Genomic DNA, 57,205 nt, shown 5'->3' with positions numbered 1-57,205 from the left:
ATTTTTAACTTCAGTAAGCGATCTCTTACCTCCCGCTTCTGTTTGTTGCGCCATACGTTGCTCTTTACTGCGCTCTGTGGGCTTTAAGACTACTTGACCAGGCGCGCAACGATTATAGGAGATTTTTTGCGGAGTATTGATGGGGACAGCCCCCTCTAGGCCATCATTTTCTTTCCATACTTTGCCACGAAAAATAGACCGTTTCATCGTGTAGTAAGGTATTTTCTTTACTTCAGCCATAAACCCGTTCCTTGGTAAAACAATAAAATCCCAAATCCGCTCAGCACCTCTCGCGCAGCGGCAGAACTGCCGGAGCAACGTAATGCAGATCTGCATTGTTTAGCCTGTGTACCCAAACCGTCAATTTCGCTGCGCACCGGAGTATCGATTCTCTCTCTCCATGTGACTCGATTAACATTGTGAGCCCGCACGTCCGCGACGTTTGACCACATGATGGATGGCCTAGCCTGTGCCGTTCATGCGTCGAAAAATCTGCTCATATGGCTATTGCTTCGGCCACAGCGCATTAGGCCAGTGATCAGCTCAATCGCGGCGGTCGGGAGTTGTCCACGGCCTGGGTTGGAGGGGCAAGACTGAATGCCTGATTCAACGGCAACCGTCGTAACTGCGAGGTCGCCGGAGCCATGTTGTAATTAAACATCTCCGTGTCCGTCCCCACATACGGACCCCGTAAATGCTCATGGAAACGCCTCGACTTGTCGGGGCGTTTGCTTGTCTGGAATACTCATTTCCATTTGTGACGATGGCAAGGAGGTGGTTTGTGACAGCGACCGGAATTCAGGTACGTCGTTTTGTGCCGAACGATGAGCAAGGTGTGTCGGCATTGATCCTGCCCATCCAGCGTGAAGAATTCGGTATCCCCATCACCGCCGAGGATCAGCCTGATCTGAAGGCGATTCCCACGTTTTACCAGATCGGCACAGGTGATTTCTGGGTCGCGGTGCAAGGTGATCACGTCGTCGGCAGCATCGCGCTCAAGGACATCGGCTCAGGGCAGGCAGCGCTGCGCAAGATGTTCGTTGCCGCGCCGTTTCGCGGCAAAGAGTTCTCGATTGCAGCCAGGCTGCTGGACCGTTTGATCGAAGAGTCGACTCGCAAAGGCGTGACCGAAGTGTTTCTGGGTACAACCGACAAATTTCTCGCCGCACATAGATTTTATGAGAAGCACGGTTTCCAGGAGATCGCAAAAGAGGATCTGCCTGCGAGCTTTCCGCTGATTGCGGTGGACAGCAAGTTCTACGTGCTGGGTCTGAACCCTGAGTAAAGCTGTGGCCGCAGCTCAGCCCAACGGATTAAACCCGCTCGCCGCACTGCAATAGCGTTGGCGAGTGGCGGATTCAGCGAGACGCTTGCACTGCTCCTTGAAATACACCTTGGCACCCTTGCGACACTCCCGGTATTCGATTGAGCCTCTACGCCAGTTACGGCACACGCTGGTGCCGTCGATTTGAGCATCTGTAACGATCCATTCAGCGTGATAGGTGCGCTTCCTGTCCCACAACGGCCGACTCAACGAATTGCGCCGCTGCGAGCCTTGGCTGCGGCCTTTGCTGTTGTGCCTTGTAGTGGCTCATGTAGCTCGCAGACACCATGCCCTGTGCGGTTGAATTTCGAACTGTCTCTTGGCCTTTGCCAAATCGACAGGTAGCGACTGTTTCGTCGATGAGATTATCCGGTCCCATGCACTCAGACAGCGTTTGGGGGCGGCCCGGCGTCTCGTGTAGTGGTAGCGGAGCAACGGCTGAAGCGTCGGCATCGACGAAAGCAGAAGATAGCGCAGGCGCGGCATCGATTGTTTTCGGCAAATGCCGGTAATGAAACAGGCCGTAAGCGCACAGCCCCATCAGTAAAAGCACCATCAATAGATAGTGCTGGAACGTCGGAGCACTCCTTGACTTGCGGCGCTGAGCACGCGCAATTGTGTCTTCCTCGTCGACACTCAAGTTTTCGGAAGCGTTACGGCGATTCTTCATGTCTTGCAATCAAGCCTCCTGAATATCTGACTGGCTTTTCCGCGCGTTGAAAATGTCCATGGCCGAGCTGTCGTCCGATGTGATGAGCGCGGCGTAATTGGCGGGGTATTGTGCTTTTTCTATGGGTGGCAGCTGGTCGTAGTGGGCGAGAAGCATGACCAGCGTTTGAGTGCTTTTGCCGGTTTCGTTGTATTCGTCGGTATACCTTTGGCATATGGCCCTTTTCCATACTTGCTCTTGAGAGTAGTTTTCGGAGTACGCGGCATTTCTTTCGTTTATTGTGAAGTCGCCACCCTCGTCATAAATAATCAACCTCAGTTGATCCTGAGATAAACCCGCGAATGGGTTTTTTCCTGCCCCGTTGCTGAACGAAGTCGCTTGCATGGCTCTTTCGAGCAATGCAGGGTCGTCCGTATCCGGAATCTCTGCGTCGTGCAGTTTTCTATTGGCGTAATAGCTGTTGCCTGCAACTTTATCACTAATGTTTTTTGCCAAGGCCCCCAGGTTTTTGAAGTCAAGACTGCTGTCGCGGGCTTGGGCTCGTGCTGCGCTGCTACTTAATTGAGTGGACAATGTCGAGAAGATGGCGCCGTCAGGGGTAGGCCCAGAAACAAGTTCTTTAAGGCTGGAATTTAAAGGCGTGGCGGAGGTGCTTTTCTCGACAGCTGTTAGTGCGGTTTTATGGGTGAGGTGTTTGAGGGATATTGTATCAATCATGCTGCGTCCTCGCGGCAGAGGCCAATCCGTGGCTTTATATTCACTCTTTGTATCGGCCCAGCCAGACACCGCTTTAGTTTTCCGCTGAAAAGCGTGCGTATCAAAATGCGACACGCACGCTCCGGGGCTTATTTCATGGTGAATTCAGCAGCCCACGCGTAGGTGGAGAGATTGGTAGCACGAGACGTCGCCGTGCAGACAGCACCGCCTTCAGAATTTGCAGTCCTGTTCCATTTCGGCACCTTGGCCCCACCTGCACCGGGAAGCTTTATGAAGGTGGTCGAGAATACGCAAACCTTGGAACCCATGACGTAGCGAACACTGGCGTAGCTGGTATCCGGTGATAGAGTGCTTTGCATCGAGTAAGTATCTGAACCTCCCGGGGGGACTGCAGAGTTAATCGGTGATTTAGCATTCAGCCGGGCAGAGATCTCATTACGCGTAACGGGTTTATACTCCGCCACCTCGGAGCCCAGGTTTTTAAATGTAACAGTAACTGCTGGTCCTGCTGGTCCCGCTTGCGCCGTAACGCTGGTGCACAGTGTTGCAAAAGCAAGGGAGGCCAATAAGGTCTTGTCGTTTTTCATAGGGAATAGTCCTTGAGTAAATGAGTAACTTCATAGCATTTTAAATAAGATAAAAGCGCGACGAAACGGGGCAACGGTCGTTCGTGCCCATATGGATCGTTCAGCTTATAGAGTGTCACGGAGGGATAGGCAGGGCGTGCGCATAGTGAATGCGTCGGTCAGATAAAGTACCTCCAGTCAATATAATAAATAAGAGTTAAAGCGATGCATGAAGCGTATCGCTATCTTGCCGTGTCCATCAGGAGCAAATTTTACTTGCTGACATTCGTTGTTGTTTTTTAACACAGGCGACACGAAAGGCAAGTAGGAAACTTCTGATTCTTGGCGCATTGGCAAAAGATATTTTTTATTCTTGTCTTTTAGCGCTGCATTGGATTAACTGCGCTGGCGAGAGCTAAGCGTGTAAGTATGTTGCGCCCTACAAGGCTGAAGGGCGCAATAACTTTCTTCACGTCACTGCATAAAACTTGCGCACATACCCCGTGCTGGTCCATTTGCAGGGCGCGCCCTGGGCGACGAATACGGTATCGCCGGTATTCACAGTCAGGCTCGGGCCGTTTTCCAGGCTCAACACTACGCTGCCTTCGATCAGGTTCATCAGCTCATGGATTTTGTGCGGGCGCGAGATACGCTCGTAGGGTGTGGAGTCCCAGACGCCGATGCGCAAAGTGCTTGCGGTGTCTTCGAACAGGTTGTTGCTGCGGCATTGTGGCAGCGAGCTGATCATGATCGCCGGGGCTGGCGGCGAGGACGGTGTGAGCATGGCGAGGCGGTCCAGGGCGGTAATACCGGGTTTGTCGGGCCATTGGCCTGAGTGGATCCGCAGAACGCCCAGAGGCTGTCCGGTTGCGCTTCGATACGTACTTGCGTGCCACGACCGATCACGGCACTTTCGCCGGTGCTGATGGTGATGCTGCCGGTGCCAGAGGTCAGCGTGACGCTGCCGCGATGCATCACCAGCATTTCGGTGTAGGGGTAGGCCTCTATCGAGAGTGCCGTACCCAATTCAACGATGCCAGCCGCAATACCCTGTTCATCGACAAATGCCGTGCGGCGGCCACTGTCGAACGGGTCATGCGCATCAATGGGCCGGTGGTGAATTCGGTATCTACCGGGCTGAGGTCAGCGCGGGCCAATAGCAGGACTGTGGGGTGGGGCATTGGGTTGGGCTCCTGGATGAGAATTTATGATTCATCGATGATCGTTCCAACGCGGTGCGCTTGGCGTTATACCCAACTCTTGTGGGAGCGGACCGGGCGACGCTTCGCTCGTTCGCGAAAGGGCCGGTACATTCTTCGAAAATATATCGCCTGAATTACCGTCTTCGCGAACAAGTTCGCTCCCACTGTAGGTTTCTGCCCAGCCTGCCACTGCGGTTTCAGCCCCGCTTTTAGAGCTCATCCGCACTTTTGTGTAACGCTGAGCGCAGAGCATTGGCACGATGATGTTCTTCCGGGCGATCAGCCGATCGCCTGGGTAATCAGCGCAAACTGGCGCACGCCCTGGCGGGCTTGCGGAACTGCGCCCATGCTCATGCAGGTCACGCTGTCGACACGCTTGAGGCCGGCTTCGTCCAGCCAGTCGGCCAGGCCGCAGTCGGTCGGGATGTCGATGCGTACAAATGCGTAGGGCACTTTGGCCAGCAGTTGCTTGATCATGTGGCGGGCCTGTTCCACCGTCTGGGCGACGACAGGGCCGATGCACAGGCCACGGCCGAAAGGACGCAACAGGGCAAAAGCCTGCAACTGGCCATCGCGTTCGATGCCGACTGCGTGCTCAAGGTTATTCAGCACATCGCCCAGCGTTGCCGAACGGTCCATGCCCGAACCGGCGTTGGCCAGTTCCAGCACACGAGCGTGGTCAGCCTCGCTCAGCGCACGACTGCTTTCCTGTGCTTCCAATGCGGTTGTGTCAGGCAGTTGTGCCTGCCCCTGACGCTGTTGAACCTCACCAAAACTGACGAAGCCCATTTTCTCGTACAGCGGTGCGCCAGCAAGTGTTGCATTGAGGATGGCGGTGCGTGGCGGCACGCAGCCGATAGCAAGCTCCATCAATCTGCGGCCAATGCCCTTGCCTTGATAGTCGTCGCTGACAATCACCAGACCAATCGTGGAAAACTCGCCCTGATGGCAGGCGAAGGCACTGCCGATCAAGCGACCGTTGTGTACTGCAACAAAGCCTTGGGCGACCCGTTGCAGCATGGCCCAGTCTTCCAGTCGATGCGGCCACTTCAGGGCAATGGATAACTCATGAGCGTTACCGACATCGGCTGCGGTCATGGGGCGAAATTCAAAGTCGAGGCGTTGCTGAGCGAGCATGACGTGTCTCCGTCCAGAAAGATGCACCGGCAAATAAAAGGCTGCGGCAGGCTTGCTGTATCCCATCTGCTGCGGGCGCTGACAAGAGGCCTGCAAGCATTCGGCAGATTCCACAAACCGCCGTTCTCCAGACCACAGTTACTGCTTAAATCGGGTGGGCACCCGGCAGCAAATGCTTGTGGTTTTTCTTCGGTTTCAGGCTCTTTATATAGCCGCCGGAATTTGCTGCTCGCAGATCACTGGCGCGGCGCAGTTTCTGCGGTGCAAACCCGCGTGTTTGAGCCCGAGCGCCCTGAAAAGGGTCAAAAAAGCGCCAAAAACCGGGGGCTGCCCAAGGCTGGAGCGCCCCGCAAAGTCTGCTGAGCGCGCACCTCAAAACGGTGGTTTCTATCAAGCAGCCATCACTTTTAACGCCATATGCTGATTTCACGGTGTTGTAATGAGGTTGTGCTGCAGCGTGCATCACCGCCCTTGGAAATGAGGCCGGATTGCTCGTCATGCCATGACCTCAACGAACTTTCAGGACCGCACACAATGAGCTTTCTTCGACCAAAATTCATTACGTTCGACTGCTACGGCACGTTGACCAATTTCCACATGGGCACCATGACGCGCGAGCTCTTCGCCGACCGCGTACCGGCCGAACAGATGGATCAATTCGTCAAGGATTTTTCGGCGTATCGTCTGGATCAGGTCATGGGTGACTGGATGCCGTACGACGAAATTCTCAAGGTTGCACTGGCTCGCACCTGCAAGCGCTGGAACGTTGAATACCGCGAAGAAGGCCAGCTGTATTACGACGCCGTGCCGACCTGGGGGCCACACGCCGATGTGCCCGCCGGTCTGTCGAAAATCGCCGACAAGATCCCGTTGGTGATTTTCTCCAACGCCAGCGACAGCCAGATCATGTCCAACGTCGAAAAGCTCGGCGCGCCGTTCCACAAGGTGTTCACCGCTGACCAGGCCAAGGTCTACAAGCCACGTCTGGCTGCGTTCGAGTTCATGCTCGACAACCTGGGTTGCGGCCCGGAAGACATCTTGCATGTGTCTTCAAGCTTCCGTTACGACCTGTTTTCCGCACACGACATGAAAATCAAGAACAAGGCATTCGTGGCTCGCGGTCATGAACAGCCAGCCAACAGTTTCTACGAATACCACCAGATCCCGGACATTGGCGGGCTGGCCGGGCTGGTCGGCCTCTAAACCGGACAACTCGCGCAACACCGGCATTTTTCAAGGTGCTCTTCTATGAGTGACAAGGGGAACAGAATGCGCAGTGAGTCTTACTGGCTCGATACGGCTCCAGACTTTACCGGCGCGCAGGACGGCGCAGTGGAGGGGCAGGCAGACGTTGTGGTGGTCGGTGGCGGTTTCACCGGTCTTGCGGCGGCGCGTGCATTGGCCTTGAAAGGTGCCAGCGTGGTGGTTCTGGAAGCTGGCCGGGTGATCGGCGAAGCGTCGGGCCGCAACGGCGGACAGTGCAATACCGGCGTGGCTCAGGACTACGCGTCATTGAGCGCGACCCTGGGGGCCGATCAGGCGCGCGAGTATTACCAGGCTTATGAAAGTGCGGTGCAGAGCGTCGTCACCGTGGTCGAGCAGGAAAACATCGCCTGCGACATCAAGCGTAACGGCAAGCTCAAGCTGGCGGCCAAGCCAGGACATTACGAAGGACTGGCGCGTACCTGCGAGCTGATTCGTCGTGAGGTGGATGCCGACGTAGAGTTGCTGTCCGCAGAGGACGTGCGCGGCGAAATCGATTCAAACGAATTCCACGGCGGCCTCTTGCAGCGCAACGGTGTGCAGATGCACGTTGGCCGTTTCGGCCTGGGCCTGGCCGATGCGGCTGTGCGCCACGGCGCAAAGGTGTATCAGGGTGCCACGGTGAAGGACTGGAAAGCCAACCGTGGCGGCTTCGTGGTCAACACCTCGAAAGGCTCTATTCAGGCCGGGCAGGTGTTACTGGCGACCGGTGCCTGCCAGCACGGCGGGTTGGGCTGGTATCGCCGACGCATCGTGCCGGTCGGCAGTTTCGTCATCGTTACCGAAGTGTTGCCGCAGGCGCTGATTGACCAGCTGTTTCCCAACCAGCGCGCTTACGTGACCAGCCGTTTGATCGGCAACTATTTCCGTCTTACCCCGGACAACCGCCTGCTGTTCGGCGGGCGGGCACGCTTCGCCATGTCCAATAGCAGTTCCGATGCCAAGAGCGGCAAGGTGCTGCAAGCGGCGATGGTGCAGATGTTTCCGCAACTGGCGCACGTCAAGGTCGACTACTGCTGGGGCGGACTGGTGGACATGACGTCCGACCGCCTGCCGCGTGCAGGCGAACACAATGGCGTCTTCTACTCGATGGGCTACAGCGGCCATGGTGTGCAGATGTCGGTGCACATGGGGCGGGTGATGGCTGAGGTCATGGAAGGCAAGGCGTTGGCCAATCCCTGGAAAGACCTGAACTGGCCAGCCATTCCCGGCCACTTCGGCAAGCCGTGGTTTCTGCCGCTGGTAGGCGCGTATTACCGCTATCAGGACAGTCGCCACTGAGTTTTTGTTTAACCGTCGTGTGTGCTTGAAGGACGCTCCGGCCAACCGTGAGCAACTCGGAATTTCCCCTTTTCGACAGGTAGAATTGATATGGCTGACAAAAAAACCGACTCCCAGCTGATCACAGGCCAAGACAGCCTGCGTGTTTTCGAAGGTCTCAATCGTGGTCTGTCGCGGCGCGATGCGCTGCGTATGCTGGGTGTTGCAGGTGTGGTTGCGGCGGGCTCGACCAGCCTGTTCGGTGCAGCGGGCAAGGTTTTTGCCGATGACGCCGATGCGCCTGTCAAAGGCAAGCCAGGCGGGCGCATTCGTGTGGCGGGCATGTCCAGCTCCACCGCTGACACACTTGATCCGGCCAAAGGCGCGCTGTCTACCGACTACGTTCGCCATTTCATGTTCTACAACGGTCTGACCCGTTTCGACAGCCATCTGGTTCCGCACATGGAGCTGGCCGAAAAGATCGAAAGCGACAACGCCACGGTCTGGACCGTCACCCTGCGCCAGGGCGTGACCTTCCACAACGGCAAGGCATTGACCGCTGGCGACGTGGTGTTCTCCCTGTCGCGCCACAAGGACCCGGCCACCGGTTCGAAAGTCCTGCCGCTGATGGCGCAGTTTTCCGAGATCAAGGCCACCGGCCCGCTGGAAGTACAGATCACCCTCAGCTCGCCAAACGCCGAATTGCCATCGATCCTCGCGGTTTCGCACCTGCTGATCGTGCCCGAAGGCACCACTGATTTCAGCAAGGGCATCGGTACCGGCCCGTTCACCGTCAAGGAATTCAACCCTGGCGTGCGCTCGGTCAGTGCGCGCAACCCTAACTACTGGAAGCCAGGCCTGCCGTACCTGGACGAGATCGAATTCATTGCCATTGCCGACGAGCCGTCGCGGGTCAACGCGCTGCTGTCCGGCGACGTGCACATGATCAACGAGGTCAACCCGCGTTCGACCACACGCATCGCGGCCAGCGCCAAGCACCGCGTTGTGGATGCGCCGTCCGGCAACTACACCGACCTGATCATTCGCCAGGACCAGATGCCCGGCAAGAGCCCGGAATTCACCGAGGCCATGAAGTACCTGTTGGACCGTGAACAGGTCAAATCGGCGGTGTTCCGTGGCTATGCCCGCGTCGGTAACGACCACCCGATTGCGCCCGGCTCGCGCTACTTCAACGCTGACCTGCCGCAACGCGCCTATGACCCGGAAAAGGCCAAATTCCTGCTCAAGAAAGCCGGCATGGAAAAAATCACCATGGCCGTAGCGGCATCGCCTGCTGCGACCGGTTCGGTGGACATCGCCGTGCTGCTGCAACAGTCGGCCAAACAGGCCGGGCTGACGCTCAACGTCAACCGCCTGCCGAGCGATGGTTACTGGTCCAACCACTGGATGAAACACCCGCTGAGCTTCGGCAACATCAACCCGCGACCGAACGCGGACGTGATCTTCTCGCAGTTCTTCCAGTCCTCGGCACCGTGGAACGAATCCGGCTGGAAAAACGATCAGTTCGACCAGTTGCTGCTGCTGGCCCGCGGGGAAACCGACGACGCCAAGCGCGCCAAAATGTACGGCGACATGCAGACCCTGGTAAGCCAGAACTGCGGCATCGGCATCCCCGTGTTCATCAGCAACATCGACGGCGTGGACAAGCGCGTTCAGGGCTATTCCAGCAACCCGCTGGGCGGCTTCATGGGCTACATGTTCAGCGAGCAGGTTTGGCTGGACGTGTAAATGCAACGCTGAACCGAGCAGGAGGATGCAGATGAATAGCAACACACTCTGGTTGATCGTGCAGCGCTTCGGCGCGGCGATCGTGACGTTGTTGATCGTTTCCATCGTGGTCTTCGCCATTACGGCGGTGTTGCCTGGAGACGCGGCACAACAGGCCCTTGGGCAATTCGCGACGCCTGAACAGGTCGCCGCATTGCGTACAAAGCTGGGCCTGGATCAGCCAGGTGTGGTGCGTTATCTGCATTGGTTGACCAACCTGCTCGGCGGCAACTTCGGTGAGTCGGTGTCCAACGCGATGCCGGTGTCCGAGCTGATTGCCGGGCGCTTTCCGAAAACCCTGATGCTGTCGGCAACCACCGCGCTGGTCTCGGTACCGCTAGCGCTGGCACTGGGCATTGGCGCAGCGATGTACCGCGGCAGCCGCCTTGATGGTGCGCTGAGTTTCATCACGCTGACACTGGTGGCGGTGCCCGAATTTCTGGTGGCAACCCTGGCGGTGCTGATTTTCGCCGTCAACCTGGGCTGGCTATCGGCGTTGTCGTATGGCGGTGACGTCAGCTCGCCGTGGCAATTCATGCGCACTTACGCGTTGCCGGTGATGACGCTGTGCTGCGTGATCGTGGCGCAAATGGCGCGCATGACCCGCGCTGCGGTCATCGACCAACTGGACAGCCCGTATGTGGAAATGGCGCGCCTCAAGGGCGTCAGCCCGGTGCGCATCGTCTTGCGCCATGCCTTGCCCAATGCCATCGGGCCGATCGTCAACGCCGTGGCACTGAGCCTGTCGTACCTGCTCGGCGGGGTGGTTATCGTCGAGACCATCTTCAACTACCCCGGCATCGCCAGCCTGATGGTCGATGCTGTAACCAACCGTGACATGGCGTTGGTTCAAGGCTGCACCATGCTGTTCTGCTCCGCTTACCTGGGTCTGGTGCTGATGGCCGACCTGTGTGCAATTCTTTCCAATCCGAGGCTGAGAACCCAATGACTCAATTCATTGCGAAATCGACGCCTGAAGCGCCGGCACCGGTGCTACGCAAAAAAGCGTCCCGCCCCACCTCATGGCTTGGCTTGCTGGGCGCAACGGTGTGCTTCATCTGGCTGATGGTTGCGCTGCTCGGCCCTTGGCTCGCGCCGCATGCTGTTGGCGAAGTGGTTTCCGACAACATGTTTGAAAACATGAGCGCGCTTTATCCGTTCGGCACCGATTACCTGGGACGCGACATGCTCAGCCGGGTGCTGGTCGGCGCGCGCTTCACGGTGGGCCTGGCGCTGATTTCGGCGGTGCTGGCCAGCGGCATCGGCACGCTTTGCGCGCTGTTGTCGGTGGTCGCGCCAAAATGGCTGGACGAAATCATCAGCCGCCTGATGGACGCGTTCATCTCGATCCCCAGCAAAATGCTGGCGCTGATCATGGTGTCGGCGTTCGGCTCCTCCGAGGTGCTGCTGATCTGTACGGCGGTATTGAGCTACACGCCGGGAGCGTTTCGTATCGCGCGCAGCCTGGCGGTGAATATCGAGGCGCTGGAATACGTGCAAGTGGCGCGCACGCGGGGTGAGGGTCGTATCTACATTGCCTGCCGGGAAATTCTGCCGAACATGCTCAACCCGGTCATGACCGACCTGGGGCTGCGTTTTGGCTTCATCGTCTTACTGCTCAGCGGCATGAGCTTTCTGGGGCTTGGTGTGCAGCCGCCCGATGCCGACCTTGGCTCGCTGGTACGCGAGAACATCGGCGGACTGAGTCAAGGCGCGCCGGCCATCGTGATCCCTGCGCTGGCCATCGGCACGCTGACCATCGGTGTCAACCTGTTCATCGACCGACTCGCCTCACGGCGCGGTCGCCGCTCGGGAGGGCATTGAAAATGAGCCAGTTGATTCGTGTGCAAGACCTGCGCGTGGTTGCCGATGGCGATCAGGGCGAGCTGGAAATCGTCAAAGGCGTCAGCTTCGCGCTGGAAAAAGGCGAAGTGCTGGCGTTGATCGGCGAGTCCGGCTCGGGCAAGACGACTATTGCGCTGGCCCTGTTGGGGTATGCCCGACGCGGCTGCAAACTGGCCGGCGGTGTGGTTCAGGTGGGCGAGCACGACATGCTCAGCCTGCACGAAAGCCAGTTGCAGGGCCTGCGCGGCAACCGTGTTTCCTACATCGCGCAAAGTGCCGCGGCGGCGTTCAACCCGGCCAAAAAACTTATTGATCAGGTTATCGAAGGCGCGCTGATTCATGGTCTGGGCAGTCGTGCAGAGCTGCAAGCCAAGGCCGTAGAACTGTTCCGCGACCTGGCCTTGCCCAACCCGGAAAGCATCGGCCAGCGTTACCCGCATCAGGTTTCGGGCGGTCAGTTGCAGCGCGTGATGGCGGCCATGGCGCTGATCAGCGACCCGTTGCTGGTGATCCTCGACGAGCCGACCACGGCGCTGGACGTCACCACGCAGATCGACGTGCTGCGCGCCTTCAAGCGGGTGGTGCGCGAGCGCGGTGCGACGGCGGTCTATGTCTCCCACGACCTTGCCGTCGTGGCGCAGATGGCTGATCAGATCGTGGTGCTCAATGGCGGGCGGATTATCGAGCAGAGCAGCACTGCGGCGCTGCTCAAAGGCCCGGAAGACGCCTACACCCGCAGCCTGCTGGCAGCGGCGCGGCCCGACAAAGTACTGAAACCGGCCAGCGAGGTGGTCAAGGACAGCACGTTGCTGACCATCAGGGGCCTGACTGCTGGCTACGGCAAAAAGAACCTGCAAGGCATGCCGATGATTCGCGTGCTGGAAGACATCGACCTGACCATTCGCCGTGGCCAGGCCATTGGCGTGATCGGCGAGTCCGGTTCGGGCAAGTCGACCCTGGCCCGTGTGGTCGCCGGTCTTCTGGACCCGGCGCACGGCAGCCTGACATTCGACGGTGCCGAATTGTCCGGTACCCTCGCGGGACGCACCGAAGAGCAGTTTCGGCGCATCCAGATGGTGTTCCAGAACGCCGACACCGCGCTCAACCCGATGCACAGCATCAGCGCAATTCTGGCGCGCCCGCTGAAGATGTATTTCGACCTGAAGGGCAAAGCCCTGCGCGATCGCATCGACGAACTGATGGACCTGGTGCGCCTGCCCCGTGAACTGGCAGAGCGGCGCCCCAACGAACTGTCGGGTGGCCAGAAACAACGCGTCAACCTGGCCCGCGCGCTGGCGGCCAAGCCGGACCTGATCCTCTGTGATGAAGTGACCTCGGCGCTGGATACCGTGGTGGGCGCGTGCATCCTTGAACTGCTCGGCGAACTGCGCCGCAAGCTGGGTGTTTCCTACCTGTTCATCAGCCATGACATTTCCACCGTCCGCGCGCTGTGCGACGACATTGTGGTGATGTACAGCGGCCACAAGGTCGAAGAGGGCAGCCGCGAAGCGTTCAGCCGTGTGCCATTCCATCCGTACACCGACCTGCTGGTGCACTCAGTGCCAGAACTGCGTCAGGGCTGGCTGGAAACCTGCGGTGTGACCAGCGGCAAGCTGCCACCCATCAGCGCCCCGGCCAACAACCCCGAGCTGTGCACCTTTCTCAACCGTTGCCCGGCCCGTGTCGAAGGCCTGTGCAACAAGACTGCCCCGAGCCGTCGCATGATCGCAGGCGGCAGCGAAATCCTCTGCCATCGCGACAGCGACGAGCTGCAGGCGGTGCAAGAAAACCTTAATCCTGTGACCGTGGGAGCCTACGCATGAGTGGCCGTTTTGTGAGACTGGGCGAACGTGATCGCCCGGTTGTGAGCCTGATGGTCGATGGCGCGCCCATAGAAGCATTGCAAGGCGACACCTTGATGGTGGCGTTGCTGACCCGCAAAGCCACGCTGCGCCAGTCCGAGTTCGACTCCGGACGTCGTGCCGGTTTTTGCCTGATGGGCGCCTGTCAGGATTGCTGGGTCTGGACCCGCAACGGCGAGCGCCTGCGCGCCTGCTCCAACGAAGTCCGCGACGGACTCGATATCGTCACCACCCAACCGGAGGCGAAATGGCCACTTCTTCACGGTTAGACGTTCAGAACCCTGCCAGCCCGAGAGTCGTCATCATTGGCGCTGGCCCGGCAGGCACCCGTTGCGCCGAAACCTTGCTGGCGGCGGGCATCAAGCCGATTCTGATCGACGAAAACCGGCGCGACGGCGGGCAGATCTATCGCCGTCAGCCAGAAGGCTTCAAGCGCGATTATTCAGCGTTGTATGGCACCGAAGCAGCCAAGGCGCGTGACCTGCACGAAAGCTTTGACCGCCTGCGCGCACGAATCGACTATCGCCCCGACACACTGGCCTGGAACCTCACGCATGGCGAGCTGTGCTGTGCCAGCCAGGGCGTGCATACCGTGGTGGAATACGACGCACTGATCCTGTGTGCCGGGGCCACCGACCGGCTGATGCCGATCAAGGGCTGGCAACTGGCAGGCACCTACAGCCTGGGCGGCTCACAGATCGCGCTCAAGTCGCAGTCGGTGTCCATCGGCAGTCGCGTGGTGTTCATGGGCAGCGGACCGTTGCTTTACCTGGTCGCCAGCCAGTACGTCAAAGCCGGTGCCGATGTGGCCGCCGTGCTCGACACCTCGCCATTCAGCAAGCGCATCGGCGCGATGCCCAAATTGCTCGCGCGCCCTGGCTTGCTGTTCAACGGCATGAAGCTGCTGGCCCAGTTGTACAGCGCCAAAGTGCCGGTGCACCTGGGCGTGCAGCCCGAAGAAATTATCGGCAGCGAGCAGGACGGTGTGACCGGCGTGCGCGTGAAGCTCGCCAACGGTAACTCGCTGACCGTCGATTGCGATGCATTGGCGCTGGGTTATCACCTGCGCCCGGAAACTCAACTGGCTGACCTGGCCGGATGCCAACTGCGTTTCGACGACGCGTCCGGGCAATGGGTGCTGGCGGTCGACGAAGACGGTCGCACCTCGGCGAACGGCGTTTATGCAGCGGGCGACGGCGCAAAAATCCGTGGTGCCGATGCTGCCGAACAGGCAGGGCGATTGGCGGCGATGGCGTTGCTGGACGATCTTGGCCGGCCTGTGGATAACTCGCGCCGCGAAGAGGTGCGCAAGAATCTGCAGGTCATGGACCGTTTCCGTGTCGGGCTGACCGAAGCGTTTCCCTGGCCTGCTGCCCAGGCAGCTGGGTTGCCCGATGAAGCGATTGTCTGCCGCTGCGAGATGATCAGCGCCGGTGAACTGCGCGGCGTGGTGCGTGAAAAAGGCGCATGCGAAGTCAACCGCGCCAAGGCTTTCAGTCGCGTTGGCATGGGCCGTTGCCAGGGACGTTATTGCTCGCAGGCCGGTGCCGAAGTAATCGCTGCCCAGGCCGGTGTGCCGGTCGAGCAGGTCGGTCGTCAGCGCGGGCAGGCACCGGTCAAACCGCTGTCGATGCTGGTGGACGAGGTGGCCTCATGAAACAACCGAAAGTGGATGTGCTGATTGTCGGTGGCGGCTTCATGGGCTCGGCGTCGGCGTTCTTTCTGCGTCAGCGCGGCAAGTCGGTGACCCTGCTGGAGCGCGACGTGATCGGCCAGTACGCCAGCGGCGTCAACTTCGGCAACGTGCGGCGCCAAGGCCGGCACCTCGGTCAGCTGGAACTGGCCAACCGCTCCAGAGCACTGTGGCAGCGGTTGCCTGAGCTGATCGGCGAAGACCTGGAGTTTCTGCCCAGCGGGCACATGCGCGTCTGCTATCGCGAGGATGAAATCGCTGAGCTGGAAGCTTACGCAGCGGCCCCGGAGGCCCGTGAGCTGGACCTGAAAATCTATAGCGGCAAGGCACTGCACGAGCGTTTCGGGTTTCTCGGGCCGGACGTAAAGGGCGGCTCCTACGCGCCGCACGATGGCCACGCCAACCCACGTCTGGCTGCACCGGCTTTTGCGCGCGCAGCGATTCGTGCCGGGGCGCGCATCGAAGAGCGTACCGAAGTGGCGCATGTGGAAAAGGTCGGTAACGAATTTGAAGTCACCACCACTGACGGGCGCATTTTCACTGCCGATCAATTATTGATCACCGCAGGTGCCTGGGGGCAAAAACTCTCCGCGCAGTTTGGCGAGCCCGTACCGCTGGAAACCAATGGCCCGCAGATGGCTGTGACCGAACCGGTGCCTTATGCGCTGCCGACCGTCATCGGCGTGTTCACCAAAATCCCTCACGAAGTGATCTACTTTCGGCAGATCGCACGTGGCAACATCGTCATCGGCGGTGGTTTTCGCAGCAAGCCGGACATGGTCAACCGCCGCGCCTACGTCGAGCCGCGCAGCATCATTAATCAGGTGCAGCAGATGCGTCGGCTGTTGCCCGGTGTCGGCAACCTGAACATCATCCGCGTGTGGAGCGGCATTGAAGGCTACACGCCGGACTCGCTGCCAGTGATGGGCCGCAGCGGTAAGGTCGATGGCCTGTTCTATGCATTTGCCTTCTGCGGTCACGGCTTCCAGCTCGGTCCGGGCGTGGGCGACGTGATGGCTGAACTGATCAGCACCGGTAAGACCAGCACCTCGATCAGCCCGTTCGACATTCGCCGTTTTGAAATCGTTACCGAACAAGCGAGTAAAGCCTCATGAGCCCCCGCGCCCTGGAAATTCTCAAACGCCTGATCGCCTTCGACACCGTGTCGTCGGAGCCGAACATGGCACTGATCGAATACGTCCGTGAACTGCTGGCCAGCAAGGGCATCGAGTCGTTGATCGTCAAGGACGAGACCGGCAAGAAGGCCAACCTGTTCGCCAGCACCGGCCCGCGTGATGTACCCGGCGTGCTGCTGTCCGGCCACACCGACGTGGTTCCTGCGGCCGGTCAGGCGTGGACGATGCCGCCGTTTCAGGCCACCCTGCGTGACGGGCGTATCTACGGCCGTGGCACCTGCGACATGAAGGGTTTCATTGCCCTGGCCATCGACGCGATGCTCGATGCCGCGGACATGACCCTGATCCGTCCGCTGCAACTGGCGCTGTCCCACGATGAAGAGATCGGCTGTGTCGGCGTGAGACGGCTGCTGGATGTGTTGCATCTGGCACCGGTGCGCCCGTTCCTGTGCGTGGTTGGCGAGCCGACCCTGATGCAGTTCGCTGTCGGTCACAAGGGCAAGGCGTCCTATCGCACCTTCTGTCGAGGCCAGGAGGCACATTCCTCGCTGGCCCCAAGAGCGGTCAACGCGATTCACCTGGCCAGCGATTTCATCGCCGAGCTGCGCAATAGCCAGAAACGGATCGAGCAACAAGGCGCGCGTGACGAGGGTTACGACATCCCTTACAGCACCGTGCACATCGGCCGTATCGATGGCGGCAAGGCGCTGAACATTGTGCCCAACCTTTGCACCATGGAATTCGAGTACCGCAACCTGCCGGGCGACAATCCCGACGCGCTGCTGGAGCAACTGCGCGAGCGCGCCGAAGTGCTGGTACGCGAAGCGAAACAATTGTCGGGCGTGGCCGCTATCGAAATCGAAGTGATGAACGAATACCCGGCACTGGAGACTCATCCGAGCGTTGAAGCAGTGCGCATGCTGCATGCATTTGCCGAACCGGGCACACAGCACATCAAGGTCTCCTATGGCACTGAAGGCGGCCTGTTCGCCGGGCGGCTCAACGTGCCGGTGGTGGTGTGCGGGCCAGGCTCCATCGAGCAGGCACACAAGCCGGACGAGTTTATCGAGGAGAGCCAGATGAACGCGGGCGAGCGCTTTTTGCAAAGCCTGCTGGGTTCGTTGAAGCAGTAGAGGCTGCCGTCCGAGGGCAAATTTCAGCATCGGACGCTGCCGTTATCCTGCTTTCAGCATCCTGGACTGCGGCGCCTGCCTAGACTGGCAGGTATCCCGAAACAGGACTCGACCATGCTCAAGAATCAGTTGAAAGACCCCAGCCTGCTGGTAGACCGCGCCTACGTCGATGGGCAATGGATCAGCGCTGACGATGGTGCAACGCTGACCATCAGCGACCCGGCGACCGGCGAAACGATCGCGCAGGTTCCGGCCCTGAATGGCCCTGAAACCCGTCGCGCCATCGAAGCTGCGAATCGTGCCTGGCCCGCCTGGCGTGCACGTCCCGCTGCCGAGCGCGCGACCCTGCTGGAGCGCTGGCATCAGGCGATGCTCGACAACGTCGAAGACCTGGCGCTGATCATGACCCTTGAGCAGGGCAAGCCGCTGAACGAATCTCGCGGCGAGATCCGCTATGGCGCGAGCTTCGTCAAATGGTTCGCTGAAGAGGCGCGCCGCTCCTACGGCGAAACCATCCCCGCGCCCAGCGCAGACCGTCGTTTGATGACCCTCAAGCAGCCGGTGGGTGTGTGCGCCGCAATCACCCCGTGGAATTTCCCCAACGCCATGATCACCCGCAAGTGCGCGCCAGCCTTGGCTGCCGGGTGCCCGATCATCGTCAAACCTTCGGACCTCACGCCTTTGTCGGCGCTGGCGCTGGCGGTATTGGCCGAGCGTGTGGGTATCCCTGCCGGTGTGTTCAACGTCATTACCGGCATGCCCGCAGGCATTGGCGAAGAACTCACCGGCAACCCGGTGGTGCGCAAGATTTCCTTTACCGGCTCGACCCCGGTCGGCCGTTTGCTGATGCGCCAGAGCGCCGAACACATCAAGCGTCTGAGCCTTGAACTGGGCGGCAACGCGCCCTTCATCGTGTTTGACGACGCGGACCTGGAACAGGCGGTGACGGGCATCATGCTCAGCAAATTCCGCAACGCCGGGCAGACCTGCGTGTGCGCCAACCGGATTCTGGTGCAAGACGGCATCTACGACCGTTTTGCTGCACGGCTGGTAGAGGAAGTGAGCAAACTCAAGGTCGGCAACGGCCTGGAAGAGGGCGTGACCATTGGCCCGCTGATCAACCCGGCGGCGGTCAGCAAGGTTACCCGGCACATTGATGATGCGCTGAGCCAGGGCGCGAAGTTGCTGCATGGCGGCCGTCCCGATGGCACCAGTCAATTCGTCCAGCCAACGGTATTGGGCGAAACCCATGCGGGCATGCTGCTGGCCAACGAAGAAACCTTCGGGCCTGTTGCGCCACTGATGCGCTTCACCGACGAAGCCGAAGCGCTGGCACTGGCCAACGCCACGCCTTATGGCCTTGGCGCGTACTACTTCACCCAGGACCTGCGTCGCTCATGGCGTTTCGGCGAGGCGCTGGAGTTCGGCATGGTCGGCCTCAACACCGGCATCATCTCCATGGAAGTCGCCCCGTTCGGTGGCGTCAAACAATCCGGCCTGGGCCGCGAAGGCTCCAGCTACGGCCTGGATGAATACCTGGAAGTGAAGGCGTTTCATGTGGGGGGGTTGTAGCGTTCAGAACGGCGTACCAACGCGGAGCGTGGGGAACGATAATCCAACGCATCAGTAACCCTGGCCGCGATCCACCTGCCCCTGCATTGCTTCACCACGCTCAAAGCGGCGAATGTTATCGAGCAGGCCAGGAAAGGCGCTTTCCGGTTGGGTCATGGCCGCGACATGCGGTGTCAGCATGATCTTCGGGTGTTGCCAGAACGGATGATCAGCCGGTGCCGGTTCCTGTTGCAGTACATCCAGCACCGCAGCGCTCAACTGGCCGCTATCCAGTGCTTCAAGCAGGTCCGCTTCCACCAGATGCCCGCCACGGCCCATGTTGATCAATGCTGCCCCCTGGGGCAGGTGCTCGAAAAGCTGGCGATTGAGGATGCCTTCGGTTTGCCCGGTCAGCGGCAACACACACAGCAGAATGTCGCACTGACCAAGAAACGCACTCAGCTGTCCTTCACCCGCATAACACGTCACGCCTTCTACCTGATGCTCGCTACGCGCCCAGCCCGACAGCTCGAAACCGAATGGTTTTAGGGTCGACAGAATATGCTGCGCCTGCAAGCCCAGCCCCATCACACCCACGCGACGCTTGTGCGCCGGTACCAGCGGATGAGCTTTCCAGACGCCCTCGACCTGCTGCTGCCGATAACGCAGCATTTCCCGGTGCAGGCTCAGTACCGCCAAAGACGCGTACTGACACATCCCGTGACTGATGCCGGGGTCCAGCAGACGAACCACCGGCAAGGACTCGGGAATACGGCTCAGGTCCAGTTGATCGACGCCCGCAGACAAGGCGAACAGCACCTTCAGGTTGGGCAGCAGCTCCTGCAGATCGTCAGGTGCCAGCCAGGCCCCCAAATAGTGGATATCGGCCGGGTCACCGATATCCGGCCACACACGCCATTCAATGTCCGGCGCGTGCTCGGCAAACAGGACACGCCAGCGTTCGGCGCGTGCGGGATCGGCTTTGTAGAGCAGGGCGGGCATGGGCATTTCCTGAGTGTGAAAGTGGAGCCCCATCATGCCGCAAGTCGAAAGCAGGATCTGTCGAAACAGCCTTTTGCAGAGCGTCGGCATGACTGAAAAGCAGCGTTGCCCGGCAGATTGCGTGGTGCTCGCAAGGCATGAAGGAATCTGCCGTTTGCGAGGCGAAAAACAGTCGATCTGGACATCTGAGAGGGCAAGTTCGGCGTAGATCATTTCGCTGAACGCTTAACCTGAACAGCATCGCAGCCACCCCGTCGGCTGCCAGGCCCACGACAGGTAAAACCATGAACAGCAAAGTCGACGAAACACCTCATCTGCTCCGCCAGCGCGATCAGTTCGTGCCGCGAGGCATCGTCACGGCCCATCCGCTGGTCATCGACCGCGCGCAAGGTTCTGAACTGTGGGACGTCGATGGCAAGCGCTATCTGGATTTCGTCGGCGGTATCGGCGTGTTGAACATCGGCCACAACCACCCCAACGTGGTCGCGGCGATTCAGGCGCAACTGACCAAGGTCACCCACGCCTGCTTCCAGGTGGCGTCCTATCAGCCCTATCTGGATCTGGCCAAACGCCTGAGCCATCTCATCGCGGGCCAGAGCGGCATCGATCACAAGGCCGTGCTTTTCACCTCTGGCGCCGAAGCGGTCGAAAACGCGGTGAAAATCGCCCGCGCTCACACCAATCGCCCGGCAGTTATCTCGTTCCGCGGCGGTTTTCATGGCCGTACACTGCTTGGCACCACGCTGACCGGCATGAGCCAGCCGTACAAACAGAATTTCGGCCCGATGGCCCCCGAAGTGTTCCACACGCCGTACCCGAACGAATTCCGCGGCGTCACCACTGAAGTAGCGCTGGCGGCGTTGCACGAGCTGTTGGCCACCCAGGTCGCACCGGAGCGTGTGGCGGCGATTCTGATCGAGCCGATGCAGGGCGATGGCGGCTTCCTGACTGCGCCGGTGGAGTTTATGAAGGCCTTGCGTGCGCTGACCGAGCAACATGGCATCGTGCTGATTGTCGATGAAATCCAGTCCGGTTTCGGGCGTACCGGCAAATGGTTCGGTTTCGAGCATTCGGGTATCCAGCCTGATCTGGTGACGGTTGCCAAGAGCCTCGCGGGCGGCATGCCGCTGTCAGGCGTGGTCGGTCGTGCCGAGATCATGGATGCACCGCTTCCGGGCGGTCTGGGGGGCACTTACGGCGGTAATGCGCTGTCCTGCGCCGCGGCACTGGCAGTGATCGATACGTACGAGCAGGACAATCTGCTCGCGCGTGGCGAACAGCTGGGCGAACACTTGCGTGCCGGTCTGCTCAAGCTCAAAGACCGTTACAACTGCATTGGCGATGTGCGCGGTACGGGTTTCATGCTCGCCATGGAACTGGTCAAGAACGATGCTGCACGCAGCCCGGACGCTGATCTCAACCAGAAGGTCATTGATCAGGCACGCATCGGCGGTCTGCTGGTGATCAAGTGTGGTGTGTACCGCAACGTATTGCGTTTCCTCGCACCGCTGGTCACCACAGAGCAGCAGATCGATGAAGCACTGACCATTCTCGATGCCGCCTTGGCACGAGTATTGAAGTCCAGCTGAGCGTAGACGTGGTCGCGGTTGTCGCGAGACGCTGCGACCACCAGCGCTGGGGATCATTGTTGAATGGAGACGTTGCCTGCCATGGGGCTTATTGATTACCGCGCACTGCTGATCGATTGTGATGAGGTTCTGGTGGACCGTGATTCGGGTGTCTGGGTGGCGTTGCAGCCGTTGCTGGAAAACGGTCTGAACACACCGGATAAAGACTCGGTCCTGACCGAATTCAATGATGTTGTGCGCACGCTCTATCCGCGCTTCGACGAATTGGGATTCAGCGGCCTGCTGTGCTTCGCGCACCGGCAACTGGCCGAGCGCCTTGGCATCAAGGCCAGTTGGGAAGAAGGTATGACCTTCGCCCGTTCCGTGCCGAACTGGACGCTGTTCGAGGATGCACCCGGCGCGATGCTCTACCTGCGCAAGTTCTATCGGCTGCTGGTGTACGCCGACCGGGACCTGCAGGATCGCGGCATCCTGTGCGAACGGCTGGGGCTTGAACCTGACAGCCTGCTGTCCCTGACCACTCACCCGCTGGACAATCCGGACTGGCTCGCCGGGATGGATCTGGAGCCACGTGAAACGCTTCTTGTGTCTCGCCCGCCCGCCTCGGCGTTAGGCACCGGTGGGCTGTGTCTGATCCGCCGTAGCAGTGAGCAACACTGTCAGCCATGCACTGCCGACCTGTGCATCAACAGCATGGCCGATCTGGTCGCTCAGCATCAGCTGTCTTTACGGCGCTGATTTTGCTAGAAGGTAGGCACCGTGAATGGCAATACAAGAGGTAGGTAATGGAAGGCTTGGTCAAACTGGATCGGATTGATATCAATATCCTGGTAGAACTCCAGAAAGACGGGCGCATGACCAACGTCAGCCTGGCCGACGCCGTCGGGCTTTCCGCGAGCCCTTGCCTGCAGCGCGTCAAACGTCTTGAGTCGGCAGGTTACATTTCCAGTTACAAGGCGCACCTTAATCTGGCAAAAATCACCGAATCGGTAACCGTATTCACGGAAATCTCCCTCAGCGACCACAAGCGTGAAGACTTCGCCAAATTCGAAGCCAACATCCGCCACGTTGACGAAGTCCTGGAGTGCCACCTGATCAGCGGCGGCTACGACTACCTGGTGCGCTTCATGACCCGCAGCATTCAGCACTATCAGGAAGTGATCGAAGAGCTGCTGGACAAGAACATTGGCATCTCCAAGTACTTCAGCTACATCGTCATCAAATCCCCGGTCATGAAAGACGGCGTGCCACTGCGCAAACTGTTGCGCCATTGAAACGGCGTAAAGAAATTTCACTGCGTGGATGTGTGGTTCAAACCCATACCGCATCCCACAGTGGATAATCTCCTATCTTCTTGACCAGTCCTGCGCGTAGCGGGTTTGCGACGATATAGCGAGCCAGACCGACCATGTCCTGTTCGTTGCGCACAGCCTGGTCGTGATACCCGGACTGCCATAAGGTGTCGGGATGTGCTCTGATTTTTCCGATGGCTATTGAACTGCGTGCTTTAAGTTGTTGAATCAACATGGGCAGATCATTCTTTTTGAGCTCAAAAAGCCAGTGAAAGTGGTCAGGCATTACGACCCAGGCAAGCGACTTGACCAGTTCCTGCTCTTCGCATCGTCTCAGCTCTCGAACCAGCAAGCGCCCGAGACGAACATCGGCGAATACCGGTTCGCGTCCTCGTGTCACTGAAGTCACCATATATATCTGGCCTATTGCGGAATATCGGCCTGTACGTAAACGTTTTGACGCAGAGTACACGTGCATTCCCTTGCTCCTAAAATCACTTCACCGGTGAACTTTAGTGTGTGGCACGTGGAGCAGCTGAGTAATGCTTTACAGCATGTAATTTCAATGAATCATTCGGTGTTTGATGATCAGCCTTCGTGGACAAGTCCACTCCCACAGGAGTGCATGGGTGCATGGGTGCATGGTCACAGGATTACAGGAGTGCAGGAGTCCAGGAGTCCAGGAGTCCAGGAGTCCAGGAGTCCAGGAGTCCAGGAGTGCATGGTCCCAGAGTCACAGGAGTGCAGGACCAGGATCACCGATTGATGTGGTGGGAGCGGACTTGTCCGCGAAGAGGTCCGGCCTGCTACCAACGGAAGCCCGCTCCATCATCGCGCCTCAACACCGGGTAAATAATCCATTTCTGAATTTATGGCACGAGGCCACCACTCAGATGGCACGTTGGTCGGGGTTTTGCTCGTGCAGATCTGAAAACCGACGGGGCCCCCTGTCGCCATGGATTTCAAAAGGATGTGTTCGATGCCCGTAGCCCCTCGTTTCCTGGACCATTACCGCAAGGCCGACCGGATCATGCTGGGTCTGATCTGGCTGTTGTTCATCTACGCGCTCGGGTTGGCGTTCTGGTTCGACACCTTCACCCAGGCAGTCATCGTCGGTGGCGGCACCGCGGTGGTGCTGACCGGGCTGTATCGTGCCATCGGCGGCACCCGATTGATGCGCTGCTGTGTGGGTGTAGGCCTGATGGTCATGGCCGCGCTGCATATCAATCAGGCGCACGGGCTGATCGAAATACATTTCGGCATCTTCGTCTTCCTCGCCGTGCTGACCTTCTACCGCGACTGGCTGCCGATTCTGGTCGCTGCCGTCACCATTGCCATCCACCATGTCGGTTTCCACGCCCTGCAGCATGCGGGCTTCCCGGTTTACGTCATGCACCACGGCGGCGGCTGGAGCATGGTGATGGTGCATGCGGTGTACGTCGTCGTAGAAAGCGCGATTCTGGTCTATCTGGCCGTGCAGAATCAGGCTGAAGCGGTCGAGAATCATGACATGCTCGATCGAATGCTGGCCACCACCAATCAGTTTTCGCCCAATAGCCAGGCCAGCGAGCGTTCGGCCAAACGCGTGCCGCTGGCGCAACGTTTCGAGCAGTTTCTGGAGCAGATCACCAGCCTTGTCGACGGCGTGGTGCGCGACACACGCGGGCTCGGCGAGCTGGGTCATGACCTTGCCAAGGCCAGCGGTACGCTGGAAACCGGGGCGCAGCATCAACTCAGCGAGATCGCCCGCATGACCGGCGCAATGCAGCGCATGGGTGATGCCATGAACGATATCTCCAGCCATGTTGCGCAAGCCGTGCAGCGTGCCGGTGATGCAAGCGATCAGGTGGCTCACGGACGCGACAGCGTCGACCGTGCGCAGAGCGAAATCACTCAGCTTGCCGCGCGCATCAACACCACCGATGAAACCGTGCAGGCACTCGCCAACCAGTCAGAGCAGATCGGCAAGGTGCTGGACGTGATCGGCAGTATTGCCGAGCAGACCAACCTGCTGGCGCTGAACGCAGCGATTGAAGCTGCACGAGCCGGAGAGCAGGGCCGGGGCTTTGCCGTGGTGGCCGACGAGGTGCGCAATCTGGCGCAACGCACCGCGTCGTCGACCAAGGAAATCCAGACCATCATCGAGGATCTGCAAAGGGGCAGCCGTCAGGCCGCTACAGCCATGAACGACAGCCTGCAAGGCGTCGGGCGTTGTGTGGAAAACAGCCAGCGCGCGTCGGAATCCCTGCGCGCAGTCGGTGAAGGTATCGGGCATATCACCCAGCTTAACGGCCTGATTGCCACGACCACTGAACAGCAGTCCACCGCCAGCCGGGAAATCGCCGATCAATTACGTTCGGTGCAGACCATCGCCGAGCACACCGCCGCCAATATCGGCGTACTCGCGACCAGCAGCCAGAGCCTGTCGCCGCTGGCCATACGCCTGGAGGCGCTGGGCCAGAGCTTCCACAACTAGCTTTCGCACCTGGCTTTAAAATTCAGGCTCAGGCAAACACCAGCCCGGAAGAACGCAGCAGTTCCTGAGTATAGGCCTGCTGCGGCGCGGCGAAGATCTCGCGGGACGGGCCTTGTTCGACCACCTTACCGTCCTTGATCACAATCAGGTCATGCGCCAGCGCATGGACAACCGCCAGGTCATGGCTGATGAACAGGTACGTCAGGCAATGACGGATTTGCAGGTCACGCAGCAGGGCGACGATCTGTTTCTGCACCGTACGGTCGAGCGCTGACGTAGGCTCGTCGAGCAGGATCAGATCCGGCTCAAGCACCAATGCCCGGGCGATGGAAATGCGCTGGCGTTGCCCACCGGAAAACTCGTGCGGGTAACGATGCCGGGTTGCCGGGTCCAGCCCGACTTCCTGCAACACCCGGATCACCGTCTGCTCACGCTCTTTCGGCGTGCCGATATTGTGCGTCACCAACCCCTCGGCGATGATCTGTTCCACGGTCATGCGCGGGCTGAGGCTGCCGAACGGGTCCTGAAACACTACCTGTAACTGACGACGCAACGGGCGCATCAGGTGCTGACTGTGCAGGCTCAGCTCCTTGGTGCCAAAACGGATGCTGCCCTCTGAATCGACAAGACGCAAAATCGCCTGGCCCAGAGTCGACTTGCCCGAACCGGACTCGCCGACAATCCCGAGTGTCTTGCCCTTGAGCAGCTCAAAACTCACCCCATCCACCGCCTTCACATACTGCGGCTCGCGCTTGAACCAGGCTTTGCCCAGCGGGAACCAGACTTTCAGGTCCTGCACCGACAACAGCGTGTTGCTGTGCGTGGACGGCACCGGCTCGCCGTCTGGTTCGGCGTTGATCAGCAAGCGACTGTAAGGATGCTGCGGATTGTCGAACAGGGCCTGGCAATCGGCCTGCTCCACGATTTCGCCCTCACGCATCACGCAGACCCGCTGAGCGATGCGCCGCACAAGATTGAGGTCGTGGCTGATCAGCAACAACGACATGTTGAGCCGCTGTTGCAGGGACTTGAGCAACTCCAGAATCTTCACCTGCACGGTCACGTCCAGCGCGGTGGTCGGCTCGTCGGCAATCAGCAAGTCGGGCTCGTTAGCCAGTGCCATAGCAATCATGATGCGCTGGCGCTGCCCACCCGACAGTTGATGCGGATATGCCTTGAGACGTGACAGCGAGTCGCGGATGCCGACCAGTTCCAGCAGCTCCAGGGTGCGACTCAGCGCGGCCTTGCCTTTCAGGCCCTTGTGAGTGACGAGAATTTCGCCGATCTGCTTTTCGACCGTGTGCAGCGGGTTCAGCGAGCTCATGGGCTCCTGAAAAATCATCGCCACACGGTTGCCACGCAGGCTGCGCAATTGCTTGTCGCTGGTAGTAACCAAGTCGAGCCCGTCATAGCGAATCGAGCCCTGGGTGCTGACGGTTTTGGCCGGCAACAGACGCAGAATCGAATGCGCAGTGACCGACTTGCCCGAGCCGGATTCGCCGACCAGCGCCAGGCATTCGCCGCGTCGGATGTCGAGGCTGACGCCATGCACCACTTCATGGCCGTTGAAGGCGACCCGCAGGTCGCGAATTTCAATCAGGTTGTCTTGCATGTCAGCTCCGAGGATCAAACGCGTCGCGGCAGGCTTCGCCGATGAACACCAACAGAGAAAGGATCAGAGCCAGCGCTACGAACGCGGTCAGCCCCAGCCAGGGCGCTTGCAGGTTGCGCTTGGCCTCGCCGATCAGTTCGCCCAGCGAAGCGCTGCCAGCGGGCATGCCGAAGCCGAGAAAGTCCAGCGCGGTCAGAGTAGCGATGGCACCGGTGATGATGAACGGCAGGTACGTCAGGGTGCTGGTCATCGCGTTGGGCAGGATGTGCCGCCACATCAGCGCGGCATCGGTCAGGCCCAGTGCGCGGGCGGCTTTGACGTATTCCAGATTGCGCCCGCGCAGGAACTCGGCACGCACCACGTCAACCAGCGACAGCCAGGAGAACAGCGCCATGATCCCCAGCAGCCACCAGAAACTGGGGGACACGAAGCCGGACAGAATGATCAGCAGGTACAGCACCGGCAGCCCCGACCAGATCTCCTGAATGCGCTGGCCGATCAGGTCGGTCATGCCGCCGTAGTACCCCTGAATCGCCCCGGCACACACGCCGATCACCGTGCTGATCGCGGTCAGCAGTAGCGCGAACAGAATGGAAATCCGCGCGCCGAACAGCACCCGCGCCAGCACATCACGGGCCTGTTCGTCCGTGCCCAGCCAGTTGATGTGGTCCGGCGGGCTGGGCGATGGCGCGTCCAGGTCGTAGTTGATGGTGTCGTAGCTGAACGGGATCGGCGCGAACAGCATCCAGCCGTTTTTTGCCGCGATCAGCTTGCGCACATAGTCGCTGGCATAGTCCGGCTCGAAAGGCAGCTCGCCGCCGAAATCAGTTTCCATGTAGGTGTGCAACACCGGGTAATACATCTGCCCGTCGTAGCTGACCAGCAGCGGCTTGTCGTTGGCGATCAGTTCGCCGCACAGGCACACCAGCATCAGGCCGATGAAGATCCACAGCGACCACCAACCGCGACGGTTGGCCTTGAACAGGTCGAAGCGACGCCGGGTCTGGGGAGAGAACTCGAACATCAGGCGCTCCTCGCGGAAAAGTCGATGCGTGGGTCGACCAGCGTGTAACACAGGTCACCGATCAGTTTGATCAGCAGGCCGAACAGCGTGAACAGAAACAGCGTGCCGAACACGATGGGGTAGTCGCGCGAGACGGCAGCTTCGTAACTCATGCGCCCCAAACCATCGAGGCCGAAGATGGTTTCGATCAGCAGCGAGCCGGCGAAGAACACCTCGATCAAGGCCTGCGGAATACCGGCGATCACCAGCAACATGGCGTTGCGAAACACGTGGCCGTACAGCACGCGATGCTCGGTCAGGCCCTTGGCGCGCGCCGTGACCACGTACTGGCGGCTGATCTCGTTGAGAAAGCTGTTCTTGGTGAGGATGGTCAGCGTGGCGAAGCCGCCGATTACCAGCGAGCTGACTGGCAACACCAGGTGCCACAGATAGTCCTTCACCTTGCCCCAGGTACTCAGGTTGTCGAAGTTGTCCGAGAACAGCCCTTGCGCCGGAAACCAGCTCAGGTAACTGCCTCCGGCAAACACCACGATCAGCAGAATGGCGAACAGAAACGCGGGCGTGGCGTAACCGATGATCACCAGCGTGCTGCTCCAGACATCGAACGCGCTGCCGTGCCGCACCGCCTTGCGAATGCCCAGCGGGATGGAAATCAGGTAGGTGATCAGCGTCGCCCAAAGCCCGAGGGACAGCGACACCGGGAGCTTTTGTGTAATCAGTTCGGTGACCGGCGCGCCACGGAAGAAGCTGGTGCCGAAGTCCAGTTGCGCGTAGTTCTTGAGCATCAGCCACAGCCGTTCGTGCATCGGTTTGTCGAAACCGTAATGTTCCTTGATCTGCTCGATCAGCGCCGGGTCCAGCCCGCGCGTACTGCGGCTGGCGGTGCCGCTTGCGGCTACTTCGCCCCCCACACCGTTGGGGCTGAAGCCCTGAATGCGCGCGATGGCCTGCTCGACCGGTCCGCCGGGAGCGGCCTGCACGATCAGGAAATTCACAATCAGAATGGCCAGCAGCGTGGGAATGATCAGCAGTAGGCGTCGAATCACATAAGCCAGCATCTCAGTACTCCTTGGCGGCGGCAGGCTTGCCGGTCAGCGCAGCGGCCTGAGCATTGGTCAGCGGCGTCGGGCTGATCTGCCACCAGGTTTCCAGACCAACGTCATAGGTCGGTGCCACATCCGGCATGCCGAAACGGTTGGCGAACACCAGTGGCGTGCCCTTGGAGTAGTAGTTGGGAATCACGTAGTAACCCCATTGCAGGACCCGATCCAGCGACCGTGCGTAGAGCACCATGTCATTGCGCGTATTGGCGCTGACCAGCCCGTCGATCAGCGTGTCCACCGCAGGATTGCGCAGCACCATGGCGTTGGAGCTGCCCACTTCGGTGGCGCTTTGCGAGCCGTACAGGTTGTACAGCTCACGGCCAGGGGAAATGATCGGATTACCGTTTTTCGGCAGGTTGACCACGATCATGTCGTAGTCCCGCGCATTGAGCCGGTTGATGTACTGCGCCGAATCGATGCGCAGGAAATCCAGGGTGATGCCGATCTGCGCCAGCGTGCGCTTGAACGGCAGAATCAGCCGGTCGAAACCGCCTTGACCATCGATGAAGCTGAACACCATCGGCTCGCCCGCCGCGTTGACCAGCTTGTTGTCCTTCGGATGCCAACCGGCTTCGGCCAGCAGCTTGAGGGCCTGCAACTGCTTGTCACGGATGTAGCCGCTGCCGTCGGTTTTCGGTGGCTGATAGACCTTGCTGAACACCTCTTCCGGCACTTGGCCGCGCAAGGGCTCGAGAATTTTCAGCTCGGCCGGGGTCGGCAGCTCGGTGGCGGCCATGTCGCTTTTCGGGAAATAGCTTTGTTCGCGCACGTAGAAATTGCGCATGACTCGACGATTGATCCAGTCGAAATCCCACAGCAACGACAGCGCCTCGCGGACGCGGCGGTCCTTGAACATGGGTTTGTCCAGATTGAACACAAAGCCCTGCGCGGCGACCGGACGTTGCGGTGCGAGGATGCGCTTTTGCAGGCGCCCGTCGTCAATCGCCGGGCCGCTGTAGCCGACCACGAAGCCTGAAGAGGAGAACTCGCGGTTGTAGTCGAACGTCCCGGCCTGCAGCAACTGGCGGGCGATTTCGGTGTCGCCGTAGTAGTTCACGGTGAGCGTGTCGAAGTTGTACAGGCCACGGCTGACCGACAGGTCCTTGCCCCACCAGTCCTTGACCCGTTCGAAGGTGACGCTGCGCCCGGCGTCAACCTTGGCGACACGGTACGGCCCGTTGCCCAAAGGCGGCTCGAAACCGCCGCCGTTGGCGAAGTCGCGGGTCTTCCACCAGTGTTCGGGGAGGATGTGCAGGCTGGCGATGTCCAGCGCCAGCATGCGGTTGAGGTTGTTCTTGAAGTCGAAGCGAATCTGCAGCGGCCCTTCGATGGTCACCTCTTTGACGTCGGCGAACATGGGTCGATAACTGAAGCTGGCCTTGGTGGTTATCAGCTCGAAGGTGTAGCGCACGTCTTCGGCGGTGACGGGCTTGCCGTCCTCGAAGCGCGCCTTGGGGTTGAGGAAAAAACGAATCCACAGACCGTTCGGGTCCATCTCCATCTTTTCCGCGATCAATCCATAAACGGTGTACGGCTCATCCAGCGAGCGATAGGCCAATGGTGAGTACACCCAGGTATCGACCTGCACCACATTGATGCCCTGATCGACATAAGGGTTGAGGTAGTTGAACTGGCCGATTTCTTCCGCCGAACGGGTCAGTGAACCGCCTTTAGGGGCGTTCGGGTTGACGTAGTCAAAGTGCTGGAAGCCAGCCGGGTATTTCGGTGCCTCGCCATAGACGGTCAAGGCGTGAGTCGGGGCGGCCTGAGCGACCTGCCAGCAACTGCACAGCGCAACACCCAGAATCAGGCGCCGCAGAAAACGGGTATGACGCAACATGATGGGGCTTTCCTCGTACGCACTGAATGACGATGAGTCGCGAAAAAGCCCCCGGCCGGGGAAGGTGGATGAAACCTGGGCCGGAGGGGGCGAGCTCGCAATCTGACGTGGCCCAAGGAGCGTGTATGGGCCACGTCGTCACACTCAGAAGTGGTAAGTCGCGCGTGCGAACAGGGTGCGGCCCAGCGGGTCGGCGTAACGAGGGTCGTAGCCGGACTGGAAGTTGTAGGCCTGGTTGGAGAACGGCGGGTTGCGGTCGAACATGTTGCGCACCCCGGCGTCGATATCCAGCACCTTGTCGAAGGTATGACCCACCGACATGTCCCACAGCGCATACGACGCGACGCGCGCATTGGTGGTGCGGTCGTAGTCGTTGTAGCCGCTGGTGAAGCGGTTGGTGATGGAAGCGCGGGTATCGCCCAGTGCCCAGGTGCCGGTCAGAACGTGTTTCCAGCGCGAGATCACGCCGTCGCCCTGGAAGTCGCCGACCTTGTCGGTGTACGGGCCGTCGATGATGTTCTGGAAGTCATAACGGGTCACATAGGTGCCGGTCATGCCCAGACCGAACTGGCCGTAAGGTGTGTTCGGGAAGCGATAGTCGAGCGTTACGTCGACGCCGCTGGTCTTGACGATACCCAGGTTGGCGTTGCCGGTCACGATATTGGCAATCGAACCATCAGCAGCGCGCACGTAGCGGTCGGCGTAGGTGTTCGGATCATCAAACACAGTCGACTCAGGGAACGCCTGGATCTGGTTGGAAATGTGAATCCACCAGAAATCCAGGCCCATCGACAGGTTGTTGACCGGCTGATAGACGAAGCCCAGCGTCATGTTGCGGGCTTTTTCCGGGGCCAGCTCGGTGTTGCCTCCACCATTATTGAGAAACTGCTGCTGGCAATCACGACCGGCGTTACCACCCGGCTGAACGACGCCACCGGCACACAGAACCGGGTCGTTGTAATAGCCCTGAGTGAAAGTCGTACTGCGCGGGGCATACAGCTCGTAGAGCGACGGCGCGCGGAAACCTTCGCTGTAGGCACCACGGACCACCAGTTGCTTGATCGGCTGGTAGCGGAACGAGTATTTCGGATTGGTGGTGCTGCCGAAGTCGCTGTATTTGTCATGACGAACGGCGGCGGTCAGTTCAAGGCTGTCCAGCACGGGCACGTTCAGTTCGGCGTATTCCGCCTTGACGCTCCTGTCACCTTCGACGCTACCGGCGGCATCTGCGCCCAGGCTGCTGATGTCGTTGACGTAGGCTTCGTACTGCTGATGCATTTTCTCTTTGCGGTATTCGCCGCCCAACGCCAGACCCGCAGGGCCTGCACCGAACCAGTCACCGATTTCCCGGCTGATGCGCGCATCGAGCCCGGCGACCCTGCCCACGGCGCTTGAGTATTGGCCGTGATATTCGCTGGCATCGATCAGCGCCTGACCGGCAGTGGTTTGCGGGCCGAACGGGTTAAGGGTGCCATTGGCCAGGCCGTTGAGCATTGCAGCGTCACTGACATACCCGTTGGTGAGCGATGACAGGACTTTGTTCTGGTTGTAAGAAGCACCTACGTTGTAGTCCCAGCCGCCCACCAGGCCGTCGAAGTTCAGCAGAAAACGCTGGCTGGTGTTCTGGTCGCTGGACCCGCGTGGCCCGGCCGCCGTTTCTCGCCAGGCTGTGCTGATCGGTTGGGTCGGGTCGAGAGTAAAGTCGGTCGGTGCCGGAGTGATGCCGTTGCCGGGATAAAAAGGCGACGATGAGTCCAGAGACAGGCCGGTGAGAGGCGCAGGCCCGATATCGGTATGGTTGTTGTTACGGGCCCAGAAGTATTCGAGGCTGACGTTATGATCGTCTGCCAGCTTGCCGGTGGCCTTGCCAAAAAACGAGGTCTTTTCGGTTTGCGGGATCAGGTCGATGTATTCACGGGTGCTGAACCGGCAGATGCCGTTGCTGGCGATCAGGTTAGGGCCGCCGCAGTTTCTGCCCAGCGGGTTGGCAGAGTTGTCACCCTGGAAGTAATTGCCGGGATAGGCCGTACCGGAAGTCTGATTGAGCCCGCGTCCTGGCACGTAATCTCTGGCAAACGAGCGGTCGTTGGCGTCCAGGTTTTGCTGCTTGTTGTAGTTGAAGACACCCATGACGTTGAAGCGGTCTTGCTCCAGATCACCAAAGCCCCAACTGGCGCTCATGTCCTTGGTGGCACCGCCGCCGCTGGCGGTCGGGGTTTCTCCACCCAGGGTCAGGCTGCCGTCGGTCAGGGATTTTTTGGTGATGAAGTTGATCACACCGCCAATGGCGTCAGTGCCGTATAGCGCCGAGGCGCCGTCACGCAATACTTCCACACGGTCGATGGCGGCAAACGGGATCATGTTCAGGTCGATGGCGCTGCCGTTGGGCGTGCCCACACCCGACAGTGCGTTATTGGCCAGACGGCGGCCGTTGAGCAGCACCAGCGTCTTGTTGGCGCCGATGCCGCGCATATCGGCAAACGAGGCACCTCCTGTTCCTGCACCGACCGAGCCTGCGCTGTTGTTGATCGACTGGCTGCCGGTAATGCGCTGGACCATTTCCTGGGTGGTGGTCACGCCCTGTTTCTTCAGGTCGTCGGCACGCAGGATAGTAATCGGCACTGCGGTTTCGGCATCGACCCGGCGGATCGCCGAACCGGTCACTTCTACACGTTGCAGCTGGGTCGTGGCAGGCACAACCGCTGCGCTGGTGGACACGGCCGAGCCGCTTGTGTCCGCATCGACGGCGTCTGCCGCCTGGGCACCGCTCATGCCCATGGCCAATGCACAAAGCAGGGCACGTGGATGACGCCGGACCGCGAGGGCCAGTGGTTTGAGGGTGCAACCGGGAAGATTCATCAGCATGGTTAGTTCCGACTTGGTCCAGACGTTATTGAAATGGCCTTGTGAGCCCTCTGTTCCCGACGCGGTTGTGCCGAGCGGGAGTTCCACTTCTTCTTTTTCCAGCAAGCCGCTCCCCTCCAGAGGCTTTTCAGCCCACGGACAACCGCATTTACGGGGGGCGGGTCAAACGGCTTCGCGCGGCGAAGCCGTCAAATCACCTGAGGGTCATTTCGCCGTCATGACGGATATCTTCGTAATGCCCGAACGCTCGATGGACGCCATGGCCTTGGCCACCTGGCCATAATTCACGGCGGTATCGGCCTGCAACTGGACGCGGATTTCCGGGTCTTTGGCCTTTTCGTCCTGCAGGCTTTTTTCCAGCAGTTCCGGGGCGATTTCCGATTTGGCGAGGTAGAACTTGCCGTCCTGATCGACGCTGACCACCACCGGGTTTTTCTTCTCGGCAGGGGCGACCGCATCAGTCTTGGGCAAGTTGACCTTGATCGCGTTGGTCATCAGCGGCGTGGTGACGATGAACACCACCAGCAGTACGAGCATCACGTCCACCAGCGGCGTGACGTTCATTTCGCTGAGCACTTCATCGCTGTCCTGAGTGGAGAAAGACATTAGCTGGCCTCCCGAACGGCATGGCCATTCTTGCTGGCGATGGGCTGACGGGTGACCGCGAAGGCGCTGCGCTGGGCGAGGGCGTCGAAATCGTGGGCGAAGTCATCCATGTCGGCCACGGCGAGCTTGAGGCGGCGCAGGAAGAAGTTGTAGATCAACACTGCTGGCACGGCTACGGCGATACCCACACCGGTGGCGACCAGCGCATGGCCGATAGGCCCGGCGACCGCTTCCAGGCTGGCCGAGCCGGTCACACCGATGCTTTGCAGTGCTTCCATGATCCCCCAGACGGTACCGAACAGGCCGATGAAGGGCGCGGTGCTGCCGATACTGGCGAGAATTGCCTGACCACTTTCCAGTGCGCGACGCTCTTTTTGTATCTGCTGGCGCAGGTTGCGCTCCAGACGGTCCGAGCGGTTGATGGTGTGCGCCAGTTGTTGCGTGGTGCGCGGCGACTCATCGACCGCCATGGCTTCGAAGCCACTATTGGCGATACGCGCCAGCGCACCGGGGTATTGTGCAGAGTGCTCGGCGGCGGTCAGCAGGTCCGGTGCGCTCCAGAAGGCTTTGGTGAATTGTTTGTTCTGCGATTTCTGGCGGACATACTGCGCCGACTTGATCAGCAACAGTGCCCAACTCAATACGGAAAACAGAATCAGTGCCCAGAGCACGGCCGGGACGATCATGGAAGAGAGCGATGCGTTCATGGTTTAAACCTCACCAGCTTTAATAATTGAAGTGTCGGTTGTCAGGTGCCGGATCATTCCGGCAACTTGAAGTCGATGGTCTGCGTCGCGAAGCCTTCTATCGGCGTGTCACCGCGTTTGGCCGGTATGAACTTCCAGTTGCGCACAGCCTCCACGGCCGCTTCGTCCAGTACCGGTTTGCCGCTGGATTTGGTCACCTCGACAGCGCCAGCGCGGCCGTTTGGCAGCACCTTGATGCGCAGAATCACGCGACCTTCCCAACTGCGGCGCAAGGCCAGCCCTGGGTATTCCGGCGGCGGGTTGCCCAGGCTGGCGAGCCCGGATACGGCAGCGCTTTCCTTGGCTGGCGCAGGTGGCGCAGCAGGTGCCGGAGGTGCGGGCGCAGGTGCGGGCGGCGCAGGCGGGCTGGGTGCGGCAGCAGGCGTTGGCGCAGGCGGCGTCGGCTTTTTCACCGGCTCGACTTTCTTGACCGGCTTGGGCTTCTCGACCTTGGGCTTTTCCACTGGCTTGGGCGGCGGCTCGACCGCGTCCGGATCCTCGACCGGTTGTTCCGGTTCGGGGGGAGGCGGTGGGGGCGGCGGCGGAGGTGGTGGCTCGGGCGGCGGCGGTTCCGCGGCAGGTGGCGTAGGGCTGGTCAGTTCAATGGTCATTTCCGGAACTTGTGGTGCAACTTCCGGCAGGTCTGGCTGGGCAGTTTGCATGTACCACCAGATCACACCATGGATAAGTACTGACGCAGCAATCAACACCATTACTTGTGGCTTGTTAAGGCCACCCGGTCGTGACGTATTGGCGCTGAAAGGAATGCCCTGCCACGCCGTCGAAGTGTCATCGGGCGAGGGAGAGGGAACCGCTTTCATTATTACCGCATCATTCATTAACGCTCCCTCGGGTAGTTAAAGGGCAATAAAAATCCGTTCGAATATTTTTGTGAATATTCGACTGAGGGCGGCCTGCACACTGTTTATATGCAGCGCACCGCGGCACCTGCGCACGGCAGGCTTAAACAGGGAAAAGCGGTTTACATCAGGGCGCTGGCATTGCTGATCCTTGCTTCTTATCGTCATGTACGGGGACGTACAGCGATGTTCCTGAATGCTTACATTGCAACCGCTGTGCCAGAAAGCCCACGCAGGGACCGTTGATTCAGAGCGGGTGTCGCATTCATATAACTATTTATCGAATCCCGATCTCATGGACTTCGAAGGTATTCAAATGAAGGACTCCTTAAACAAAACAGCAGACAAATTCGTACCCTCTGCTGTGCCAGACGCGTTCGAAACTCGTGACCTGCTAGTCACTTTCCTGAATGCACCAATACTGTGTAACGAGGATCAAGTTGGTGCGTTAGTTACTCAAGACTTCATAAAGGACTGCTCCATGTGGGTCCGCGTTTATATGATCAGTAACCGTTAAAGAAACAAAAGCCATCGCACGAATGATGGCCAAATGAAACCACCTCAAATAAAGTGTCGGACAATCTTTATATGTGGGTTGCGCGTTAATTGAAAAACAGGGGGTTTATCCTTATTGCGCGCACAGTTCTGCAAGGCCCTGATTAATCGTCAGAACATTCAAGGGCACACGCAAAATGACTTACGTCCAGACGTACAGAACCGTCGGAAAACAACAAGCAGATCTGGATAACGCGCAGGCACCGTCCAAGGCAGGCAATGCCTCAGGGGTAAGCAGCCAGCGTAACGGTGGTCTGACACAATACTGATAGAGCACGGCTAGATTCCTTTCCTGGTGAGGAGAAGACTTGTGGTCTGCCCTCCTGCACTGTTTGTGGACGCTCTGGCGTCCGTTAACTGCACTTTGGTGCGTGTAGGCACCCCTTGAATGCAGCGTGCACCAATGGTTTATGGCACGACCGTTCCACTTGAAAGAACTGTGCCAATTTGTGTCTTTTTGTATCTGGAGGGGTACATTTTCATGTAATCGACTACAAGGGCTTCCCCATTGAGCACAAGCCCAATAGTTTCTGTTTGACTCCGCTGCATATGCCGGATCGACGTAAGAAGGTGAAGGACTGCGGTACTACAAACGGTCATCTTGAGCTGATCGCTCGGACCCTGATGAAAGACGCACGTGAGGGCCTCGTTCGCTAACCGGGACTGAATTTCCCATACGATTTTTCAGGTATCCCCCACGCAGGTCCAACCCGCTTCACATCAACGACGGCAGTGCACATTGATCCTTTTATCCGCTCATGATCCTCGCCCTAACGCCTTACAAGGTGATCAGTCATGACCTCTGGTGTTTACGCGCCCGTTGGTTCTGCCTGTTCAGGCTTGAACGTGTCGCCGTAATGCAGAACGGCCCAGGCCATCCTCGCATTCTTGGCGGCAATCGCCACGGCCGCACGCCAGTAACCCCGTCGCTCCATGAGGTTGCGGATCCAGCGACTGAGAGGGTCTTGCTTATCGCCCAGGTTGGCCATGACAGATCGAGCTCCAAGCACCAGTAGACTGCGTAAATAGGCATCCCCGGCTTTGGTGATACTCCCCAGGCGCTGCTTGCCGCCGCTACTGTATTGGCCTGGCGTCAAACCGAGCCAGGCAGCCACTTGGCGTCCGTTTCTGAAGTCGTGCCCATCTCCAATACTGGCCACTAAAGCACTTGCAGTGGTCGAGCCAACCCCACGCAATTGCAGCAGCCTACGGCTACGATCATCTTCGCGAGCGATCTGATTGATGGCTCGATCAAGTTCCACCAGCCGATCCTCGATATGGCTGGTGTGCTCCAACAGTTCACTCATGCACCGTCTTGCCCAGCCAGGCAAGGTGTCCAGACAGGGACCAATCTCTTTTCTCAATCGCTCTGGGCTTTGTGGCAGGACCACGCCGAATTCAGAAAGTAATCCGCGCAGTCGGTTGTACGTAGAGGTGCGTTCTTCGATGAATCCCTGGCGGGTTCGATGAAGGCAAAGAGTGGCCTGCTGATGCTCGTCTTTAACAGGGACAAACCGCATGCTGGGTCGGGTCACTGCCTCACAGATCGCGGCAGCATCTGCGGCATCGTTCTTGCCGCGCTTACCCGACATTCGATAAGGCGAAACGAGTTTAGGAGCCATCAACTTGACCGTATGGCCGTGCTCGGCGAACACCCTCGCCCAATGATGAGCGCCTGAGCAAGCCTCCATACCAATCAAGCACGGGGGCAACTGGGCGATCAATGGCACCAGTTGATCCCGCGCAACCTTGGGCTTCACCAAGGTGGCTTTACCAGCCTCATCGACGCCGTGAACGGCGAATACGGCCTTGGCTAGATCGATTCCCACGGTAATAATTGGCATGGACTTCCCCTCCTGTGGTTTTGATGCAGGTTTGACACTTCATCATGGCACTTCGATGCCGATTCGCGACTTTCGCCGCGCCCTCTGGACGGGGAAGTCCCTTTCATTCGCTAAAGGCCCCCGCCGGGTGATGTTCGGGGCCTTGACTTGAAGACATGGGAGAAGATGAAAGCCAGCGATGGCTGGCTCTGGGGAAGGGCATTACTTTTCAGAGCGTCAGGGACCGCTTCGATACTCAGAGCTGCTCCAGCGCTTGTATCCGGATCTTGAACCCGTTGGGTGCGAGGATTTTCTGCCAACCGACGTATCTGAATTGGGCGTCGGGGTTGATCCAGTCACCGCTGTTCACGCCGCGGGTTCCTCTGATCGCGAATCTTTTTACTGACCCACATGGGCCATTGAATCTGGGGTCAGTCGTATAAATGACGTACGGCTCCACGTACTGCGTGGCCCGCAGATACTTTCCGCATTGCTGGTCAACGTTAATCAGTGTTGACTTCAGCTCAGCGTCACCGACCATGTCGTCATACATTTTCAGAAACGTGATATTGCCTACGTCCTTGAACCCCAACGATCTCGCCTGTTTGTATTCAGGTAAATTCTGGTGAGCGATCAAGTCGGCTTTCTTTTGCTTCTTGTCTTCAATGGCCTGAGCGGCCGCCAGAGTAGCTTCGGCCTGCTTGCGTAACTTACCCGCTTTAGCGTAAGTGGCATTGCATCGCGCAAGCTCCTCTGCGCTCACACCCATTTCGCTGGGGGTGTAGTTGTCAGCGCTGAGGGAGTAGGAAGTAATAGTGAGCGAGTTGATCACTTCTTTTGGGTCCAGCGGGCCTTGTTGAGCCTCCAGAGAATCCACTTGCTCTTGCGTTTTGTTGCAGTGCTCCATGTAGAGGGTGTAGGGAGAGTAGGCGTCATTTTTGTCGGAGTCGGTATACATCTTGGCAAAAACCAGGGGGCTGATGGCGGTCGTCACAAACGCCAGGAAAATACACCTGATTGGAAGAGCAAAGGTCATGACTTATTCCTTTAGGGAATCTCCGAACAAGTCCCGGTTATGCGAAAATCGCCTGACCACCTGATCCGAGCCTCCCATGAGCCAGATGAGCTTTTCCGATTTCGAATATGCCAGCAAGCGCAAGCAGACACGCCGCGAACGCTTCCTCGCCGAGATGGATCAGGTCGTCCCCTGGACAGGTCTGCTGGGCCTGATCGAACCGTTCTACCCCAAGGCCGGCGGTGGCAGAAAACCTTATCCGCTGGAAACCATGCTGCGCATTCACCTGCTGCAGAACTGGTTCTCCCTGAGTGATCCGGCCATGGAAGAAGCGCTCTACGAAATCACCCCCATGCGCCAGTTTGCACGCCTGACGTTGAGTGCGCCGATACCGGAAGACACCACGATCATGAACTTCCGGCACCTGCTGGAGAAACATCAACTGGCTCCTGCAATCCTCGCGGTCATCAACGGTTATTTGCAGGAAAAAGGCCTGTCGCTGCGCCAGGGCACCATCGTCGATGCCACCATTATTCATGCCCCAAGCTCGACCAAGAACAAAGACGGCGAGCGTGATCCCGAGATGCATCAGACAAAGAAGGGTAACCAGTATTTCTTCGGTATGAAGGCCCACATCGGCGCTGACGTTGAGTCTGGACTGGTTCATCACGTCCATGGCACTGCGGCCAATGTGGCCGATGTCACTCAAGTCGCCGAACTGCTCCACGGGGAAGAAAACGCGGTCTATGCGGACGCTGGCTACACCGGTGTCGAGAAGCGTGAAGAGCACGAAAATCGTAACGTGATCTGGCAAATCGCGGCGCGGCGCAGCACGTATTCCAAGCTGAACAAACGCAGCCTGTTGTACAAAGCCAAGCGCAAGATCGAGTACTGCAAAGCGCAGACACGCGCCAAGGTCGAGCATCCGTTTCGGGTCATCAAGCGCCAGTTTGGTTACGTGAAAGTACGCTTTCGTGGGCTGATGAAAAACACGGCCCAACTGACCACGCTGTTCGCCCTGTCGAACCTGTGGATGGCTCGAAAGCGACTAATGGGTTTGGGTGAGTTGCGCGCTTAACACGGAAAACCGAGCGAAAAACGCGCTCGACTCACACTGCATCAGACCGTTTTCAGAAAAATAGCGCTATGTGCCTGGCAAATTACGGCTTGCCACCGCTGCGCGGCAAGTTGATCGGAGCATCCTTAGGGTTAAAACCTGATCCGTGAGCATCACTTGGCAGCTGCCGGGTTGTGCCATTATAACGACATCGCTCTGTTGTTGCTTTTTCTGATCTCGAAAATACTGGTCACCAGAACGCAGCAGGTGCGCTGAGCGCCTTGCTGAATACCTCAATGGCACGCTCGACGTCTGCCTGCGTGGTGTAGCGGCCAAGGCTGACACGCACGCTGGCCAGGGCCTTGGCTGAATCCATCCCCAGAGCGAGCAACACATGCGAGGGTGCATTGCTGGCCGAGTTGCACGCGGATGTAGAAGACAACGCCAGGCTGTGGGATAGCTGCGAGCTGGTGAAGCCACTGCGGGTGATGCACAGGTTCAGGGTGTGCGGGATGCGTTGTTGCGGACAGCCGTTGAGCTGCACATCCGGCAGGCTCAACAAGCCTTCGCGCAGGTGGCGACTCAGCTCTTCGATACGGCGGTTTTCAGTTTCGGCCTGGCTGATCGCCAACGCAAAGGCTGTACCCATGCCGACGATCTGATGGGTTGCCAGTGTGCCCGACCGAAAGCCGCCTTCATGTCCACCGCCGTGAATCTGCGCTTTCAGCAGCGAATGAGCACGCGGGCCCACGTACAGCGCGCCAATGCCCTTGGGGCCGTAGGCCTTGTGCGCCGAGAACGACATCAGGTCGACGGCCAGACTCGCCAGATCGACCTTCACCTTACCGACTCCCTGCGCAGCGTCCACATGAAACAGCGCGCCGTGCTCGCGCACCAAGGCGCCAATGCTGGCGATATCGGTCAGCGTGCCCAGCTCGTTGTTCACCAGCATCAGTGATACCAGCAGCGTGTCTTCGCGCAGGGCAGCCTGAACCGCCTGCGGCTGGATCAGGCCCTGGGCGTCCGGTTTCAGCCAGGTGACGGGAAAGCCCTGACGCTCCAGCGTGCTGACGGTATCGAGCACTGCTTTGTGCTCCAGAACACTGGTAATGATGTGCCGACGCTGCGCGCTGCTGTCATGGGCGATGCCCTTGATCGCCAGGTTGTTGGACTCGGTAGCGCCGGAGGTCCAGACGATGGTGTCGGCAGGCGCACCCACCGCATCGGCCACCTGCGCGCGTGCCTGTTCAACGGCCTGCCGCGCCACCTGCCCATAACCGTGCCCGCTGGATGCCGGATTACCGAAATGACCTTCGCGCCCCATGCAGGCAACCATAGCTTCGATGACCTGTTCATCAACAGGCGTGGTAGCGGCGTAATCCAGGTAGAGCGCAGAGGTGGTCATGGGCAATTCACTTTTGTAATCGAGTCAGAATCAAGGGCTGGCGGTACAAGGCCGATTGCTTGAAAGATTACTGATGCGCACGCGAAAATTTATTGATATTTGCACGTATAGCAGCAGCCAAAGCGAAAAATTATTCGCTTTTGCTTGGATTTTTACGATTAAAAATTCTAGGATGCTGCTTCAGGCGCAGAATCGCAGTCATACACCATCGTTCCTCACGCTCCGCGTGGGAATGCAGTTCTGGACGCTCCGCGTCCAATCCGGGGATGCAAGGGGCTGCACCGTTGGGTGACGCAGAGCGTCACGAAATGCATGCCAACGCGGAGCATTGGCACGATAGTCATGCTGTGTGAGGCGCAGAATTGGAGTCAGACACCCATCGTTCCTCACGATAAGTGTAGAGCGACTAACGCAGGAAACCGCTAATGGACAAATTCGACCGGGCAATTCTCGACATTCTGCAAACCGACTGCACTCGCTCGGTGGCGGACATCGCCGAGCGCATCGGCCTGGGCAGCACCGCGTGCTGGCGACGCATCCAGAAGCTGGAAGAGGCCGGCATCATCGACCGCCGGGTTGCCCTGCTCAATCCGCAACGTCTGAACGTGTCGGTCAGCGTCTTTGCAGCCATTCGCACCAACCAGCACAACGCCGCCTGGCTCGAACAGTTCCACGCTGCCGTCGGCGAACTGCCTGAAGTGGTCGAGTGCTACCGCATGGCAGGCGACACCGACTACATGCTGCGCATCGTCGTGGCTGACATCGCAGGGTACGACGCGGTGTACAAACAACTGATCAGCATCCCCGGGATCAGCGACGTAAGCTCCAGCTTCGCCATGGAACAGATCAAGTTCACCACCGGCCTGCCCTTGCAATACGCATCGTTTGGCGGCTGAGCGCAGCCACGCTCATCGATTGAATCGAACCCTCAGCCCGATGCCACGTCCACTTTCTTTGGCAAACGAAAAAGGTGGCTGACATGACAACCGATCACATACTCACAAACAGCGTGCCCAAAGAAGACCCCGCCAGCCCGGAACTCGGCCAATACGACCGCGAAGCCGACCCGGTACTCGCCATGAACTCAAACAAGCCCGGCGTCGGTTCTGCCAGAGGCGATGAAGTGAAGAAGCGTACGGAAAATGACGAGGCCTACGAGGACGATGGGCTGGAAGTCTATCCGGATGACCCGGATATCGTGGCAGATGAAGGTGGTGGTGTTTCGCCGGGTTAAGGAAGTACAAACCTGGCATTGAGGTGGTGTAACAGCTCAAACGTGTTCATGTAAGGGACGTTGAGCTGCTCACACAGGTTGGGGATGATGAACTTTCGCTTTGCGTCCAGATTACGCACCTCATGCGTAACTACGGTTGCTCCGGATGTCAGGGCCTTGGCGATCAGCCATGGATCGGCCCCCTTAAGAAACTCCTCCATTGCTCCAGTCTTCATGCCTTGCGCTTGCGCTACCAACGTAGCGACTTTCACGAATTCGGCCTGAGTCTTTTCATCCGAAATGCTTTGGAAAAAAGTCGAATTATTTTTTGCCCAGTCAGCCAGCTCATCATGGCCTTTGGTAAGTTCGTCTTTAACAGGACCGATACTGGCCAAGAAAAATGTCTGGTTTTGAAGCAGCAACCATTGCCAATAAGCCGGACAAATCGTCATGCCGTAATAGCGATTCTTGGCTTCAATCAGGGTGTTGGAGTCCATCAGAAACATCACCGGGCCAGTGTCTCCGCCAGCGTTCTTAACTTGGCTGGCTGTACACCGAGAAGACTACCTGCCTCACGCAACAGCATCCGCCCACTCAGGGTTTCGGTCAGTACAGCCCTACTCAGCCGCGTACTGTTTTTGGCCGTTGCATTGCGGTAGTAATCCCCGGCACCGCCTTTCTCTTCCCGGAATGCCTTTAGGACCTTCTGGTAATAGAGGCCGTACTGCTCTTGCGTAACGTAGCCCAGGTCCATCGCGCGTCGACCAATAACAAGCTTGCTGACATGAAACCTCGTAGCGAGAGGGGCCAGATTACTTTCCCATTCAATACCAGCGTTCCATACAGCTCGAAAAAGCTCTTCGGGTACAAGAAACTCACCCGCCACGGCGTTGCAGAATCGCTCTTCCTCTCGACCATTCGCAGTACCCGCGTCAGAAACGCCGCTGCTGCCAATCCAGAGATGAGCGAGTTCGTGCATCAACGTAAATAACCGAGCTGTCGGAGCATCCGAGCTGTTGATAAACACCACTGGAGCCAGCGAATTACTGATGGCGAAGCCTCGAAACTCACTGACCTCCAGTTTGCGATGGGTATTGCCCAGCGCGATGCCACTGCGCATGACAAGCACACCAGCCACTTCGGCAGCATCAATCAGCGCGCGGCTGTATTTATCGTAATCAAGGCGGGACTTTTCCGGATCGACACCGAGAGTTTGCCGAATATCACTCACAACCGTCTTCACCGGAGTCCGGCTGTCGAAGCGACCGACGAACGGAAGAGGCTGGTGCTCTTGTACGTGAAGGTATTCCAGATACCAGTCCTGTTTGCGAATTGCGTTACTGTGTCCACAAGCTCCAAACTTGGCCGCAAGGGTGCCGAGTTACCGACTGTGCGCAAGTCTGGTAGCGGCAGCTGTTCGACAGGAGGCTGAGGCAAGAACAAAAACCCAAAGGGAACATGCGCAACGCTCGCCCACTTCTGGGCTTGCAAAAAGGTTGGTCTCGCCTTTCCTGCTTCCCACTCCTTGATACGCTCAGGTTTCACAGGCAGCTTTCTGGCGACCTGGGCGGCAGACAGGCCTGCCCGCTCGCGGGACCACGTGAGGATGCTTGGGTTAACGAACGCGGCTTGGCTCATGGCAAATCTGGAATATCAGAGAGGAGTGTGTCGGGCCAGTGCAAGCGCGGGCTACTGTGCATTGCCTTTTCCTTGGCTATGACGAGCACCGCAGAATACAGCGCGTGCACGTACACTATGGGCTCGCAATGCTACGGTCAATGACGGCAGCGAGTGATATGGGAATGATGAACCCGATTTTCGCGGGCATGTAGGTAAATAATTACCTCATTTGCCACGCCAGCCGATCATTCAAGGGCGAGAAGCAATCTCGTCCAGATGATTCAGCAGATCCAGCGGGTCTTCATAGACCCTCAAGGCACCTGCGCGCTCAAGCTCGCCGATGTCATAACCACCCGAAAGCAGGCCCACGCCGGTTGCCTTGCAGCGGCGCGCCGCCAGCATGTCCCAGATCGCATCGCCAATCACCAGGCACTCGTCGATAGGCGCGTTTATCTTCTTCGCTGCTGCCAGGAATAGATCCGGGTCTGGCTTGCCGTAGCTCACGTCATCGCGCGTAACGATGTTGATCTCATTGATGTCCAGTTTCAGAGCCTTGAGATTGATCGTCGCCGTATCAATCCCGCCGCTCGTGGCGATGCACCACTTGAGGTTTTCCTTATTGAGCGTCTCAAGCAGCTCGACAGCGCCCGGCAGCGCAATGATCTGCCCCTGTAGCCGCTCATACGCCTGAGCGTGTTTTTCGCTGAGTCGTTCGGCTTGTTCTTCACTGATATCCAAGCCGGTTTCACGCGACAACGACTTCAACATCAGCCCGCCGCTCATGCCGATCTTGCGGTGAATACGCCACATCGCAAGCGGGATATTTTCTGCATCCAGTGCTTCTTTCCAGGCAGCAACGTTTTGATAAACGCTGTCGGTCAGCGTGCCGTCCAGGTCGAAGATGAAGGAGGTTTGCGGTCTCATAGGGTTACTCTTTTTGAATTCGGGTTGACCATCTGGCGAGGTCCGGAGCGAGCAATCAGCTGCCAGCCGAGGCTAAACAATGCTTCAAACAAGGCATCGTCAGACAGTGGAGAGATGGGCATTTGTCAGGGTCATAGGCTTTCGAGTCGGTGGTGCGTTGAGCGTTCGATTTTTCAGGGGCTCGGTTCGACCGGAGGGGACTCTTGAAGACGTTCTGTTCAGAGAACGAAAAGTGCCAATATCGTAATCGGCACATTCTAGTGTGCCGAAATCGTGTGGCTGCGGATCATATTGATCAGATGAAAACAGTCAAATACGGCGACAGCGACTACCAAGTGCCTGAATTCTGGTCTCAGTTAATTGCAATAGCGCCAAAAAAAGGGAAGGTGGGTGAGGCTATCGTCATTGACCATTACGCCGCTCGCGGGCATGTGCTGGATGTTGGTGACTGTTACCCAGCCATAACCACGCTGACTTCTCACGGTTATACGCAAGCCTTGAAATGACTATCGTGCCAATGCTCCGCGTTGGCATGCCGTTCGTGACGCTCTGCGTCACACATCTACAGTCTGGCAACGCAGCCCAAGGACCCTACAGAATCGCGTGTAATCAGCGTGATTACTGGTGAGTGTCCGCATTCTCAGCTGGATAAAACTCACCCTTGCTTCCCATCCTTTCCAGCCGCTCACGAACGAGCGCCTCGACGCTGGCCACTGCAGCCCGGTCGTCAGGGTTGACCAGTTGCAAGTGCAGGCGACTATTGTTCTGATCGTGGGTACCTTCGCTGAGCATGTCGTGTGTGACGACTTGTTCGCCACGCCACAGACATAGCTGAGTATGGGTATCACCAAGCCATATCTCTTTAACTGATCTGAGGTCAGTTTTAGCCAGTTGGTCCACGGTGATTGTCTTTTCCATTGCGCTGTACCTTTTCAGTGAGTCGATAGAGGTCTGACGTACTGGCGAAGCGGGTCGTTCCCGACATCGGCAGTTCGACCGCGCGAACGGTGATTAGCCGATGCTCCAGATTAACCCCGGTCAATCAACCGTTGCATGGCGCAAGGCTTATTTCTTCAGCCAGCTCTCGACGACATCAGCACCGTGCTCTGCTTTCCACTCTTTCAAGGCTCTGTGATTCCCACCTTTGGTTTCGATCACTTCACCGGTCTTCGGATTCTTGTACACCTTGAGTTCACGCGGCTTGCGCGTGCCCGCAGGTTTATCCGCGACCTGGCGACGTGACGAGTTCTGTGGGTCCAGCAGATTGACAATGTGCTTGAGGCTGAAGCCGTAGTGCTCAAGCAGCTTGCGCAGCTTGGTTTCGAACTCGATCTCTTTCTTCAGGCCCTCGTTGCCTTTCATGGTCTCCAGTGCCTGAAGTTGCTCGGCGAGGTGTTTTTCCAGCTGACGGTATTCTGCGAGTTTGGACATGGTGTTTTCCTTATAAACAGGTGGGCGTAGTTATTGAGAGAGATAGCGCCCGTTACAAGTTCAGCCTATTTTCCGCAGGTCGGCTGGATTTAAATACGTCGGAGTAACGCCATAAGCCGGATTGCCCAGGCTTCCGGTTATTTTCAAAAATGCGGTTTTTCGCGCACAAAATTAACAGCGGTTTTTGCCCATCTGTTCTGCAAGCCAGTGAAAAGTTTTGATTGGTCTATTTCCTGACGCAATAAAACGGCGACTCTACCTATTGACTGCGCGCCAGCGAAAAGAAAGAGCGGAAGGCGAGCGCTTTGACAGCGAACCAGGCCTGGTCGCGTTGAAAATGCAGGAGCAGTGAGCATCAATACCGCTCACTGTTCCTGCCTTGTAGGCGTCCAGACAACTAAAGGTGGGCAGGGGTGCCCACACGCTAGCTGTTCAGGTGATATCAGCTCGCGAGGTCGACGGCGGTTTGACCCACGAGCGTCACGTCTGCCGTATCGGCAACCACCAGGTCGGCGTTGGTGAGCTCTCGCGTGTAGTCGAACCCTGCTAGCGTGACCTGGAACGCATGCCCATCGGCGCCTGGCTCGCTACTGCGCAGGTAGGTACGGTCGGTGTTTTCATCGTAGGTCATGCTCAAGGTGCCGTCGCGGCCGTTGCCAAAACCGGTCACGCCGAGCGCAGCGACGTCGAGCTTGTCCTGGCCCCAGATGAAATCAGTGATCAGGTCGCTGCTGCCCGCATGGCTGTCGGCGCTGCTAGTGAACACGAAACGGTCGTTGCCTGTGCCGCCGGTGAGCTTGTCCGCGCCCACCCCACCGGTCAGCACATCGTCACCGGCGTTACCCTCGAGGGTGTCGTTCCCGGCACCGCCGGCGAGGGTATCGTTGCCCCAGTAACCATAAAGGGTGTCGGACTTGTCACCGCCTACCAGACTCACCGAGGTGATCGGCTGCGGAGTGGTCACAACCGTCGCATCACTGGGCGGGGCGAACAGCACAGTGCTGGCGTTGAGCTCATTGACATGGTTGCCACTGAGCAGAATTTCAAAGCGGTTACCGTTGGCATCGGCCTCTAATGATTTAAGCGCGGTGGCATCGCCGACCAGGTTGAGGACCACCTTCAGCGTACCGTTGTAGCCGTTACCCAGCCCGGTGAAGCCCAAGGCGGACACGTCGATCATGTCATGGCCGTTGCCACTGAAGTCGGTGATCAGGTCGCGGCTGCTGTAGCTGCCACTTGCATCGTTGCGGTAGCTGTCGCTAAGCCGGGTATACACGAAGCTGTCGGCACCCGCGCCGCCGCTCAGAGTGTCGCCGCCGGTGCCACCGAACAGCCGATCATTGCCCGCACCCGCTTCGACGTTGTCGCGGCCAGCGCCGGCTTTCAGGGATTCGCTGGCGTCTGTGCCTTCGAGCAGATCGTTGTGCGAAGTGCCGTTGATCAGCGGCTGGAAGTTGGCATCGGTAATAAGGCCGCTATTGGCCAGGAACTGCACGGCAAAATGTTTACCATTACCGTCTCGCTCGTAGCTTTCCAAAAAGTAAATGCCGCGCAGAGGCTCGCTACGGATGTGCAAGGTATCGCCATAGCCATCGCCTAAATGGCTATAGCCCAGGGCCGACACGTCGAGGGTATCGTGGGCGGGGTCAAAATGGCTGATGGAATCGGTGTGCTCGCCTCCGCCATTGATATAGCTGTCGCCGATGCGGTCGAAGCGGAATACATCATTACCGGCGCCGCCGTCCATACCGTCGTATCCGGCACTAGAGACCATCACATCGTTGCCACCCCCGCTGACTAGCTGGTCGTTGCCGCCCCCACCCATCAGCAGTTCATTAGCCAGCCCACCACGTATGTAGTCGTTGCCAGGAGTACCCTGCACGATGAGTTCGATCGGGTTATTACTGACCTGGCTACTGGCGCTTTTGACCTGCAAATTCCCAAGCGCCGTAGGGTTGGTGGCGTCCTTGATGTTGAATAGCTGGGTCATGCCGTGCTCCTTACTTGCAGTTGGTCCACTGGGAGTGGGGTATGACGCCAGTAATGCCGTCTCGTTGATAGCAATGGGCCTTATCCGACGAAGGGGTTATAAGCGGCGGGGACTTTCCGACCAAAACAGCCCGCTAGTGAGGACGGACAGCGATCTCATTCTCACAAGTGAAACAAGTCACCAGACAATCGGCTTATCGTCCCAAGCCCAGAAGGTCCCGCTGTCGGCCGGTCCATGTGCGCCTATCACTTCAATAATGCGATCCGCCGAGAACGCCGGTTCGAACAGTTGGCCTTCGGGTACGTTCGCCTGGAATGGCTGAGACAGCTCCGTGTCAGTCGTGCCTGGGTGTATTGCCAGGACAGTAGAGGCCGGGTTAAGACGTTTCAACTCGATACTGGCCGTGTGCAGCAACTGGTTCAGCGCTGCTTTGCTGGCTCTGTAGCTGTACCAGCCACCCAGTCGGTTATCGCCAATAGAGCCCACCCTCGCGGAGAGCGCCGCGAAGGTAGAAGGTTGTTTACGCAATAACGGGAGCAGGTGTTTGAGCAGCAGGATCGGTGCAAAAGTGTTGGTCGCGAAACTCGCTTGCAGGCTCGCAAGTGTCAGTTGTGCCAGGCCCTTTTCTGCTTTCGCACCGTCCTGATGAAGAATGCCTAGCGTGCTGATGACGAGGTGCAGATGCTCACATCCCTCAAGCGTCTCGCTCACGAGTGCTTCAAGGGATTGTTCATTGCGCGCGTCGCAGTCGACTCGTTTGATGCGTTGGCCATATTGCTCTGCAAGCGTTGCCAGCTCAGTGGAAGTACTGGCTTGTCGCGCGACCGCCCATACCTGAGCCACATCATCGCGAGCAAGCAACGCCGCGCACAGTGCCAAGCCAATACCTCGGCTGGCCCCGCATATCAGCACGTTGGCCTCGCTGTTCAGTTCGGGTAGCAAATTCATAAGGCACCTTGAGGAGCATGGCTGAAGTGTTTTTAATTTCTGTTAGGCAACTATAGGCACTACCGCTTCGCCAACAACCGCGCCAACCCAGCCGTCACCACCACAGCCAGCAAAACGGCAGCCGCGATAGACACAAGCGCGCCCCATTGCAATATGGAGTACCTGAGGGTCAGGTAGAAACTCACCACCCCGACGGCGCCAATAGCATTGCCGCGGATTATCGCCGCCAGTTCATAACGCCCGCCTTGCACGTGGACGAACACGGCAAGCGGCCAGGCGATCACCGGGATAGGCGCCAGCAGCCCACTGACCAAAGGCCCGAGCCAGGTGGCACTTGCGGTAATCGCCAGCAGCAGAAGGGTGGCGGTCAGCATTCGCATCGGGATGACCCAGCGCGGCATTGCAACGTATGACGCTACATCCGGTGGTGCCTGTTTCGAGGTGGCAACAACGATCAACGCAACCATCAGCAGCGTGAAGATGATCGACAGCGCCAGTGAGCCCGACAGGTTCATCGCAAAGGCCGTTGCGCCATACACCGCAAGCGCCAAGGTGCATCCAGCCACCGCTGAAACGCGTCGAGTGGCCAGAAAATAAAACAGATAAGTCGCCTGAATCGCCGCCAGTCCGGCCAGTGCGCCGGGCACCGCCATCGAGGCGAATGCAGTGCCTTGCTCAAGACTGAGAAACAGCATGACCAGCGCCGAGGTCATGGGCAGACCAGAAAGAAGCCCCGCCACACCAGTGCCCCAGCGCCTGGCCGCCAACGAGATAGCCAGCATGAGCGCGGGGGTAATGAGTAACTTGAGGTAGAAGGCCGTCATGCAGAAAAACTTCACATCCGAAGGAGGGCTGAATGCTAAACCTTTTGGCGGTTGGTAACGATGCATGTCAGCGCTTACTCCATCGCTCGTCAGTGCATCCGCCAATCGCCAGAAACAGAAAAGCCCGGCGAACCGGGCTTTCTGAAACCGAGCGGCGTTTATTTAGCCGTTTTCAGCTTGATCACGTCACCAGAAACGGTGGTGGTGTAGCCGTTCAGAACCCAGGCCCAGAACCACTTCTCCTGCACTTGGGTATTGATCAGCGCATCGCCACCCTTGGCCTGAATGGCGCTGTTCTGCGCACGAACGAAACGGTCGTTCTGACGAATCGGGATCAGACCGAACAGCATAAGGCCGGTGGCGCTTGCTTCACTGTGACCGACGACGGTGTATTGGCTGCTGTCGTATTGCGGCGTTTTCATAGGGGTGCCGGTGCAACCCGCCAGAACCAGAACACATACTGCTGCGGCGACGACTTTGCTAAATGACTTCAAGGTGAAACTCCATGGGAAAACCCGGATCCACGTCTCGGGCGGCGGTACTTTACTCGTTGGGATCTTGGTTTAGTTATTTTTTATAGTGGTGTGGAGGTGCTCTCGCAGCTTCGTGTACGCTAAAGTCCGAGAGTGGCTGTTTATGGTTATAGCGGGATTGACCAAGGCCCGGGGGCTTTGCACTCTCATGTAACCTGAAAGCTTTCGCTCGTGGCGTTGTGCATCGGCCAACATGCGCTGCTCTTTAGGGATGCCTGCGCGATTTAGGCCTCAGTGGATCGGGACATTAACATGCTCAGGTGAGCAACGATCAGGCCGAGTGGGCGCACTTGCCCGAGGGCGGTGATCACGGCCGCGCCCCAATCCCCACCCTGAGCGGCCCAGCTGGCCATATCCCCAACGGCCCATCAACTGCGCTTAGGCCGCCGCAGTTTTTCGAATGGTGCGTCTCTCGATAAAAGAAACAGTTTTAATTAGCATCTTTCCTGATGCAAAGAGATGATACGGGCGCGAGTTGAAAACTATGGCGGCCTGCAGAGAACTCGTGAGCAGGCATGACGTTGCTTGCCCGCATGTGTACCGCGCAGGTCGTTTCGCTGAACAACCCATCTAAGCCCGTACGATGACAAGGGAAGGGAAGGGAAGGGAACGTGAACATTGTACGACGCACGCCCTGACGGATCTCCCACACTACTCGCTCGACAACATCACTATTGCTTGACAGTGCCTTGCTGTTCAATCAAATTGGCAATTGGCCATGTCGGTAAGGATTTTGGTGAAAATGGACTTTTCAAAATGCAAGCAATTTTTCTGCCCGCTATTAAGATTGGCCACTCTCTCCGGGAGCAGTGCTTCCGCGAAAGCACTGCCGAAACATTCGTCTCTCGCTGTTTTTTTCTACGCTCATCAATGACGCCACCAGAAAATCAAGGGTAGGCGTTCGCATTTTCTTCGCCCAATTTTAAAGTCAAGAATCATAGGTGTGATATGTTTCATATGATTAGCGTCGAAAATTTTAAAAGTTTCGCCAAAAAACAAAGCGTAAAGCTGGCTCCGATAACTTTAATATATGGGCCAAATTCATCCGGAAAAAGCTCTTTAATTCAAGCTTTAATGCTGTTGAAACAGTCGCTTACTAGACCCAGCGAACAGGGTGGTTTAGTTTCCAATGGAGAATTTGTAGATTTAGGCGATTATGCAGCAATGGCGCATAATCACAATGTCGGAAACGAGATTAAATTTTCATGTTCTTATTCACCTTCAAAAAATGCCGCAAAAAATGAATGGTCTACTGGGTTTATGTCGCTGCCCAATACGCAAAGAAGAACGCATGAGCTAACTTATTTACTCTCTGGCAAGAATAGACAGAATAGAAATGAAGAATTTACATATTTAAGCAATATAAAAACAACTTATGCATCGGCAAAAATTGAAACATTTAGTCTTGATTTGCTTTCTGATCTAACTAGAAGAGAAGGCGCCGAGAAGGCGCAACGGTTGAAACATGCTCGTTCCTTTAATTTCGCGTCAGAGCAAAGCAGAGACTCAGTCTTCACATATTTATCTAAGCTTAAATTTATTTCTAAAGAACACCACAAAGACATTGTGAAGGACTTGAATGACATAAGATTTACAAGTGACCTCAATTACGCTACACCATCCTCGGTGGCAATACAAGATAAAATTGAAAGTGGCTTTGGTGCTGCTTTAACAAATAATATAATAACTTTAGTTGCCAAGGATATACAAGAGGCCTTTAACTCGATAACCTATCTCGGTCCTTTACGAAGCCATCCAAGCAGGTTCTACGCTCCTAAAGGTGATCAGAGTGGGTCTGTAGGTAAGCAAGGAGAGAATACAGCCAGGTTTATTTATGAAAAATCCCCCGAGATTACAGGTAAGATTAACGAATGGTTTCATAACTTCTAAATCCCATACACATTGACAGCTGAAAGCATAGGCTCGGAGGTTACTGGGTCTGTAATTTGCCTTCAACTGAAGGACCTTAGAACTAATGTTGTAGTTGGTCCTTCAGATGTTGGGTTTGGAATAGGTCAATTGCTTCCAATTATCGTTGAGGGGATAGTAAGGGTTGAAAGTACAATATGTGTTGAACAACCAGAAATTCATCTGCATCCTCGCCTTCAGGCGCATCTTGCGAATTTCTTCATAGACACATGCAAGACGAATCAATGGATTATAGAAACACATAGCGAATCCTTAATGTTGAGAATGCAAAACAAGGTCAAAGAAAAAAAGATCAAGCCAAGTGATGTTTCAATTATCTACGTTCATCCCGCTACGTTGGGGGCGCAAGTTATCGAAATCCCCATGGATGAAGATGGTGATTTTCTAGTTGAGTGGCCCGAAGGGTTTTTTGAAGAGCGATTTAAAGAAACTTTTGGATTATAAACTATGCTAACCGACTTCCATCTAGATAAAAGCGTTTTTGATGCCGCAGTGTTGACGGATGAATCTTTTAGCACCGTGCACGATATAATAATCGATTATTGGAAGCGTTATGGGGTTCTGGTTATTCAGAGTGATACAGCAAATGAATATCTTGAATCAATCAAAAGTCTACCGCCAAAATTTCATCAAAGGTGGATTCAAGCGTTCACTGATTATTCAAAATTTAAGTCTGCGGGGACTTGGAATGAGTGTAGCTCATTCTCTTCCTTTGAAAAAGTGAGATCGCTCAGTCAGTTTTTTAAAGTCGCGTTAATGGAGGATACTTTTAGTGCTATAATATGCGATAATAAAAAATAATTAGATACTGTACTGAGAGCTCTTTTGAATTAATAGGGCTTGGCGCAATAACAGAGTCAGTTCACTTTAGAAAATCTAAAGATAGTTCTACCAAGGATATAGCTCTTCGCGCGGACATATACGATATTTGGCTGGAAAAGTTTGAAAGGCTTACAAAATACAATAGCAAAATATTTATTTCGGATAGGTTTGTTTTTTCGAGTATTTTAAGAGATCTTGATAAAGGCTACAAAACAAGCATCGCCAAGTTTATTGAGCTCTTGCCGATAGAAAAGAAGTTCAACATTACCATTCTTTCGGATGGTGACGAGTTATCCAGTCAAATGCATACGGAGGTTTCAAACTATTTTTCAAAATACATTATGAATGTCGCCACCACTTGCGCAAAAAATATCAAGTATAAAACTAGTATCCATGAGATCCGTTGATTTTCAGAGTTTTGCGCATGACAGATATATTAGATTCGACAAGCACGTGTGTCAAATTGGTGTGGGTATGGCGATTTTTGAGCACTTCGATGTTCCCGCCACAACCTTCACCATGAAGATGCGTTATGAAAGTACAGCCTTGCATATAGAACGAGCTGCTCTTTCAAGCGTGTGGCACGAGGTTTTACAGGTATGAAATCTGATAATTAGTGCTTGGTTCTGTGCCATATTTTCCCCGCATTCCAAGTCTGCGGGGAAATGACTCAATGTTTCCAAATGGGCAGTTTTACGGTCATCTGCTGGTGCCAAACCTAAGTACCGTAGAACGGTCTCGCCAAGAATCTGGGGGTACCACAGGTCAGCAAAAACAGATCGCCAGAAACAACGCAAGCTCCCGCCTCACCGTATTACCCCTACGGATCTTCAGGCGCTCGTCACGGTAGCGGGCAAAATTTGAGGAGATAAGAGTCGCAACGATGCGTGTCGCCAGCGGATGGCGTTTGAGCGCTGATAGCTTCGAATTTTCTCTGCTCGCATCAAGATCGGGCTATCACGTTGTTGAATGGGGCAAATAACGAAATTCATTATAAATTTGCCCCCTCAAATTTCCACTTTACCTATTTCGGATTTAAATAATGGCAAGGAGTCTGAGAGTCAAGAGCATCATGCAAATGGGCTCGGTCGATTTTTTTTGCTAAACCTATTTTAAATGTCTGTCTAGCGCCATAGAAAACATCTAAGTGGTGTAAAGGATGTATGTCTCCCTTTGCGTGAACGGGGTCATGATCATATCTGATGTATCCATCCTCGGTCATTAGAAGATCTCTTAATACAGCCCATCCTCCTTTATTATGAAGGAAGTAGTCTGACACAGGCGCTGCGAAGTCGATAATGTCGTCATAGAAAAATATTTCTTCGCTGGACATAACACCCAGGATGTCAGACGTCATTTGGCTATCAATTATCACGCCTGTCATAGATTTAAATACAAGCTGATCATTTTCTAGTGCGGCATTGAATGGAAAGCCGATTGAAAAATGTTTGTCTTCAGAGTAGAAAAACAACCTGCTAGTGTGAGAAATAACAAGTTCAAAGTATTCTTCACCAGGCTGTCCTATCAAAGCTGGCCCGACATCCATCAACTTGATAACCTTCATAAGCAAAGTAATAACATCTTTTCTTGCTCTGATAGGGTTGAATACTAGCTCTGAATTCCAAGGCGCTATAGTAAATGCAAATCGCTTCATTATCGTCCCGCCATTTTTCGATAATTGAATTCTACGACTTCTACGACTTCGTCTCGGTCAAAGCTATCGCCTAACGTATATCGTACAGTTTCAGTCAAGTCGCCACGAAATATTGGCAGTACATTAAGCTCATTGAATATTTCATTTAAAAATTCGTAGTATGAAACTGTGCGACTTGTGAAATTAATTTTTGTTCTGATTTTTTCTATTTCTACAGCTGATGGTGCAACAACTTCAATAGCATCAGACTTGTTTATCCCTTCGAGCCCTGCAGTTAGCTGCTGGTAAATTACTTGGTTTGGTTCTTTAGGGAATCTCCGAACAAGTCCCGGTTATGCGAAAATCGCCTGACCACCTGATCCGAGCCTCCCATGAGCCAGATGAGCTTTTCCGATTTCGAATATGCCAGCAAGCGTGTTGCCGCTGACCGAAAACTGACCCAGTAGAGGCTGTTCTGCCGACTGAAAACTGACCCAGGTGTTCAACTGCTTCTGCTCACTTTTTGAGCAGGAGAACACAGGGTGATCAGCATGGAAATGTTGGGAAAAATCCGGCGGATGTACTTCCGCGACAAGCTCTCGCTGCATCAGATAGCCAAGCGTACCGGGCTGTCGAGAAACACCATCCGAAAATGGGTCAGAGCGCCCGAAGCCAATCAACCAGCGTACCAACGGTGCGCATCCTTCAATAAGCTCAACCCTTTTCACGAGACCTTAGAGCAGGCGCTCAAGGCTGATTCGTTCCGGCCAAAACACAACCGTAGGAGCGCCAAGGCACTTTTTGAGCAGATCAAGGCCGAGGGTTATGACGGCGGTTACAGCCAGCTCACGGCGTTTGTCCGCTCTTGGCGGTGCGAGCAAGGCAAGTCTGTACGCGCTTTTGTACCGCTGACTTTTGCCCTCGGTGAGGCCTTTCAGTTTGACTGGAGCGAAGAAGGCCTGCTGATCGGTGGCCTGTTTCGACGTATCCAGGTCTCCCATATGAAGCTGTGCGCAAGTCGCGCGTTCTGGTTGGTTGCGTACCCCAGTCAAGGCCACGAGATGCTGTTTGATGCCCATACACGTTCGTTTGGAGCGTTGGGTGGCGTGCCACGTCGCGGCATCTACGACAACATGAAAACGGCTGTCGACAAGGTTAACAAAGGCAAAGGCCGCACGGTCAATGCCCGGTTTTCCGTGATGTGCGCGCACTATCTGTTCGATCCGGACTTCTGCAACGTGGCCTCTGGCTGGGAGAAAGGCATCGTCGAAAAGAACGTGCAAGACAGCCGGAGGCGAATCTGGCTCGATGCTCAAAATTG

50 protein-coding genes and 4 pseudogenes (2 of these 54 only partly in view) are annotated in these 57,205 nt (G+C 57.3%); 24 read left to right on the top strand and 30 right to left on the bottom strand.

What is annotated here, in order from left to right:
• Positions 1-240 carry the 5' end (the start) of a DUF6402 family protein gene (locus AC4ANE_RS00795; RefSeq protein ID WP_031595719.1) on the bottom strand. It extends 1,065 nt beyond the left edge of the window, so only the first 240 of its 1,305 coding nucleotides appear in the window; its start codon is at positions 238-240; its stop codon lies beyond the left edge, outside the window.
• Positions 241-781: 541 nt separating this feature from the next.
• On the opposite strand from AC4ANE_RS00795, the gene AC4ANE_RS00790 reads away from it, so the two are divergent.
• On the top strand, positions 782-1,285 hold the full coding sequence (locus AC4ANE_RS00790) for a GNAT family N-acetyltransferase (protein ID WP_005730266.1): 504 nt from the start codon (positions 782-784) through the stop codon (positions 1,283-1,285).
• Between the two features lie 15 nt (positions 1,286-1,300).
• Here AC4ANE_RS00790 and AC4ANE_RS00785 read toward each other — a convergent pair.
• The 5 genes and pseudogenes from AC4ANE_RS00785 to AC4ANE_RS00765 form a co-directional block, all read right to left on the bottom strand.
• Positions 1,301-1,865 (bottom strand): annotated as a pseudogene (locus AC4ANE_RS00785) (hypothetical protein).
• A 138-nt stretch (positions 1,866-2,003) separates the two neighbouring features.
• Positions 2,004-2,711: a hypothetical protein gene (locus tag AC4ANE_RS00780; protein ID WP_031595715.1), complete on the bottom strand. Its 708-nt coding sequence runs from the start codon at positions 2,709-2,711 to the stop codon at positions 2,004-2,006.
• 128 nt (positions 2,712-2,839) lie between these two features.
• Complete coding sequence (locus tag AC4ANE_RS00775) at positions 2,840-3,298, bottom strand: hypothetical protein (protein ID WP_031595713.1); 459 nt, start codon at positions 3,296-3,298, stop codon at positions 2,840-2,842.
• 448 nt (positions 3,299-3,746) lie between these two features.
• A pseudogene (locus tag AC4ANE_RS00770) lies at positions 3,747-4,458 on the bottom strand (cupin domain-containing protein).
• Positions 4,459-4,758: 300 nt separating this feature from the next.
• Entirely contained in the window at positions 4,759-5,616 is an 858-nt protein-coding gene (locus AC4ANE_RS00765; RefSeq protein ID WP_002555962.1) for a GNAT family N-acetyltransferase, read from the bottom strand.
• Between AC4ANE_RS00765 and AC4ANE_RS00760 the strand changes: the two genes are divergently transcribed.
• The 12 genes from AC4ANE_RS00760 (at position 5,548) to AC4ANE_RS00705 (ending at position 19,168) form a co-directional block, all read left to right on the top strand.
• A complete protein-coding gene (locus AC4ANE_RS00760) occupies positions 5,548-5,979 on the top strand; it encodes a hypothetical protein (protein WP_162233998.1) in 432 nt (143 codons plus the stop codon). The two genes, AC4ANE_RS00765 and AC4ANE_RS00760, sit on opposite strands and share 69 nt — an antisense overlap.
• A gap of 171 nt (positions 5,980-6,150) precedes the next feature.
• Entirely contained in the window at positions 6,151-6,819 is a 669-nt protein-coding gene (locus AC4ANE_RS00755; RefSeq protein WP_002555961.1) for a haloacid dehalogenase type II, read from the top strand.
• Between the two features lie 66 nt (positions 6,820-6,885).
• Entirely contained in the window at positions 6,886-8,160 is a 1,275-nt protein-coding gene (locus tag AC4ANE_RS00750; protein WP_002555960.1) for an NAD(P)/FAD-dependent oxidoreductase, read from the top strand.
• Between the two features lie 90 nt (positions 8,161-8,250).
• A complete protein-coding gene (locus AC4ANE_RS00745; RefSeq protein ID WP_002555959.1) occupies positions 8,251-9,888 on the top strand; it encodes an ABC transporter substrate-binding protein in 1,638 nt (545 codons plus the stop codon).
• A gap of 31 nt (positions 9,889-9,919) precedes the next feature.
• On the top strand, positions 9,920-10,876 hold the full coding sequence (locus AC4ANE_RS00740; RefSeq protein WP_002555958.1) for an ABC transporter permease: 957 nt from the start codon (positions 9,920-9,922) through the stop codon (positions 10,874-10,876).
• Positions 10,873-11,751 (top strand): ABC transporter permease, encoded by an 879-nt coding sequence (locus AC4ANE_RS00735; protein WP_002555957.1) that lies wholly within the window; start codon positions 10,873-10,875, stop codon positions 11,749-11,751. Before AC4ANE_RS00740 ends, AC4ANE_RS00735 begins: the two co-directional genes overlap by 4 nt.
• Before the next feature lie 2 nt (positions 11,752-11,753).
• On the top strand, positions 11,754-13,595 hold the full coding sequence (locus AC4ANE_RS00730) for an ABC transporter ATP-binding protein (protein WP_002555956.1): 1,842 nt from the start codon (positions 11,754-11,756) through the stop codon (positions 13,593-13,595).
• On the top strand, positions 13,592-13,903 hold the full coding sequence (locus tag AC4ANE_RS00725; protein WP_002555955.1) for a (2Fe-2S)-binding protein: 312 nt from the start codon (positions 13,592-13,594) through the stop codon (positions 13,901-13,903). Before AC4ANE_RS00730 ends, AC4ANE_RS00725 begins: the two co-directional genes overlap by 4 nt.
• Entirely contained in the window at positions 13,882-15,291 is a 1,410-nt protein-coding gene (locus tag AC4ANE_RS00720) for an FAD/NAD(P)-dependent oxidoreductase (protein WP_002555954.1), read from the top strand. The genes AC4ANE_RS00725 and AC4ANE_RS00720 overlap by 22 nt, the downstream gene beginning before the upstream one ends.
• A complete protein-coding gene (locus tag AC4ANE_RS00715) occupies positions 15,288-16,442 on the top strand; it encodes an NAD(P)/FAD-dependent oxidoreductase (protein ID WP_002555953.1) in 1,155 nt (384 codons plus the stop codon). Before AC4ANE_RS00720 ends, AC4ANE_RS00715 begins: the two co-directional genes overlap by 4 nt.
• Positions 16,439-17,596, top strand: a complete 1,158-nt coding sequence (gene argE, locus AC4ANE_RS00710; RefSeq protein ID WP_002555952.1) for an acetylornithine deacetylase — start codon at positions 16,439-16,441, stop codon at positions 17,594-17,596. The genes AC4ANE_RS00715 and argE overlap by 4 nt, the downstream gene beginning before the upstream one ends.
• A 114-nt stretch (positions 17,597-17,710) precedes the next feature.
• Entirely contained in the window at positions 17,711-19,168 is a 1,458-nt protein-coding gene (locus AC4ANE_RS00705) for an NAD-dependent succinate-semialdehyde dehydrogenase (RefSeq protein WP_002555951.1), read from the top strand.
• A 51-nt stretch (positions 19,169-19,219) separates the two neighbouring features.
• On the opposite strand, the gene AC4ANE_RS00700 is transcribed toward AC4ANE_RS00705, so the two are convergent.
• Positions 19,220-20,149 (bottom strand): 2-hydroxyacid dehydrogenase, encoded by a 930-nt coding sequence (locus AC4ANE_RS00700; RefSeq protein WP_002555950.1) that lies wholly within the window; start codon positions 20,147-20,149, stop codon positions 19,220-19,222.
• Positions 20,150-20,433: 284 nt separating this feature from the next.
• Here AC4ANE_RS00700 and gabT point away from each other — a divergent pair, with 284 nt between their 5' ends.
• From gabT to AC4ANE_RS00685, 3 genes are all read left to right on the top strand, one after another.
• Entirely contained in the window at positions 20,434-21,738 is a 1,305-nt protein-coding gene (gene gabT / locus AC4ANE_RS00695; protein ID WP_002555949.1) for a 4-aminobutyrate--2-oxoglutarate transaminase, read from the top strand.
• A gap of 81 nt (positions 21,739-21,819) precedes the next feature.
• Positions 21,820-22,476 (top strand): HAD family hydrolase, encoded by a 657-nt coding sequence (locus AC4ANE_RS00690; RefSeq protein WP_032074465.1) that lies wholly within the window; start codon positions 21,820-21,822, stop codon positions 22,474-22,476.
• A 47-nt stretch (positions 22,477-22,523) separates the two neighbouring features.
• Complete coding sequence (locus tag AC4ANE_RS00685; RefSeq protein ID WP_002555947.1) at positions 22,524-23,012, top strand: Lrp/AsnC family transcriptional regulator; 489 nt, start codon at positions 22,524-22,526, stop codon at positions 23,010-23,012.
• A gap of 37 nt (positions 23,013-23,049) precedes the next feature.
• Here the strand turns inward: AC4ANE_RS00685 and AC4ANE_RS00680 are convergent, their stop codons facing one another.
• Positions 23,050-23,508, bottom strand: coding sequence for an REP-associated tyrosine transposase (locus tag AC4ANE_RS00680; protein ID WP_002555946.1), 459 nt, complete (start codon positions 23,506-23,508; stop codon positions 23,050-23,052).
• Between the two features lie 501 nt (positions 23,509-24,009).
• Between AC4ANE_RS00680 and AC4ANE_RS00675 the strand changes: the two genes are divergently transcribed.
• Positions 24,010-25,506: a methyl-accepting chemotaxis protein gene (locus AC4ANE_RS00675; protein WP_002555945.1), complete on the top strand. Its 1,497-nt coding sequence runs from the start codon at positions 24,010-24,012 to the stop codon at positions 25,504-25,506.
• A gap of 28 nt (positions 25,507-25,534) precedes the next feature.
• Here the strand turns inward: AC4ANE_RS00675 and AC4ANE_RS00670 are convergent, their stop codons facing one another.
• From AC4ANE_RS00670 to AC4ANE_RS00625, 10 genes are all read right to left on the bottom strand, one after another.
• On the bottom strand, positions 25,535-27,118 hold the full coding sequence (locus AC4ANE_RS00670; RefSeq protein WP_002555944.1) for an ABC transporter ATP-binding protein: 1,584 nt from the start codon (positions 27,116-27,118) through the stop codon (positions 25,535-25,537).
• Between the two features lies 1 nt (position 27,119).
• Positions 27,120-28,142, bottom strand: coding sequence for an ABC transporter permease (locus AC4ANE_RS00665; protein WP_002555943.1), 1,023 nt, complete (start codon positions 28,140-28,142; stop codon positions 27,120-27,122).
• Positions 28,142-29,200 (bottom strand): microcin C ABC transporter permease YejB, encoded by a 1,059-nt coding sequence (locus AC4ANE_RS00660; RefSeq protein ID WP_460408656.1) that lies wholly within the window; start codon positions 29,198-29,200, stop codon positions 28,142-28,144. The genes AC4ANE_RS00665 and AC4ANE_RS00660 overlap by 1 nt, the downstream gene beginning before the upstream one ends.
• A 1-nt stretch (position 29,201) precedes the next feature.
• Entirely contained in the window at positions 29,202-31,085 is a 1,884-nt protein-coding gene (locus tag AC4ANE_RS00655) for an extracellular solute-binding protein (RefSeq protein ID WP_002555941.1), read from the bottom strand.
• Positions 31,086-31,229: 144 nt separating this feature from the next.
• Positions 31,230-34,055 (bottom strand): TonB-dependent receptor, encoded by a 2,826-nt coding sequence (locus AC4ANE_RS00650; RefSeq protein WP_031596816.1) that lies wholly within the window; start codon positions 34,053-34,055, stop codon positions 31,230-31,232.
• Positions 34,056-34,154: 99 nt separating this feature from the next.
• Positions 34,155-34,556, bottom strand: coding sequence for an ExbD/TolR family protein (locus AC4ANE_RS00645; protein WP_002555939.1), 402 nt, complete (start codon positions 34,554-34,556; stop codon positions 34,155-34,157).
• Complete coding sequence (locus AC4ANE_RS00640) at positions 34,556-35,242, bottom strand: MotA/TolQ/ExbB proton channel family protein (protein WP_003435083.1); 687 nt, start codon at positions 35,240-35,242, stop codon at positions 34,556-34,558. Before AC4ANE_RS00640 ends, AC4ANE_RS00645 begins: the two co-directional genes overlap by 1 nt.
• 74 nt (positions 35,243-35,316) lie before the next feature.
• Positions 35,317-36,141, bottom strand: coding sequence for an energy transducer TonB (locus tag AC4ANE_RS00635; RefSeq protein WP_002555937.1), 825 nt, complete (start codon positions 36,139-36,141; stop codon positions 35,317-35,319).
• Between the two features lie 1,385 nt (positions 36,142-37,526).
• Positions 37,527-38,561, bottom strand: a complete 1,035-nt coding sequence (locus AC4ANE_RS00630; RefSeq protein ID WP_015060660.1) for an IS110-like element ISPsy16 family transposase — start codon at positions 38,559-38,561, stop codon at positions 37,527-37,529.
• A 235-nt stretch (positions 38,562-38,796) separates the two neighbouring features.
• Positions 38,797-39,576, bottom strand: coding sequence for a hypothetical protein (locus tag AC4ANE_RS00625; RefSeq protein WP_002555833.1), 780 nt, complete (start codon positions 39,574-39,576; stop codon positions 38,797-38,799).
• 76 nt (positions 39,577-39,652) lie between these two features.
• On the opposite strand from AC4ANE_RS00625, the gene AC4ANE_RS00620 reads away from it, so the two are divergent.
• Positions 39,653-40,633, top strand: a complete 981-nt coding sequence (locus AC4ANE_RS00620) for an IS5 family transposase (protein ID WP_044424202.1) — start codon at positions 39,653-39,655, stop codon at positions 40,631-40,633.
• 229 nt (positions 40,634-40,862) lie between these two features.
• On the opposite strand, the gene AC4ANE_RS00615 is transcribed toward AC4ANE_RS00620, so the two are convergent.
• Complete coding sequence (locus AC4ANE_RS00615) at positions 40,863-42,017, bottom strand: cysteine desulfurase family protein (RefSeq protein WP_002555834.1); 1,155 nt, start codon at positions 42,015-42,017, stop codon at positions 40,863-40,865.
• A gap of 425 nt (positions 42,018-42,442) precedes the next feature.
• On the opposite strand from AC4ANE_RS00615, the gene AC4ANE_RS00610 reads away from it, so the two are divergent.
• Both AC4ANE_RS00610 and AC4ANE_RS00605 read left to right on the top strand, forming a co-directional pair.
• A complete protein-coding gene (locus AC4ANE_RS00610; protein ID WP_002555835.1) occupies positions 42,443-42,913 on the top strand; it encodes an Lrp/AsnC family transcriptional regulator in 471 nt (156 codons plus the stop codon).
• 83 nt (positions 42,914-42,996) lie between these two features.
• The gene (locus tag AC4ANE_RS00605; RefSeq protein ID WP_002555836.1) at positions 42,997-43,251 is read left to right on the top strand and encodes a hypothetical protein; all 255 of its coding nucleotides are present in this window, start codon (positions 42,997-42,999) and stop codon (positions 43,249-43,251) included.
• Here the strand turns inward: AC4ANE_RS00605 and AC4ANE_RS00600 are convergent.
• The 3 genes and pseudogenes from AC4ANE_RS00600 to AC4ANE_RS00590 form a co-directional block, all read right to left on the bottom strand.
• Positions 43,248-43,736 carry a DUF4411 family protein gene (locus AC4ANE_RS00600; RefSeq protein WP_005745753.1) on the bottom strand — a complete coding sequence of 163 codons (489 nt, stop codon included), beginning with the start codon at positions 43,734-43,736 and terminating at the stop codon, positions 43,248-43,250. The two genes, AC4ANE_RS00605 and AC4ANE_RS00600, sit on opposite strands and share 4 nt — an antisense overlap.
• Positions 43,736-44,868, bottom strand: a pseudogene (locus AC4ANE_RS00595) (ImmA/IrrE family metallo-endopeptidase). The gene AC4ANE_RS00600 and the pseudogene AC4ANE_RS00595 overlap by 1 nt, the downstream one beginning before the upstream one ends.
• A 231-nt stretch (positions 44,869-45,099) precedes the next feature.
• A complete protein-coding gene (locus AC4ANE_RS00590) occupies positions 45,100-45,774 on the bottom strand; it encodes an HAD family hydrolase (RefSeq protein WP_002555838.1) in 675 nt (224 codons plus the stop codon).
• 203 nt (positions 45,775-45,977) lie between these two features.
• Here AC4ANE_RS00590 and AC4ANE_RS00585 point away from each other — a divergent pair, with 203 nt between their 5' ends.
• On the top strand, positions 45,978-46,280 hold the full coding sequence (locus AC4ANE_RS00585) for a hypothetical protein (RefSeq protein ID WP_031596807.1): 303 nt from the start codon (positions 45,978-45,980) through the stop codon (positions 46,278-46,280).
• A gap of 112 nt (positions 46,281-46,392) precedes the next feature.
• Here the strand turns inward: AC4ANE_RS00585 and AC4ANE_RS00580 are convergent, their stop codons facing one another.
• The 6 genes from AC4ANE_RS00580 to AC4ANE_RS00555 form a co-directional block, all read right to left on the bottom strand.
• Complete coding sequence (locus AC4ANE_RS00580; protein ID WP_002555839.1) at positions 46,393-46,692, bottom strand: hypothetical protein; 300 nt, start codon at positions 46,690-46,692, stop codon at positions 46,393-46,395.
• A 147-nt stretch (positions 46,693-46,839) separates the two neighbouring features.
• Entirely contained in the window at positions 46,840-47,205 is a 366-nt protein-coding gene (locus AC4ANE_RS00575; protein ID WP_002555840.1) for a histone-like nucleoid-structuring protein, MvaT/MvaU family, read from the bottom strand.
• 442 nt (positions 47,206-47,647) lie between these two features.
• Entirely contained in the window at positions 47,648-49,195 is a 1,548-nt protein-coding gene (locus tag AC4ANE_RS00570) for a M10 family metallopeptidase C-terminal domain-containing protein (RefSeq protein ID WP_002555841.1), read from the bottom strand.
• Between the two features lie 177 nt (positions 49,196-49,372).
• Positions 49,373-50,143 (bottom strand): SDR family NAD(P)-dependent oxidoreductase, encoded by a 771-nt coding sequence (locus tag AC4ANE_RS00565; protein ID WP_031596804.1) that lies wholly within the window; start codon positions 50,141-50,143, stop codon positions 49,373-49,375.
• 59 nt (positions 50,144-50,202) lie between these two features.
• Positions 50,203-50,967: a hypothetical protein gene (locus tag AC4ANE_RS00560; RefSeq protein WP_002555843.1), complete on the bottom strand. Its 765-nt coding sequence runs from the start codon at positions 50,965-50,967 to the stop codon at positions 50,203-50,205.
• 158 nt (positions 50,968-51,125) lie between these two features.
• The gene (locus AC4ANE_RS00555) at positions 51,126-51,461 is read right to left on the bottom strand and encodes a hypothetical protein (RefSeq protein ID WP_002555844.1); all 336 of its coding nucleotides are present in this window, start codon (positions 51,459-51,461) and stop codon (positions 51,126-51,128) included.
• 987 nt (positions 51,462-52,448) lie between these two features.
• Here AC4ANE_RS00555 and AC4ANE_RS00550 point away from each other — a divergent pair.
• Positions 52,449-53,390: an AAA family ATPase gene (locus tag AC4ANE_RS00550; RefSeq protein WP_002555846.1), complete on the top strand. Its 942-nt coding sequence runs from the start codon at positions 52,449-52,451 to the stop codon at positions 53,388-53,390.
• Positions 53,391-53,402: 12 nt separating this feature from the next.
• Positions 53,403-53,873 (top strand): AAA family ATPase, encoded by a 471-nt coding sequence (locus tag AC4ANE_RS00545; protein ID WP_169790069.1) that lies wholly within the window; start codon positions 53,403-53,405, stop codon positions 53,871-53,873.
• Between the two features lie 1,402 nt (positions 53,874-55,275).
• Here AC4ANE_RS00545 and AC4ANE_RS00540 read toward each other — a convergent pair.
• Together AC4ANE_RS00540 and AC4ANE_RS00535 are read right to left on the bottom strand one after the other, a co-directional pair.
• Positions 55,276-55,905 carry an STM2766 family helicase-associated protein gene (locus AC4ANE_RS00540; RefSeq protein WP_050512916.1) on the bottom strand — a complete coding sequence of 210 codons (630 nt, stop codon included), beginning with the start codon at positions 55,903-55,905 and terminating at the stop codon, positions 55,276-55,278.
• Positions 55,905-56,216: pseudogene (locus tag AC4ANE_RS00535) on the bottom strand (DEAD/DEAH box helicase); the annotation flags it as partial. The gene AC4ANE_RS00540 and the pseudogene AC4ANE_RS00535, both read right to left, overlap by 1 nt.
• A 219-nt stretch (positions 56,217-56,435) precedes the next feature.
• Between AC4ANE_RS00535 and istA the strand changes: the two are divergent.
• Positions 56,436-57,205, top strand: partial view of an IS21-like element ISPsy20 family transposase gene (gene istA, locus AC4ANE_RS00530; RefSeq protein WP_122302115.1) — the 5' portion only. Its footprint extends 730 nt past the window's final position; the window shows 770 of its 1,500 coding nt (coding positions 1-770); the start codon lies at positions 56,436-56,438; its stop codon lies beyond the right edge, outside the window.

The organism is Pseudomonas sp. Pme6b, assembly GCF_058129925.1.
Note: the sequence above shows the minus strand (reverse complement) of the source record. Positions and strands in the feature narration are given on the sequence as shown.

Excerpts from the sequence above, each read along its gene's own strand:
- AC4ANE_RS00780 (WP_031595715.1), bottom strand. The coding sequence starts at position 2,711 with ATGATTGATACAATATCCCTCAAACACCTCACCCATAAAACCGCACTA.
- AC4ANE_RS00775 (WP_031595713.1), bottom strand. The coding sequence starts at position 3,298 with ATGAAAAACGACAAGACCTTATTGGCCTCCCTTGCTTTTGCAACACTG.
- AC4ANE_RS00760 (WP_162233998.1), top strand. The coding sequence starts at position 5,548 with ATGAGCGTTACCGACATCGGCTGCGGTCATGGGGCGAAATTCAAAGTC.
- AC4ANE_RS00765 (WP_002555962.1), bottom strand. The coding sequence starts at position 5,616 with ATGCTCGCTCAGCAACGCCTCGACTTTGAATTTCGCCCCATGACCGCA.
- AC4ANE_RS00755 (WP_002555961.1), top strand. The coding sequence starts at position 6,151 with ATGAGCTTTCTTCGACCAAAATTCATTACGTTCGACTGCTACGGCACG.
- AC4ANE_RS00750 (WP_002555960.1), top strand. The coding sequence starts at position 6,886 with ATGCGCAGTGAGTCTTACTGGCTCGATACGGCTCCAGACTTTACCGGC.
- AC4ANE_RS00745 (WP_002555959.1), top strand. The coding sequence starts at position 8,251 with ATGGCTGACAAAAAAACCGACTCCCAGCTGATCACAGGCCAAGACAGC.
- AC4ANE_RS00740 (WP_002555958.1), top strand. The coding sequence starts at position 9,920 with ATGAATAGCAACACACTCTGGTTGATCGTGCAGCGCTTCGGCGCGGCG.
- AC4ANE_RS00735 (WP_002555957.1), top strand. The coding sequence starts at position 10,873 with ATGACTCAATTCATTGCGAAATCGACGCCTGAAGCGCCGGCACCGGTG.
- AC4ANE_RS00730 (WP_002555956.1), top strand. The coding sequence starts at position 11,754 with ATGAGCCAGTTGATTCGTGTGCAAGACCTGCGCGTGGTTGCCGATGGC.
- AC4ANE_RS00725 (WP_002555955.1), top strand. The coding sequence starts at position 13,592 with ATGAGTGGCCGTTTTGTGAGACTGGGCGAACGTGATCGCCCGGTTGTG.
- AC4ANE_RS00720 (WP_002555954.1), top strand. The coding sequence starts at position 13,882 with ATGGCCACTTCTTCACGGTTAGACGTTCAGAACCCTGCCAGCCCGAGA.
- AC4ANE_RS00715 (WP_002555953.1), top strand. The coding sequence starts at position 15,288 with ATGAAACAACCGAAAGTGGATGTGCTGATTGTCGGTGGCGGCTTCATG.
- argE (WP_002555952.1), top strand. The coding sequence starts at position 16,439 with ATGAGCCCCCGCGCCCTGGAAATTCTCAAACGCCTGATCGCCTTCGAC.
- AC4ANE_RS00705 (WP_002555951.1), top strand. The coding sequence starts at position 17,711 with ATGCTCAAGAATCAGTTGAAAGACCCCAGCCTGCTGGTAGACCGCGCC.
- AC4ANE_RS00700 (WP_002555950.1), bottom strand. The coding sequence starts at position 20,149 with ATGCCCGCCCTGCTCTACAAAGCCGATCCCGCACGCGCCGAACGCTGG.
- gabT (WP_002555949.1), top strand. The coding sequence starts at position 20,434 with ATGAACAGCAAAGTCGACGAAACACCTCATCTGCTCCGCCAGCGCGAT.
- AC4ANE_RS00690 (WP_032074465.1), top strand. The coding sequence starts at position 21,820 with ATGGGGCTTATTGATTACCGCGCACTGCTGATCGATTGTGATGAGGTT.
- AC4ANE_RS00685 (WP_002555947.1), top strand. The coding sequence starts at position 22,524 with ATGGAAGGCTTGGTCAAACTGGATCGGATTGATATCAATATCCTGGTA.
- AC4ANE_RS00680 (WP_002555946.1), bottom strand. The coding sequence starts at position 23,508 with ATGCACGTGTACTCTGCGTCAAAACGTTTACGTACAGGCCGATATTCC.
- AC4ANE_RS00675 (WP_002555945.1), top strand. The coding sequence starts at position 24,010 with ATGCCCGTAGCCCCTCGTTTCCTGGACCATTACCGCAAGGCCGACCGG.
- AC4ANE_RS00670 (WP_002555944.1), bottom strand. The coding sequence starts at position 27,118 with ATGCAAGACAACCTGATTGAAATTCGCGACCTGCGGGTCGCCTTCAAC.
- AC4ANE_RS00665 (WP_002555943.1), bottom strand. The coding sequence starts at position 28,142 with ATGTTCGAGTTCTCTCCCCAGACCCGGCGTCGCTTCGACCTGTTCAAG.
- AC4ANE_RS00660 (WP_460408656.1), bottom strand. The coding sequence starts at position 29,200 with ATGCTGGCTTATGTGATTCGACGCCTACTGCTGATCATTCCCACGCTG.
- AC4ANE_RS00655 (WP_002555941.1), bottom strand. The coding sequence starts at position 31,085 with ATGTTGCGTCATACCCGTTTTCTGCGGCGCCTGATTCTGGGTGTTGCG.
- AC4ANE_RS00645 (WP_002555939.1), bottom strand. The coding sequence starts at position 34,556 with ATGTCTTTCTCCACTCAGGACAGCGATGAAGTGCTCAGCGAAATGAAC.
- AC4ANE_RS00640 (WP_003435083.1), bottom strand. The coding sequence starts at position 35,242 with ATGATCGTCCCGGCCGTGCTCTGGGCACTGATTCTGTTTTCCGTATTG.
- AC4ANE_RS00635 (WP_002555937.1), bottom strand. The coding sequence starts at position 36,141 with ATGAATGATGCGGTAATAATGAAAGCGGTTCCCTCTCCCTCGCCCGAT.
- AC4ANE_RS00630 (WP_015060660.1), bottom strand. The coding sequence starts at position 38,561 with ATGCCAATTATTACCGTGGGAATCGATCTAGCCAAGGCCGTATTCGCC.
- AC4ANE_RS00625 (WP_002555833.1), bottom strand. The coding sequence starts at position 39,576 with ATGACCTTTGCTCTTCCAATCAGGTGTATTTTCCTGGCGTTTGTGACG.
- AC4ANE_RS00620 (WP_044424202.1), top strand. The coding sequence starts at position 39,653 with ATGAGCCAGATGAGCTTTTCCGATTTCGAATATGCCAGCAAGCGCAAG.
- AC4ANE_RS00615 (WP_002555834.1), bottom strand. The coding sequence starts at position 42,017 with ATGACCACCTCTGCGCTCTACCTGGATTACGCCGCTACCACGCCTGTT.
- AC4ANE_RS00610 (WP_002555835.1), top strand. The coding sequence starts at position 42,443 with ATGGACAAATTCGACCGGGCAATTCTCGACATTCTGCAAACCGACTGC.
- AC4ANE_RS00605 (WP_002555836.1), top strand. The coding sequence starts at position 42,997 with ATGACAACCGATCACATACTCACAAACAGCGTGCCCAAAGAAGACCCC.
- AC4ANE_RS00600 (WP_005745753.1), bottom strand. The coding sequence starts at position 43,736 with ATGTTTCTGATGGACTCCAACACCCTGATTGAAGCCAAGAATCGCTAT.
- AC4ANE_RS00590 (WP_002555838.1), bottom strand. The coding sequence starts at position 45,774 with ATGAGACCGCAAACCTCCTTCATCTTCGACCTGGACGGCACGCTGACC.
- AC4ANE_RS00580 (WP_002555839.1), bottom strand. The coding sequence starts at position 46,692 with ATGGAAAAGACAATCACCGTGGACCAACTGGCTAAAACTGACCTCAGA.
- AC4ANE_RS00575 (WP_002555840.1), bottom strand. The coding sequence starts at position 47,205 with ATGTCCAAACTCGCAGAATACCGTCAGCTGGAAAAACACCTCGCCGAG.
- AC4ANE_RS00570 (WP_002555841.1), bottom strand. The coding sequence starts at position 49,195 with ATGACCCAGCTATTCAACATCAAGGACGCCACCAACCCTACGGCGCTT.
- AC4ANE_RS00565 (WP_031596804.1), bottom strand. The coding sequence starts at position 50,143 with ATGAATTTGCTACCCGAACTGAACAGCGAGGCCAACGTGCTGATATGC.
- AC4ANE_RS00560 (WP_002555843.1), bottom strand. The coding sequence starts at position 50,967 with ATGACGGCCTTCTACCTCAAGTTACTCATTACCCCCGCGCTCATGCTG.
- AC4ANE_RS00550 (WP_002555846.1), top strand. The coding sequence starts at position 52,449 with ATGTTTCATATGATTAGCGTCGAAAATTTTAAAAGTTTCGCCAAAAAA.
- AC4ANE_RS00540 (WP_050512916.1), bottom strand. The coding sequence starts at position 55,905 with ATGAAGCGATTTGCATTTACTATAGCGCCTTGGAATTCAGAGCTAGTA.